The 55,276-nt window shown below is 74.7% G+C and carries 52 protein-coding genes and 1 pseudogene (2 of these 53 running past the window's edge); 27 read left to right on the top strand and 26 right to left on the bottom strand.

Annotated features, from left to right (window positions below; all coding sequences use genetic code 11):
* Both ACIOFR_RS05395 and ACIOFR_RS05390 read right to left on the bottom strand, forming a co-directional pair.
* Nucleotides 1-575: the 5' portion of an FAD-dependent oxidoreductase gene (locus ACIOFR_RS05395; RefSeq protein WP_400992635.1), read on the bottom strand. The gene continues 511 nt to the left of window position 1, outside the view; 575 of the gene's 1,086 nt are visible here — the first part of the coding sequence; its start codon is at nt 573-575; its stop codon lies off the left edge, out of view.
* A 51-nt stretch (nt 576-626) separates the two neighbouring features.
* On the bottom strand, nt 627-1,493 hold the full coding sequence (locus tag ACIOFR_RS05390; protein ID WP_400992633.1) for a GyrI-like domain-containing protein: 867 nt from the start codon (nt 1,491-1,493) through the stop codon (nt 627-629).
* A gap of 241 nt (nt 1,494-1,734) precedes the next feature.
* Here ACIOFR_RS05390 and ACIOFR_RS05385 point away from each other — a divergent pair, with 241 nt between their 5' ends.
* Nucleotides 1,735-2,340: a hypothetical protein gene (locus ACIOFR_RS05385; RefSeq protein ID WP_400992631.1), complete on the top strand. Its 606-nt coding sequence runs from the start codon at nt 1,735-1,737 to the stop codon at nt 2,338-2,340.
* 26 nt (nt 2,341-2,366) lie between these two features.
* Here the strand turns inward: ACIOFR_RS05385 and ACIOFR_RS05380 are convergent, their stop codons facing one another.
* The 4 genes from ACIOFR_RS05380 to ACIOFR_RS05365 all read right to left on the bottom strand — a co-directional run bounded on the left by ACIOFR_RS05380 (nt 2,367) and on the right by ACIOFR_RS05365 (nt 5,726).
* Nucleotides 2,367-2,873: a hypothetical protein gene (locus ACIOFR_RS05380; RefSeq protein ID WP_400992629.1), complete on the bottom strand. Its 507-nt coding sequence runs from the start codon at nt 2,871-2,873 to the stop codon at nt 2,367-2,369.
* 58 nt (nt 2,874-2,931) lie between these two features.
* Nucleotides 2,932-3,750, bottom strand: a complete 819-nt coding sequence (locus ACIOFR_RS05375; RefSeq protein ID WP_400992628.1) for a S1 family peptidase — start codon at nt 3,748-3,750, stop codon at nt 2,932-2,934.
* A 151-nt stretch (nt 3,751-3,901) separates the two neighbouring features.
* Nucleotides 3,902-4,912: a Scr1 family TA system antitoxin-like transcriptional regulator gene (locus ACIOFR_RS05370; RefSeq protein WP_400992627.1), complete on the bottom strand. Its 1,011-nt coding sequence runs from the start codon at nt 4,910-4,912 to the stop codon at nt 3,902-3,904.
* 211 nt (nt 4,913-5,123) lie between these two features.
* Nucleotides 5,124-5,726: a TetR/AcrR family transcriptional regulator gene (locus ACIOFR_RS05365; protein WP_400992626.1), complete on the bottom strand. Its 603-nt coding sequence runs from the start codon at nt 5,724-5,726 to the stop codon at nt 5,124-5,126.
* Nucleotides 5,727-5,808: 82 nt separating this feature from the next.
* On the opposite strand from ACIOFR_RS05365, the gene ACIOFR_RS05360 reads away from it, so the two are divergent.
* Entirely contained in the window at nt 5,809-6,507 is a 699-nt protein-coding gene (locus tag ACIOFR_RS05360; RefSeq protein WP_400992624.1) for an NAD(P)-dependent oxidoreductase, read from the top strand.
* On the opposite strand, the gene ACIOFR_RS05355 is transcribed toward ACIOFR_RS05360, so the two are convergent.
* On the bottom strand, nt 6,488-7,126 hold the full coding sequence (locus ACIOFR_RS05355; RefSeq protein WP_400992622.1) for a TetR/AcrR family transcriptional regulator: 639 nt from the start codon (nt 7,124-7,126) through the stop codon (nt 6,488-6,490). The two genes, ACIOFR_RS05360 and ACIOFR_RS05355, sit on opposite strands and share 20 nt — an antisense overlap.
* Nucleotides 7,127-7,175: 49 nt before the next feature.
* Between ACIOFR_RS05355 and ACIOFR_RS05350 the strand changes: the two genes are divergently transcribed.
* Nucleotides 7,176-8,714, top strand: a complete 1,539-nt coding sequence (locus ACIOFR_RS05350) for an FAD-dependent monooxygenase (RefSeq protein ID WP_400992620.1) — start codon at nt 7,176-7,178, stop codon at nt 8,712-8,714.
* Nucleotides 8,715-8,784: 70 nt separating this feature from the next.
* Here ACIOFR_RS05350 and ACIOFR_RS05345 read toward each other — a convergent pair whose 3' ends face one another.
* Nucleotides 8,785-9,156, bottom strand: coding sequence for a YbjQ family protein (locus ACIOFR_RS05345; RefSeq protein WP_400992618.1), 372 nt, complete (start codon nt 9,154-9,156; stop codon nt 8,785-8,787).
* A gap of 137 nt (nt 9,157-9,293) precedes the next feature.
* Between ACIOFR_RS05345 and ACIOFR_RS05340 the strand changes: the two genes are divergently transcribed.
* Both ACIOFR_RS05340 and ACIOFR_RS05335 read left to right on the top strand, forming a co-directional pair.
* On the top strand, nt 9,294-10,214 hold the full coding sequence (locus tag ACIOFR_RS05340) for a hypothetical protein (protein WP_400992617.1): 921 nt from the start codon (nt 9,294-9,296) through the stop codon (nt 10,212-10,214).
* Between the two features lie 31 nt (nt 10,215-10,245).
* Nucleotides 10,246-10,959 carry an aminoacyl-tRNA hydrolase gene (locus tag ACIOFR_RS05335; protein ID WP_400992615.1) on the top strand — a complete coding sequence of 238 codons (714 nt, stop codon included), beginning with the start codon at nt 10,246-10,248 and terminating at the stop codon, nt 10,957-10,959.
* 3 nt (nt 10,960-10,962) lie between these two features.
* On the opposite strand, the gene ACIOFR_RS05330 is transcribed toward ACIOFR_RS05335, so the two are convergent.
* The 3 genes from ACIOFR_RS05330 to ACIOFR_RS05320 all read right to left on the bottom strand — a co-directional run bounded on the left by ACIOFR_RS05330 (nt 10,963) and on the right by ACIOFR_RS05320 (nt 13,748).
* Complete coding sequence (locus ACIOFR_RS05330; protein ID WP_400992614.1) at nt 10,963-11,913, bottom strand: DMT family transporter; 951 nt, start codon at nt 11,911-11,913, stop codon at nt 10,963-10,965.
* A gap of 186 nt (nt 11,914-12,099) precedes the next feature.
* Complete coding sequence (locus ACIOFR_RS05325; protein WP_400992612.1) at nt 12,100-12,843, bottom strand: hypothetical protein; 744 nt, start codon at nt 12,841-12,843, stop codon at nt 12,100-12,102.
* Nucleotides 12,840-13,748 (bottom strand): ABC transporter ATP-binding protein, encoded by a 909-nt coding sequence (locus tag ACIOFR_RS05320; protein ID WP_400992610.1) that lies wholly within the window; start codon nt 13,746-13,748, stop codon nt 12,840-12,842. Before ACIOFR_RS05320 ends, ACIOFR_RS05325 begins: the two co-directional genes overlap by 4 nt.
* Nucleotides 13,749-13,878: 130 nt before the next feature.
* Between ACIOFR_RS05320 and ACIOFR_RS05315 the strand changes: the two genes are divergently transcribed.
* Together ACIOFR_RS05315 and ACIOFR_RS05310 are read left to right on the top strand one after the other, a co-directional pair.
* Nucleotides 13,879-15,033, top strand: a complete 1,155-nt coding sequence (locus ACIOFR_RS05315) for a sensor histidine kinase (RefSeq protein ID WP_400992609.1) — start codon at nt 13,879-13,881, stop codon at nt 15,031-15,033.
* Entirely contained in the window at nt 15,030-15,689 is a 660-nt protein-coding gene (locus tag ACIOFR_RS05310) for a response regulator (RefSeq protein ID WP_400992608.1), read from the top strand. Before ACIOFR_RS05315 ends, ACIOFR_RS05310 begins: the two co-directional genes overlap by 4 nt.
* Nucleotides 15,690-15,700: 11 nt before the next feature.
* Here ACIOFR_RS05310 and ACIOFR_RS05305 read toward each other — a convergent pair whose 3' ends face one another.
* From ACIOFR_RS05305 to modA, 3 genes are read right to left on the bottom strand one after another with little or no spacing between them, the layout of a single operon-like run.
* Nucleotides 15,701-16,765 carry an ABC transporter ATP-binding protein gene (locus ACIOFR_RS05305; protein WP_400992606.1) on the bottom strand — a complete coding sequence of 355 codons (1,065 nt, stop codon included), beginning with the start codon at nt 16,763-16,765 and terminating at the stop codon, nt 15,701-15,703.
* 46 nt (nt 16,766-16,811) lie between these two features.
* Complete coding sequence (locus ACIOFR_RS05300) at nt 16,812-17,648, bottom strand: ABC transporter permease (protein ID WP_400992604.1); 837 nt, start codon at nt 17,646-17,648, stop codon at nt 16,812-16,814.
* On the bottom strand, nt 17,645-18,463 hold the full coding sequence (modA, locus tag ACIOFR_RS05295; protein ID WP_400992602.1) for a molybdate ABC transporter substrate-binding protein: 819 nt from the start codon (nt 18,461-18,463) through the stop codon (nt 17,645-17,647). Before modA ends, ACIOFR_RS05300 begins: the two co-directional genes overlap by 4 nt.
* 242 nt (nt 18,464-18,705) lie before the next feature.
* On the opposite strand from modA, the pseudogene ACIOFR_RS05290 reads away from it, so the two are divergent.
* From ACIOFR_RS05290 to ACIOFR_RS05275, 4 genes and pseudogenes are all read left to right on the top strand, one after another.
* A pseudogene (locus tag ACIOFR_RS05290) lies at nt 18,706-19,140 on the top strand (RNA ligase (ATP)); the annotation flags it as partial.
* A gap of 102 nt (nt 19,141-19,242) precedes the next feature.
* Nucleotides 19,243-20,592, top strand: a complete 1,350-nt coding sequence (locus ACIOFR_RS05285) for a cytochrome P450 (protein WP_400992601.1) — start codon at nt 19,243-19,245, stop codon at nt 20,590-20,592.
* Between the two features lie 209 nt (nt 20,593-20,801).
* A complete protein-coding gene (locus ACIOFR_RS05280; RefSeq protein ID WP_400992599.1) occupies nt 20,802-22,139 on the top strand; it encodes an ABC transporter substrate-binding protein in 1,338 nt (445 codons plus the stop codon).
* A 101-nt stretch (nt 22,140-22,240) separates the two neighbouring features.
* On the top strand, nt 22,241-23,197 hold the full coding sequence (locus ACIOFR_RS05275) for a hypothetical protein (RefSeq protein WP_400992597.1): 957 nt from the start codon (nt 22,241-22,243) through the stop codon (nt 23,195-23,197).
* A gap of 89 nt (nt 23,198-23,286) precedes the next feature.
* On the opposite strand, the gene ACIOFR_RS05270 is transcribed toward ACIOFR_RS05275, so the two are convergent.
* Nucleotides 23,287-23,916, bottom strand: coding sequence for a class I SAM-dependent methyltransferase (locus ACIOFR_RS05270; RefSeq protein WP_400992595.1), 630 nt, complete (start codon nt 23,914-23,916; stop codon nt 23,287-23,289).
* 232 nt (nt 23,917-24,148) lie between these two features.
* Between ACIOFR_RS05270 and ACIOFR_RS05265 the strand changes: the two genes are divergently transcribed.
* From ACIOFR_RS05265 to ACIOFR_RS05250, 4 genes are all read left to right on the top strand, one after another.
* Nucleotides 24,149-25,510, top strand: a complete 1,362-nt coding sequence (locus tag ACIOFR_RS05265; protein ID WP_400992593.1) for a diaminobutyrate--2-oxoglutarate transaminase family protein — start codon at nt 24,149-24,151, stop codon at nt 25,508-25,510.
* The gene (locus tag ACIOFR_RS05260) at nt 25,507-27,000 is read left to right on the top strand and encodes a pyridoxal phosphate-dependent decarboxylase family protein (protein WP_400992591.1); all 1,494 of its coding nucleotides are present in this window, start codon (nt 25,507-25,509) and stop codon (nt 26,998-27,000) included. The genes ACIOFR_RS05265 and ACIOFR_RS05260 overlap by 4 nt, the downstream gene beginning before the upstream one ends.
* A gap of 618 nt (nt 27,001-27,618) precedes the next feature.
* Nucleotides 27,619-28,416, top strand: coding sequence for a tRNA-dependent cyclodipeptide synthase (locus ACIOFR_RS05255; protein WP_400992590.1), 798 nt, complete (start codon nt 27,619-27,621; stop codon nt 28,414-28,416).
* A gap of 82 nt (nt 28,417-28,498) precedes the next feature.
* Nucleotides 28,499-29,044, top strand: a complete 546-nt coding sequence (locus ACIOFR_RS05250; RefSeq protein ID WP_400992822.1) for a cytochrome P450 — start codon at nt 28,499-28,501, stop codon at nt 29,042-29,044.
* 6 nt (nt 29,045-29,050) lie between these two features.
* On the opposite strand, the gene ACIOFR_RS05245 is transcribed toward ACIOFR_RS05250, so the two are convergent.
* The 6 genes from ACIOFR_RS05245 to ACIOFR_RS05220 all read right to left on the bottom strand — a co-directional run bounded on the left by ACIOFR_RS05245 (nt 29,051) and on the right by ACIOFR_RS05220 (nt 36,358).
* Nucleotides 29,051-29,854, bottom strand: coding sequence for an inositol monophosphatase family protein (locus ACIOFR_RS05245; protein WP_400992821.1), 804 nt, complete (start codon nt 29,852-29,854; stop codon nt 29,051-29,053).
* Between the two features lie 112 nt (nt 29,855-29,966).
* Nucleotides 29,967-30,374 carry a VOC family protein gene (locus ACIOFR_RS05240; protein WP_400992588.1) on the bottom strand — a complete coding sequence of 136 codons (408 nt, stop codon included), beginning with the start codon at nt 30,372-30,374 and terminating at the stop codon, nt 29,967-29,969.
* Nucleotides 30,375-30,419: 45 nt separating this feature from the next.
* A complete protein-coding gene (locus ACIOFR_RS05235) occupies nt 30,420-31,610 on the bottom strand; it encodes a type III PLP-dependent enzyme (RefSeq protein ID WP_400992586.1) in 1,191 nt (396 codons plus the stop codon).
* Nucleotides 31,607-33,418, bottom strand: a complete 1,812-nt coding sequence (locus tag ACIOFR_RS05230) for an IucA/IucC family protein (RefSeq protein ID WP_400992584.1) — start codon at nt 33,416-33,418, stop codon at nt 31,607-31,609. Before ACIOFR_RS05230 ends, ACIOFR_RS05235 begins: the two co-directional genes overlap by 4 nt.
* A 70-nt stretch (nt 33,419-33,488) precedes the next feature.
* Entirely contained in the window at nt 33,489-35,165 is a 1,677-nt protein-coding gene (locus tag ACIOFR_RS05225; protein WP_400992582.1) for an IucA/IucC family protein, read from the bottom strand.
* Nucleotides 35,162-36,358: an acetyl-CoA carboxylase biotin carboxylase subunit family protein gene (locus ACIOFR_RS05220; RefSeq protein WP_400992581.1), complete on the bottom strand. Its 1,197-nt coding sequence runs from the start codon at nt 36,356-36,358 to the stop codon at nt 35,162-35,164. Before ACIOFR_RS05220 ends, ACIOFR_RS05225 begins: the two co-directional genes overlap by 4 nt.
* Nucleotides 36,359-36,800: 442 nt before the next feature.
* Here ACIOFR_RS05220 and ACIOFR_RS05215 point away from each other — a divergent pair, with 442 nt between their 5' ends.
* Both ACIOFR_RS05215 and ACIOFR_RS05210 read left to right on the top strand, forming a co-directional pair.
* Nucleotides 36,801-37,571: a (2Fe-2S)-binding protein gene (locus ACIOFR_RS05215; RefSeq protein ID WP_400992579.1), complete on the top strand. Its 771-nt coding sequence runs from the start codon at nt 36,801-36,803 to the stop codon at nt 37,569-37,571.
* A 105-nt stretch (nt 37,572-37,676) separates the two neighbouring features.
* Nucleotides 37,677-38,945 carry an MFS transporter gene (locus ACIOFR_RS05210; protein WP_400992577.1) on the top strand — a complete coding sequence of 423 codons (1,269 nt, stop codon included), beginning with the start codon at nt 37,677-37,679 and terminating at the stop codon, nt 38,943-38,945.
* Here the strand turns inward: ACIOFR_RS05210 and ACIOFR_RS05205 are convergent.
* Nucleotides 38,927-39,148, bottom strand: a complete 222-nt coding sequence (locus ACIOFR_RS05205; protein ID WP_400992575.1) for a hypothetical protein — start codon at nt 39,146-39,148, stop codon at nt 38,927-38,929. The two genes, ACIOFR_RS05210 and ACIOFR_RS05205, sit on opposite strands and share 19 nt — an antisense overlap.
* Before the next feature lie 106 nt (nt 39,149-39,254).
* Between ACIOFR_RS05205 and ACIOFR_RS05200 the strand changes: the two genes are divergently transcribed.
* Nucleotides 39,255-40,106: a Scr1 family TA system antitoxin-like transcriptional regulator gene (locus ACIOFR_RS05200; protein ID WP_400992573.1), complete on the top strand. Its 852-nt coding sequence runs from the start codon at nt 39,255-39,257 to the stop codon at nt 40,104-40,106.
* Between the two features lie 77 nt (nt 40,107-40,183).
* Nucleotides 40,184-40,390 (top strand): DUF397 domain-containing protein, encoded by a 207-nt coding sequence (locus tag ACIOFR_RS05195; RefSeq protein WP_400992572.1) that lies wholly within the window; start codon nt 40,184-40,186, stop codon nt 40,388-40,390.
* 40 nt (nt 40,391-40,430) lie between these two features.
* Here the strand turns inward: ACIOFR_RS05195 and ACIOFR_RS05190 are convergent, their stop codons facing one another.
* On the bottom strand, nt 40,431-41,315 hold the full coding sequence (locus tag ACIOFR_RS05190) for a DMT family transporter (RefSeq protein ID WP_400992570.1): 885 nt from the start codon (nt 41,313-41,315) through the stop codon (nt 40,431-40,433).
* A 304-nt stretch (nt 41,316-41,619) separates the two neighbouring features.
* Between ACIOFR_RS05190 and ACIOFR_RS05185 the strand changes: the two genes are divergently transcribed.
* Complete coding sequence (locus ACIOFR_RS05185) at nt 41,620-42,972, top strand: FG-GAP-like repeat-containing protein (RefSeq protein WP_400992569.1); 1,353 nt, start codon at nt 41,620-41,622, stop codon at nt 42,970-42,972.
* Between the two features lie 251 nt (nt 42,973-43,223).
* Here ACIOFR_RS05185 and ACIOFR_RS05180 read toward each other — a convergent pair whose 3' ends face one another.
* Entirely contained in the window at nt 43,224-43,985 is a 762-nt protein-coding gene (locus ACIOFR_RS05180; protein WP_400992567.1) for a MerR family transcriptional regulator, read from the bottom strand.
* Between the two features lie 151 nt (nt 43,986-44,136).
* Here ACIOFR_RS05180 and ACIOFR_RS05175 point away from each other — a divergent pair, with 151 nt between their 5' ends.
* The 6 genes from ACIOFR_RS05175 to ACIOFR_RS05150 all read left to right on the top strand — a co-directional run bounded on the left by ACIOFR_RS05175 (nt 44,137) and on the right by ACIOFR_RS05150 (nt 51,726).
* Entirely contained in the window at nt 44,137-45,675 is a 1,539-nt protein-coding gene (locus ACIOFR_RS05175; protein ID WP_400992565.1) for a flavin-containing monooxygenase, read from the top strand.
* The gene (locus ACIOFR_RS05170) at nt 45,672-46,607 is read left to right on the top strand and encodes an alpha/beta fold hydrolase (protein WP_400992564.1); all 936 of its coding nucleotides are present in this window, start codon (nt 45,672-45,674) and stop codon (nt 46,605-46,607) included. The genes ACIOFR_RS05175 and ACIOFR_RS05170 overlap by 4 nt, the downstream gene beginning before the upstream one ends.
* Nucleotides 46,604-47,485, top strand: coding sequence for an SDR family oxidoreductase (locus ACIOFR_RS05165; protein WP_400992562.1), 882 nt, complete (start codon nt 46,604-46,606; stop codon nt 47,483-47,485). The genes ACIOFR_RS05170 and ACIOFR_RS05165 overlap by 4 nt, the downstream gene beginning before the upstream one ends.
* 334 nt (nt 47,486-47,819) lie before the next feature.
* Complete coding sequence (locus ACIOFR_RS05160) at nt 47,820-48,827, top strand: zinc metalloprotease (RefSeq protein ID WP_400992560.1); 1,008 nt, start codon at nt 47,820-47,822, stop codon at nt 48,825-48,827.
* 108 nt (nt 48,828-48,935) lie between these two features.
* Nucleotides 48,936-49,709, top strand: a complete 774-nt coding sequence (locus ACIOFR_RS05155; protein ID WP_400992558.1) for an SDR family NAD(P)-dependent oxidoreductase — start codon at nt 48,936-48,938, stop codon at nt 49,707-49,709.
* A 211-nt stretch (nt 49,710-49,920) separates the two neighbouring features.
* The gene (locus tag ACIOFR_RS05150) at nt 49,921-51,726 is read left to right on the top strand and encodes an ABC transporter ATP-binding protein (protein ID WP_400992556.1); all 1,806 of its coding nucleotides are present in this window, start codon (nt 49,921-49,923) and stop codon (nt 51,724-51,726) included.
* 94 nt (nt 51,727-51,820) lie between these two features.
* Here the strand turns inward: ACIOFR_RS05150 and ACIOFR_RS05145 are convergent, their stop codons facing one another.
* Nucleotides 51,821-52,492, bottom strand: coding sequence for a lysophospholipid acyltransferase family protein (locus tag ACIOFR_RS05145; protein ID WP_400992554.1), 672 nt, complete (start codon nt 52,490-52,492; stop codon nt 51,821-51,823).
* A 367-nt stretch (nt 52,493-52,859) separates the two neighbouring features.
* Here ACIOFR_RS05145 and ACIOFR_RS05140 point away from each other — a divergent pair, with 367 nt between their 5' ends.
* Nucleotides 52,860-53,237, top strand: coding sequence for a hypothetical protein (locus ACIOFR_RS05140; protein ID WP_400992552.1), 378 nt, complete (start codon nt 52,860-52,862; stop codon nt 53,235-53,237).
* Here ACIOFR_RS05140 and ACIOFR_RS05135 read toward each other — a convergent pair.
* Nucleotides 53,225-55,276: the 3' portion of a CDP-glycerol glycerophosphotransferase family protein gene (locus tag ACIOFR_RS05135; RefSeq protein WP_400992550.1), read on the bottom strand. 147 nt of this gene lie beyond the right edge of the window; the window shows 2,052 of its 2,199 coding nt (coding positions 148-2,199); its start codon lies beyond the right edge, outside the window — the gene reads right to left on this strand; the stop codon is at nt 53,225-53,227. The genes ACIOFR_RS05140 and ACIOFR_RS05135 overlap by 13 nt on opposite strands.

The following is a 55,276-nucleotide window of genomic DNA, read 5'->3' as shown; positions in this document are numbered from 1 at the left end:
TCCGACAGCACCTGCACCGCGGACGCGCCGCCGCCGACCACCACGACCCGCTGCCCGGCGAACTCCTCCGGGCCGCGGTACTCGGCGTAGTGCAGCTGCCGCCCGGCGAAGTGCCCGGGGTAGTGCGGGAGGAAGGGCCGGCTCCAGGTGCCGGTCGCGTTGATCAGCGCCCGGGCCGACCACCGGCCGGCGTCCGACTCGACCAGCAGCCGGCCGTCCGGCAGCGGGCGCACCGCCCGGACCCGGACCGGCCGCACCACCGGCAGCGCGTGCTTCGCCTCGTACGCCGCGAAGTAGCCGGGGACCACCTCGCGGGCCGGGGCGGTCGGGTCCGGTGCGGGCAGCTCGAAGTCGGGCAGGTCGTGGAAGCCGTGCACGGTGGCCATCCGCAGCGAGGGCGCGCGGTGCGCCCAGGCGCCGCCGGGCGCCGGGTCGGCGTCCAGCACCACGAAGCCGTCGTACGGGGCGAGGCCGCGGCGCCGCAGGTGGTAGGCGGCGGACAGGCCGGCCTGGCCGGCGCCGATCACCACCACGTCGACCGGCGACGGCTCACTGGTTGCACGGTAAACAGTCACGCCGGTGAAACATCGGTGTCGGCGTGACTGTTCCCGGCCGGTCCGGGGTGCTCAGCGCGCGGTCCGCTCCACCGGGATCCACAGCGCCGCCTCCGCCTGCGCACCGTCCTCGGACAGCCGCACGCGCAGGATCTCCGGGCCCGGCCTGCTGCGGTACGGGTTGGACGGGAACCACTGGGTGAACACGTCCCGCCACAGGTGCTGGAGCGTCTGCGGGAACGGCCCGCTGCTCTCGAACACCGCCCAGTCGCCGGCCGGCACGGCGAGCGAGTCCAGGTCCTCCGGCGGCTCGGCGGCGGTCACCACGGCGTGGTAGTAGTCCAGTTCGGTGCCCTCGGCGCGGCTGTCGTCCAGGTCGTCGCTGACCGAGACGATCCCCTCCGGCTGCTGGTCCGACAGGCTCGCGATCCGCCGCACCGTCTCCTGGTCGATGCCCCTGATGAACGCGGCGATCGCCGGGTTCACCCCCTCGTGGACGAGCGGCACCCGGGCCCGCTTCCCCACCACGCGGAACGCGTCCTTCGTCACCACTCGGTACTGCATGCTGCTACTCCCTTCGACGATGAGGCGGAAGGACATCCGGGGCTGGGACCGCAGGGCCGCGCCGGTCCGCCGGGCCTCGCCCGGGCCCACGCCGTGCACGGCCCGGAACGCCCGTGCGAAGGCCTCGCCCGAGGTGTAGCCGTACCGCACCGCGACCTCCAGCAGCGTGTGCTCCCCGGCCAGCACCTCGGCGCCCGCGACGGTGAGCCGCCGGCGGCGGACGTACTCCGACAGCGGGATGCCCGCCAGCGCGGAGAACAGCCGCCGGAAGTGGTACTCCGACGTCACCGCGATCCGGGCCAGCTCGGCCACCTCGATCTGCTGGTCGAGGTGGGCCTCGATGTGCTCCATGGCCAGGTTCAGCCGCTCCAGCACCCCGGTTCTCCTTCCCTTGCGTTTCCTCACCCTAGGAAGCCCCCACCCTGCCGGACCCGACATCCTGTGCCCGCCCCGGTCGGGTCCACGGCCCGGCGGCGGGGGCGGGATGACCGTGGATCGGCTCAGCCTTGTCACAGGCGTGCAACCGCGGCAACTGATGCTCGGTCAGGTTCGTGGAGGTGGGTGACCGGCCGTTCACGGGCCGGTCGTCCGGGTACTGATCCTTGGGGGGACCACCATGAAGGCCAGCCGTCTGTTCGCTGCCGCAGCCGTCGCCGTCGCCGCGCTCGCACTCACCGCCTGCGACCCGGACGACACCTCCGGGCCCGCCACCGCCGCGTCGTCCGCGCCCGCCACCGCCACCGCCGCGGCCGCCACCGGCTCCGCCACGCCGTCGGCCCAGCCCACCGCGAGCGCCAAGCCGGGCAGCGCCAAGCCGAGCCCCGCCAAGTCGGGCGCCGCGACGCCGAAGGCGGACTGCACGGCGCAGGCCTCCAGCGTCGGCCACGTGGTCGAGGCCACCGAGAACGGCTACCTCACCAGCGTCTGGATGCGGGCCAAGGCGACCAAGGTCGTCTGCGGCCCCGACGTCCCGGACGACGGCTACTTCGAGGGCTACGGCACGCCCGCCGTCTACACCTTCAGCAACGACGTGAAGACCACGCTGCTGGTCGGCTCGACGGGCAAGCCGGTCGACCTGAACACCTTCATGGAGCACATGGACAACTGCCTGAAGAAGCCGTCGGCGGTGGCCGCGCCGTACGCCTGTTACGGCAACCAGTACGTGATCAAGGCGGACGCCAAGAACGTGATCACCAGCATCAGCGAGCTCTACCACCCCTGATCGGTGGCCGCCGCTCGCGACCTGCCCTACGCGGGGGCCTTGGCGGGAAGGTGCACCAGGCCGGCGACCGCGAAGATCATGATGGTGTCGACCGAGGGGCCGCCGCCGGCGGTGGCGGGAGGTGTGGCGGGCGCGGGGAACAGGATCCGCGGGCCGTCCCCGCCGAAGGTGACGCTCTCGCCCGGCCGGATCAGCACGCCCGCGCTGGAGAGCAGGTTCTCCGGCCCCTTCCCGGCCCGGAACGTCGACTGCCCGTCGGCCGCCGTGCTCACCTGCGCCAGGTGCTCGGGCACCGACCCCTCGTTGCGGACGGTCACCGTCAGCTCGGCCGCCCCGGAGGGCTGCGCCAGGAACGTGCCGTCGGTCAGCTCCAGATGGGCCCGGACGCTCTTCACGGTGAGGGAGCCGACGGCGGCCGAGGTCGTCCCCTCCTGGTCGCCCGACGCGGTCGCGCCGGAGGTGCAGCCCGTCAGCAGGACGAGCAGGGCCGTCGCGAGCGGGGCGGCGGCCCTGCGGGGGGAGTGGAGTGCCATGCGGGCAGTATGGGCGTGCTTACACCCGCCCGGCGCGGCAGCCCCACTCCTCGCCGGGTCAGCCGGTGCCGAGCTGGGCCGTGATCTTCGAGGAGAAGTCGCTGACCCGGGTGTAGAGACCGGGATAGCCCGGCTTGCCGCAGCCGACGCCCCACGAGGTGACCCCGGCGAGGACCCCGTCGACCACCAGCGGCGCACCGCTGTCGAACTCGCAGGTGTCGACGCCGCCGTGGGTGAAGTCGCCCGCGCAGGTGTACTGGTGGGCGTCGTACGCGGTGCCGTACGAGGTGGTGCTCGCGCACGAGGAGTCGGCGACCACCTGGGTGGTCGCGGTGCGCAGGACGCCGCCGTCGATGGCGCTGGAGGACGTGGTGCCCCAGCCCAGGATCCGGGCGCTCCGGCCGGGCTGGTAGAGGTCACCCCGGTCCGGCCCGGCGATCGGCAGGGTCGGCGCGTTGATCGGCGACTTGAGGGTCAGGACGGCGATGTCGTTGCGGTAGCCGGTCTCACCGTTGTAGGTGAAGGTGGCGTAGCCCGGGTCGCGCCAGATGTGGGTGACGCTGGTCCTGGTGCCCGACAGGGACACCATCTTGTCGCGACCGGAGATCACCTGCATCAGCCCCGGCACGTTCATGAAGGCGTCCACACAGTGCCCCGCGGTGAGGACCTTGTTCGGGGCGATCAACGTGCCGCCGCAGAAGGCGAACGGGATCACCGCGGGAGTGACCGCCACGGCCCAGGGGTAGTCCGCCGCCCGGGCCGGCTGGCCGCCCTGGACCGCTCCGGCGGGAGCGGCGACGGTGACAAGTGCCGAGCACGCCACGGCCGTTGCCGAGAGGGCCGTGATGACGCGCTTGCGTATGGCGTTGATCTGCACGACAGATCGTCTCCTTGCTGTGCAGTGAAGTTCGTGGTTCATCCAGCCGCATCGCCCCCCGCCCGGGGCAGGGGGCGCGCGGGTGTCGACAGCGTAGATGCGGCCAGGTGAGCAGAGTGTGAGCAGCTCACCGAGCCGTCCCGACGCTCCATCAGATCGCGCCGAACTCGCCGCTGGCGGCGGCTCGGACGAAGTCGGCCCAGGCGGTGGTCGGGAAGACCAGGGCGGGGCCGTCGGGGTTCTTGGAGTCGCGGACCGGGACGATTCCGGTGGCGGCGAGGTTGAGGGCGGCTTCGACGCAGTCTCCGCCGTTGCCGTCGCTGTGGCTGCTCTTGGACCACTTCGCGGCGGACAGGTCGGTGGGCTTCCGGCTCATGTTCGTCAGTCCTTCCATGGCGTGGCGGATCAACTGGACCGACTCGCCGGTCGAGAGCGCGTCGGCGCTGAGCCGATCATAGACCTGTGTGCGCCTTGAGAGTTGGTCCGGATCGTTGACGAAGTGGCCCCCCGCGATGCTCTCCGAGTAGATCCACCGAGCTCCGTCGGGCAGTGTGACGAGCGTGAACATCGTGCCGGAACGGGTGCGCTCGCCCAAGGTGAACGGGGCTACCTGCAGGGTGATGTTGGGCCGTTCAGCCACGGACAGCAGGTGGTCGAGCTGATTGGCCATCACGTCGGCCCCACCCACCTCGCGTCGGATGGCAGCCTCGTCGAGGATCATCGAGAGTGTCGGCGCGTCCGGCCCGTCGAGAAAGCGGTGCTGTCGACTCATCCTGGCCGCCACGAACTCGGCGATCTGGGTGTCGTCGGCCGTCTCGTTGTGGGCGCGGAAGAGTACCTCGGCGTACGCCGGTGTCTGCAACAGTCCCGCCACCAGGCTTACCTGGTACTGGCGCAGATGGACCGCCTCCGCCTCCATCTCCGCGTACCGCCGGAACCAGTCCGGGTGTTCGACCTCCGCGTACCAGGCGACCTCGTCCCAGGCGCGGGCCAGCCGGCCGCCCGTGCCGAGGACGGCGTCGCATCTCTCGGCGAAGTCGCGTTGGGGCACCCGGTCGCCGCTCTCCAGGCGGGAGATGAAGGACGGGTGGCACGGCACCTGCCGGGCGAGCGCGCTGGCCGTCACGCCCGCGGAGGTCCGCAGGTCGGTGAGCAGCCACATGAACGCTTTCGGGGCCAACGCCCCGTGCGGCCTTGCCGGTCGACGGTTTCCCACAGCGCAGCACCCCCAGCCGGGCGGATCCGGGCGATCGGCCCTCCCCGCTCACGCTACTACCGCGCGTGAGCGGTTCGTGGCCGAATGTGACGCCTCATCGGGCCGTCCCCGCCCCGACCAGGGGTTTCGCGGTTGTGCCGGTTCCGGCTGTCACAACTCAGGCGACCGAAACCCGTTGTCGGGGCGCCGTCCGGCGGGTGCGGCCGTGGAGCGCGGCGTGCAGGGTGGGGGCGAGGATGCGGTGGACGTCGGCGGTGGCCAGGCGGGCGCTGGTGGGCAGCGGGTTGAGGTAGCGGGTGAAGATGAGGCCGCCGATCACGGTGACCACGGCGGTGGCGCGTTCGGTCGCCTCGGGGCCGCCGAGATATTCAGCGATCCGGCCGAGCACCTCGCCTTCGAGGTACTCCCGGAGGACCTCCATGACGTCCCCGTCCCGGCCGGACATCTGCTGGAACTCGGGGTCGTCCCAGAGGTCCGTGACGGCCTTCAGCAGTCGGGCCGGGAGCCCGTCGGGCGGGCCCTCCAGGGCTGCCGCCAGCGCGAACGAGTGTGCGCACTGGAGCTGCATCACCTCGCCGAAAAGCCCCTTCTTGGAGCCGAAGTGGTAGCTGACCACGGCCTGGTCGACGCCGACCTCCGCCGCCACCGCTCTGAGGGTGGTGCCCCGGTAGCCGCGGGCCAGGAACATGGCTCTGGCGGCCTCGGTGATGCGGGCGCGGGTGGGTGGATTGCCGGGCGGGCGTCCTCGTAACTTATTCATCGCCGTTGAACCTCCCCCGTGCCGGCGCGCAGTGTCAAGGCCGGCGGGCCGGAACGTCCGGTCCCGGACGGGGAGTCGACGGATGCGAGTGGTGGTTTTCGGGGCCAGTGGCCCGACGGGTCGTCAGGTGGTCGAGCAGGCGCTCGCGGAGGGGCACGAGGTGACGGCGGTGACCCGCCGTCCGGAGGGTGTCGCCCCGCGGGCGGGGGTGGCCGTGGTGGGTGCGGACGTCGCCGATCCGGCGGCGGTGGACGCGGCGGTCGCCGGTCACGACGCCGTGCTGTCGGTGCTGGGGGTGCCGTTCGGCCCGGCGCCGGTCACGGTGTACTCGCAGGGTGTGGCCAACATCCTCGCGGCGATGGAGCGGCACGGTGTGCGTCGGCTGGTTGCGGTCAGTTCCAGCGTCACCGACCCGCTGTGGCGGCCGAGCGGCGAGTTCTTCTTCAACCACGTGATGGATCCGCTGGTGAACCGGCGGCTGGGCCGCACCCTGCACGAGGACATGCGGCGGATGGAGGCCGTGGTCCGGGCGAGCGGTGTGGACTGGACGATCGTCCGGCCGTCCGGGCTGTTCGACCACCCGGCGCCGACGGGTTACCGGGTCGCCGAGGACCGGGCCGACGGACTGTTCACGGCCCGTGCGGACCTGGCGGCCGCGATGCTGGCCCAGCTCCGGGACGACCGGTACGTCCGCAGGGCGATGGCGGTGATCACCACCGACGTGCGGCCGAGCATCCTCGGGCTGATCTGGCGGGAGGCGGTCACGAAGAAGGGGCGGTGAAGGCGGCGAGGGCCCGTTCGACCGCGCCGAAGGTGCGTCGGGTGAAGCCGGGGTGGTCGGCGGCGACCGCCTCGGCGGGGTCGCCGGCCAGCAGGCGGCGGGCGTTGCCGGTGAAGACGGTGCGCAGCGCGGTGACGGCGAGGGCGGCGGTGAAGCGGGCCGTCGGCTCGTCCCGGCCCTCGGCGAGCAGCAGGCCGGCGAGGTGCTCCTCCAGGGCCTCCACCGACTCGCGGGCGTAGGCGCGCAGGGCGGGGGAGGCGAGCACGGTGCGCCAGAAGGCGGGGTGCCGGGCGCCGATGGCCGCGAAGGGGTGGTCCTGTTCGGCGAGGCGGAGCATCAGATCGCGCAGGGCGGGCAGCACGTCCTGGCCCGCGGGCCGGTCGCCGACGGTGCGGTCGAGCAGGGTGAGTGCCTCCGGGACGCGGTCCAGGAAGAGCTCCTCCTTGCGGGGGAAGTAGTTGAACACCGTCATCTTCGAGACCTCGGCGGCCTCGGCGACCTCGGCCACCGGGACCTCGTCGAAGCCGCGGGCGACGAAGAGCGCGGTGGCGACGGCCGAGATGCGCTGGCGGGTCTGCTGCTTCTTGCGCTCGCGCAGCGGGAGGTCGTCGAGGTCCATGCGGGAAAGTGTAGCGAACCAAAACTTTTACCGGGTACATTCTTTTCCCATGGACATGGACACTGATGTGGTCGTCGTGGGGGCGGGTCCGGTCGGGCTGCTCCTCGGATGCGAACTCAAACTGGCGGGCGCCCACCCGCTGATCGTGGAACGGCTGGCCGCGCCGGACCCGACCGTCAAGGCCGGCTCCGTCAACGTCGCCAGCGCCCGGGCGCTGGACCGGCGCGGACTGCTCCCGCAGTTGCAGGCCGCCCAGGAACAACTACTCGCCCAGGTGAGGGAGTTCATCCGTCAGCAGGGCGGCGGGGACGGAGGCGGTGCCACCCGGCTGCCGCGGTTCGCCGCGCACTTCGGCGGGATCACCATCGACGGCACCCGGATCGACACCGACGACCCGGCCCTCGCCGACCTCGGCCCGGCCGGCGAGGTGCTCGCGGTCTCCCAACAGGCCGTCGAGGCGATGCTCGCGGCATGGGCGGCCGAACTCGGCGTGGAGGTCCGGCGCGGCGTCACCGTCACCGGCTTCGAGCAGGACGAGGAGGGCGTCACCGTCCGGCTCGCCGGCGGGGACGAGCTGCGGACCGGCTGGCTGGTCGGCGCCGACGGCGGCCGCAGTACCGTCCGCAAGCTCGCCGGCTTCGCCTTCCCCGGCACGGACCCGGAGATCACCGGCCACCAGGCGATGGTCGACCTGGAGGGCGGGGAGAAGCTCGGCCGCGGCTGGCAGGCCACCGACACCGGGGTGTTCGTCAACGGACCGATGCCCGGCCGGATCCTCACCGTGCAGTTCGACGGCCCGCCCGCCGACCGGGACGCCCCGATCACGGCCGAGGAACTGACCGCCGCGCTGCGCCGGGTGACCGGCGAGGACGTGACCGTGACGGCCGTGCGTTCGGCGACCCGCTTCACCGACAACGCGCGCCTCGCCGAGGACTACCGGCGCGGCCGGGTGCTGCTCGCCGGGGACGCCGCCCACGTCCACTCGCCGTTCGGCGGCCAGGGGCTCAACCTCGGCCTCGGCGACGCCGCCAACCTCGGCTGGAAGCTGGCCGCCGTGGTGCGCGGCACCGCCCCCGACGGGCTGCTCGACAGCTACACCGCCGAGCGCCGCCCGGTCGCCGCACAGGTCCTCGACTGGACCAGGGCCCAGGTCGCGCTGATGCGCCCGCGCCCCTACGAGCGGGCCCTGCGGTCGGTCGTCGCCGACCTGCTGGCCGGGACGGACGGCAGCACCCACATGGCGCGCAAACTCTCCGGGGTGCTCCAGCGGATCGGCCCGGCCGACGGCCACCCGCTGGTCGGGTCCGCCGCACCCGAGCTGTTCCTCGCCGACGGCAGCCGGCTGGCCGACCACTTCCACACCGGTGGCGGCCTGTTGCTGCGGCTGTCGCCGCAGGCGCCGGACGTCGAGGGCTACGCCGACCGCGTCCGGACGGTCACGGCGTCCTGCCCCGGCCGGCCAGGGACGGCCGCGCTGCTGGTGCGCCCGGACGGCTTCGTGGTCTGGGCGAGCGACCTCGCCGACGGCACGGCGGACGGCCTGTCCGAGGCGCTCACCACCTGGTTCGGCGCCCCCGCGGCGGCCTGAACGGCGCCCCCGACAGCGGACCGGGTGCCGGCGGGGACTCACGCCCCCGCCGGCACCCGGCCCGGCGGGTTCAGCCGGTCTGGGAGATCACCGCGGCCGTGCCGTAGGCACAGATCTCGGTGCCCAGGTCGGCCGCCTCCGTGACGTCGAAACGCATCATCAGGACGGCGTTCGCGCCCCGGGCCTTGGCCTGTTCGACCAGCCGTTCCATCGCCTGGTTGCGGCTCTCCACCAGGGTCTTGGTCAGGCCCTTGAGCTCACCGCCCACGAGCGACTTCAGGCCCGCGCCGATCTGCGAGCCGAGGTGCCGGCTGCGCACCGTCAGCCCGAACACCTCGCCGATGACCTGGTCGACCCGGTGCCCCGGGACGTCGTTGGTGGTGACCACCAGCACACTGTCGGACGGGCGCTGCCCGCCGCCGTAGTCGTCAAGATTGCTCATCGCACCACCCTCGCGGATCCGTCCCGGGCCGCGCGGCCGCCGCGCCGGGAGGGTGCCGCGTCCGGCGGACGGCCGGGCCGGGAGAAGAACCGCCACGCACCGGTGATGCGGGGCCGCCGGGGCCGTACTGTAGGCGCATGGGCGAGCGAAGCGATCATCCACAGGGGCCGGGCGCGGCGGAGGAGTCCGACGCGCAGGACATCGAGGCGACGGTGGTCCTCGGCATCCGGATCACCGACTGGCCCGCCCTGCGCGCCGCCGCGCAGGCCGCCGTCGCGGAGCTGGAGTTCGGCGGCATCGACCCGGACGGGCAGCGGGCCGACCTGCTGCGCGAGGTGTCCGAGGACCCCAACGCCGCGCTCGGCGCACTGCTGCACCCGGACCGCCTGGTCGCCGCGATCCCCGGCGTCGAGGCGCTCGGCGGCACGCTGGAGATCAGCATCACCGACGACTTCGCCCCGGACTTCGCCGAACTGTTCCCGTTGGAGACCGAGGACGGCGACAGCGGCGACTGGACGCTCACCCCGCGCACCGCGTGCCTGCTGCACACCCAGCTGATCGCCCTCGCCGACGCCGCCTACGACGACCTGGACGAGCACCTCGACGAGCCGGTCACCGACGGCGACGAGGGCGAGTGGACGGTCTTCTCCCGGCTCCCGCAGCGCACCTGGGGCCTGCACCGCGGCTGGCGCCGCACCCTCGCCCGCACCTTCGACGACCTGGCCGACGACCTCGCCCTCGGCGAGTGGCCGCTGCCGCGCTGCCTCGCCGAGGAGCTCGCCCTGCGGATGGCACTGGCGGACGCCCGCGCCCTGCTCGGCGCCCAGCCGGAGTCGGTCGCGGACATGATGGGCGACCTCCCGGCCGACCTCTACGACTACGACTGGGACGGCTGCGCCGACGAGCTGTTCGGCGTCTTCGGCCCGGACGACGGCGACCCGGAGCTGGACGCCCTGCAGCGCACAGAGCACCTGCTGGCCGCCACCCACCCCGAGGGCTGGTTCCTCGCCTACGAGGACGCCGAGGAGCGCGACGCCGGCCGGGGCCACCGCCGGTGATCACCCGCGAAGGGGCTGGCATCCTGGTGGGGTGAGCTCACCTTTCGACGCCCCCAGCACCCCCGCCGAGCCGGTCGACCGGGACAGCCGCGAGCAGTACGTGCTGCCGCTGGTGGTCCGCCTGGAGCGGACCGACCCGCCGGCCAGGACCGACGCGCTGGAGACCTCGGCCCGGGCCGTGCTGACCCTGCTCGCCGACCCCCGGGTGACCGGCCCCGAGGGCGAGTGGGCCGAGCGGGTCGCCGCCTGGGAGGACGCCCGGATCCGCAAGGTGGTCCGCCGGGCCCGCGGCGGGGAGTGGCGCAAGGCCGGAGAGCTGCCCGGCATCACCGTCACCGGCGCCACCGCCGAGGTCCGGGTCTTCCCGCCGGTCCCGCTGGACGGCTGGCCCAAGGAGCTGGCCAAGCTCCAGGTCTCCGGCACCGAACTGGACGACGCCGAGCCGCCGGCCGCCGCCCCCGACGGCCCGGTCCTGTGGCTCAACCCCGAGCTGGAGATGAGCGCCGGCAAGACCATGGCGCAGACCGGCCACGCCGCCCAGCTCGCCTGGTGGCGGCTGGACGGCGCACAGCGCAACGAGTGGGCCGAGTCCGGCTTCGCGCTGGCCGTGCGGACCGCGAGCCCCGAGGCCTGGGCCGGGCTGACGGCGAGCGGGCTCCCGCTGGTCCGCGACGCGGGCTTCACCGAGATCGCCCCCGGCAGCTGCACCGTCGTCGCGGACCACCCCGCGCTGCGCGGGGCCTGACCGTCAGGCGGGCCTGGCCCGGGCCGCCGGCCGCGCCTCGGCCAGCGCCAGCCCGGTCACCGACAGCAGCAGTACGGCCGTTCCGGCGGCGGTCGCCGCGGTCAGCCGCTCGCCGAGCAGCAGCACCGCGATGACCGTCGCGCTGACCGGCTCGATCAGCGCCACCACCGAGGCGGTGGTGGCCCGCACCACGGCCGCGCCCGCGAAGTACAGCCCGTACGCGAGCGCCGTCGGCACGGCGGCCAGGTAGGCCAGCAGCCCGAGGGTGCGGCCGAGCCCGGCCGGGTCCGGCCACAGCCCCTCGGCCGCCGCGAACGGCAGCAGGCACACCGCGCACACCGTGAACGACCACAGCGTGGTGGCGTACGGGCTGCCGCCGTCCCCGGCCCGGCCGAGCCGGCGGGTGTACAGGGTGATGCAGGCGTACCCGGCGGCGGACAGCAGCGCCCAGGCCACGCCGGCCGGGCGCACCTGCCCGCTGCCGCCGTCCCCGAGGACCAGCACCGCGAGGCCGCCGAGCGCGCCGCCGACGGCCACCGCGCCCGCGCCGCCCAGGCGTTCGCCCATGGTCAGACGGGCGCCGACGGCGATCAGCAGGGGCGCCGCGCCGAGCGTGACCACGGTGGCGACGGCCAGCCCGGTCCGCTGGACGGCGAGGAAGTAGGCGGCCTGGAACAGCGTGAGCCCGAGGCCGTTCACCAGGATCCGGGACAGCCGCCGCCGCAGCGGCGCCGGACGCACCGCCGCCGGGACGGCCGGGCGGCCGCCCAGCGCCCGGACGGCCAGCAGCAGGCCCACCCCGCCGGCCGAGCGCCAGAAGGTGAGGGCCATCGGACCGAGGCCGCTGCGGCCGTACAGCAGCGCGGCGGCGGCGCCGGCGGTGCCCCAGGCGGTCGCCGACAGCACGAGGTAGAGCAGGGCCCGCCCGACGGGCAGGGCACGGGAAGCAGACATGGGTGTTCTCCCACCGAAGACATGAGGTCGGTCGCGATCCCGTTCGCGGGCAGCACCGACCGGCCCGGGGGTGGTGATCACCCGGGGAGGTCTCTCAGTGGCCTGGCCGCCCGCTCAGACGGCGGGAGGTGGCAGCACGGTCTGCGGCATGCCGGCCAGCCTAGCCGCTCACGCCGGCCGGCCCGTTCAGGCGTCCCGCCGCCGCAGGGTGCGCAGCCCGCCGTACGCGGCCAGGGCCGCCCAGGCCGCCATGATCAGCAGCGCCGTCCCGTGGCCGTAGGGCGCGTCCGGCTCCGGGCCGTAGTGGAAGGCGTACTGTCCGGCCCGGTCGGGCAGGAAGCGGGCCACCCGCCCCACCCCCGGCAGTGCGCTCAGGAAGGTGGTGCCCAGGAACACCGTCGGGGTCAGCACGATCACGGCCGCGGTCAGGTTGCGCATCATCGTGGTGACGCCCAGACAGATCACCAGCAGCAGCGGGTGGTACAGCACCTCGGCGACCACGCTGCGGACGGTGCCCGGCCGGGAGAGGTCCACGCCGACCGAGGTCGAGGCCACCGCCAGGTAGCTGCCGGCCACCGAGAGCAGCCCGGTCAGCAGGCCCAGGCCGCCTCCCAGCAGCAGCTTCCCGCCGTACAGGACACCGCGCCGCGGCACGGCGGTCAGCGAGCCGCGGACGGTGCCGGAGCCGTACTCCTGGCCGATCAGCAGGATGCCCGTGGTCACCACGGCGACCTGGCCGAACAGCAGGCCGTAGGTGAGGCCCAGGGTCGGTTCCTCGGTGAGCGAGGTGTCCACCTCGCCGTAGGCGGCGTTGACGGCGTAGGTGATGCCGACGGTCAGCACGACGGCGATCAGCGGGGTGATCCACTGCGAGCGCAGCGTGCTGAACTTGGTCCACTCGGCCCGCAGGGCGTGGGTGCCGGCGCTCATGCCGCCACCGCCCGGTACTCCACCGCGTCCTCGGTCATCCGCATGAAGGCCTCCTCCAGCGAGTCCTGCCGGACGGTCAGTTCGTACAGCACCACGCCGTGCGCGGCGGCCAGCGCACCGATCCGCCCGGGGTCGGTGCCGGTGATCTCCCAGGCTCCGCCGTCGGCCTGCTCCGCCGTCAGCCCGGCGTCGCGGACCAGGCCGGCGAGCCTGGCCGGGTCGACGGCGCGGACCAGGACCCGGCTGCGGCCGTGCCGCTCCAGGAACTCGGCGGTGCCCAGGTCCGCCAGCAGCCGCCCCCGGCCGATCACCACCAGGTGGTCGGCGGTCAGCGCCATCTCGGTCATCAGGTGCGAGGACACCAGCACCGCCCGGCCCTCCGCGGCGAGCGAGCGCAGCAGGGTGCGGATCCAGCGGATGCCCTCCGGGTCCAGGCCGTTGACCGGCTCGTCCAGCAGCAGCACCGGTGGATCGCCCAGCAGCGCGGCGGCCACCCCGAGGCGCTGCCGCATCCCCAGCGAGAAGCCCCTGATCCGGCGCCCGGCCACCTCCGACAGCCCGACCAGCGCCAGCACCTCGTCCACCCGGGCGTCCCCGATCCCGTTGCTGTGCGCCAGCCAGCGCAGGTGGCCGCGGGCCGTCCGGCCACCGTGCACGGCGCCCGCGTCCAGCAGCGCGCCGACCCGGCGCAGCGGCTCGGCGAGCTCCCGGTACGGCCGGCCGTGCACCAGCGCCGTGCCGGAGGTCGGCCGGTCCAGACCGAGGACCATGCGCATGGTGGTCGACTTGCCGGCCCCGTTCGGGCCGAGGAAGCCGGTGACCCGGCCGGGCTCCACCCGGAAGCTCAGCTCGGACACGGCGGTCGTTGCGCCGTAGGACTTGCAGAGGTCTCGTACCTCGATCACGCCGGCCTCCCTGGCTGGTGGTGGTCCGAGTCAACCGGGGCGGCGCGGACAGCGGATCCCGCCCGCGGGTGGACCGCCCTCCCTCCCGTGAGGGAGGTGCCGGACGGCCCCGAACGGGCAGGATGGGCCGGTGCCCCGCATCCTCGCCCCGCTCCTGAAGCCCGTCACCTACGCGCGCTGGCTGCACCTGCTGGTCGGCACCGTGTTCGCCGGGGTGGTGCTGATGGTCTACCCCGGCGTCGAGGGCGGGTCGCCGGCGCACACCCTGACGACGGCGGCCGCGGCGGACACCGTGCTGCTCTGCCTCGCGGCGCTCGTCCCGGCCACCCGGCGGGCCGAGGGCGTCCAGGCCCGGCTGCTGCTGGCGCCCGAGCGGGAGGAGAGCATCGGCACGGCCCCGTCGGCGAGTTGGGCCGACCGGTGGCGCACGGCCTGTTGGCTGGTGGCCCGGGTCGCCCTGGGCACGGCGGTCGGCCTGGTCTCGGTCCGCGGCGCGATGCTCGCCGTCGACCTGGCCCGGGAGCCGCTGGCCGGTGCCCGCCCGCTGCTCGCACCGGTCGTGCTGCTGCTGGTCGGCTGGTCGGCGGTGCTCGCCGGCCGGCTGCAACTGCGGCTCGCCCAGGCCCTGCTGGGCCCCTCCCGGGCCGAGCGGCTGGCCGCCGCCGAACTGCGCGCCGAACGCCTGCTGGAACGCAACCGGCTGGCCCGTGAACTGCACGACTCGATCGGCCACGCGCTCACCGTGGCGGTGCTCCAGGCGGGCGCGGCCCGCGAGGTGGCCGACCCGGCGTTCCGGGACCGGGCCCTGGAGGTCATCGAGTCGACCGGCCGGCAGGCGATGGAGGACCTCGAACGGACCCTGGTCCTGCTGCGGGAGAGCCCCGACCGGGTCGCCGTGGAACGCCCCGGACTTGACCAGGTCCCGGCGCTGCTGGCCACCGCGCGGGCGGCCGGCAGCCCGGTCGAGGACACCATCGAGGCCCGCGCCGAGCACCTGCCCGGCGTGCTGTCCCGGGAGGCGTACCGGATCGTCCAGGAGAGCGTCACCAACGCCCTCAAGTACGCGCCGGGGGTGCCGATCCGGGTCGGGGCGCGGATCGCGGGCGGCGCGCTGGAACTGCACTGCGCCAACGGCGTGCCGGCGGAACCGCGGCGCCGGCCGGGCGGCAAGGGGCTGCGCGGCATCCGCGAACGGGCCGTGCTGCTCGGCGGCGAGGCCAGCACCGGCGTGGACGGGCCCGACTGGGTGGTGCGGGTACGGCTGCCCCTACGCTTGGCCGGATGACGGTGATCGACATCCTGCTGGCCGACGACGAGGAACTGGTCCGGGCCGGGCTGCGGGCCGTCCTGGAGGCCCAGGGCGACCTGCGGGTGGTCGGCGAGGCCTCGGACGGCGCCGAGGCGCTGACCCTGGCCCGGTCGCTGCGGCCGCGGGTGGTGCTGATGGACGTCCGGATGCCCGTGGTCGACGGGCTGGCCGCGACCCGGTCGATCCTGGCCGGCTGCGAGCCGCCGCCGAAGATCCTGGTCGTCACCACCTTCGAGCACGACGACTACGTCTACGAGGCGCTGCGCGCGGGCGCGGACGGCTTCCTGCTCAAGCGGGCCCGTCCGGCCGAGATCGTCCAGGCCGTCCGGCTGGTGGCGGCGGGGGAGTCGCTGCTCTTCCCGGCCGCGATCCGCGGCCTCGCCGCGGGCCGGGCCAACGGCGCCGCGCGGGCCGCGATGGCCCGGGCCGGCCTGACCGGGCGCGAGGCAGAGGTGCTGCGGCTGATGGCCCGCGGTCTGTCCAACACCGAGGTCGCCGAGCACCTGTTCCTCGGCGTGCAGACCGTCAAGACCCACGTCAGCAGCCTGCTGGGCAAGCTCGGCGCCCGGGACCGCACCCAGGCCGTGATCGCCGCCTACGAGTCGGGCTTCGTCGCGCCGGACCAGGGCTGAGGGCGCGAGCCCTAGGCCGGGTAGGCGTGGGTCTGGGCCGCCTTGACGGACGCCCAGACCGTGCTGCCCGGGGCGAGGTCGAGCTCGGCGACCGCGGCCGGGGTGAGGTCGGCGGACAGCGGCAGGGTGCCGGCGAGGTCGACCCGGACCTGGTCGCCGTGCAGGTCGAGGCCGGCCACGGTGAGCTGCCAGAGGTTGCGGGCGCTGGAGTCGGGCCGTTCGCGGTGCAGTGTGACGGCGGACGGCGGGAACGCCACGAACGCCTCGCCGGTGAGCGCCTCGGTGGTGGTCAGCACCGGCCCGCCGGCCGGGAGTTCGACCCGGTGGCCGTCGGCGGTGCCGCGGTAGAGGTTGAGGCCGACCAGGCGGGCGATGTAGTCGGTACGGGGGCGGCGGGCGATCTCGGCCGGGGTGCCGGCCTGCACCTGCCGGCCGTCCTCGATCACCACCAGGCGGTCGGCCAGCACCATGGCGTCCAGCGGGTCGTGGGTGACCAGGACCGCCACCGCGTCGAACTCGGCCAGGTGGCGCCGCAGCTGGGCGCGGACGTCCAGCCTGGTCCGGGCGTCGAGGGCGGCCAGCGGCTCGTCCAGCAGCAGCAGCCGGGGGCGGACGGCCAGCGCGCGGGCCAGCGCGACCCGCTGGGCCTGCCCGCCGGAGAGGTTGCCGGGCCGGGCGGCGGCGTGCTCCGCCAGGCCCATCCGCTCCAGCCAGGGCCGGGCCGCGGCCCGGGCGGCGGCCTTGCGCAGGCCCTGGCAGCGCAGGCCGAAGGCGACGTTGTCGAGGGCGCTGAGGTGGGGGAAGAGCAGGTAGTCCTGGAAGACCACGCCGACCGGGCGCTCCTCGGCGGGGGTGTGCAGCCCGGCGGCCGGGTCCTCCAGGACGGCGCCGTCCAGCCGCAGGTGACCGGCGGTCAGCGGGAGCAGGCCGGCCAGGGCGCGCAGGGCGGTGGACTTGCCGGCGCCGTTCGGCCCGAGCAGGGCGACCACCTCGCCGGGGGCGGCGGTGAGGCCGAGGTCGAGGGTGAACGCGGCGCGGTCCACCCGCAGGTGCGCGTCGAGGGCGGGCGGCGTCATGGTGCTGGCTCCTGGAGCGGTCGGCCGGCCGATGGGGTCCGCCGGGTCACGTGGTCGACAGCCAGCGCTCGCGCAGCCCGGCGAGGACGGCGACGGACACCGCGAGCAGCACCAGGCTGAGCGCGATCGCCGCCTCGGGGTCGCGCTCCATGGCGAGGTAGACGGCGAGCGGCATGGTCTGGGTGCGGCCGGGGAAGTTGCCGGCGAAGGTGATGGTGGCGCCGAACTCGCCCAGCGCACGGGCCCAGGCGAGCACCGCGCCGGCGCCGATGCCGGGAGCGATCAGCGGCAGGGTGACCCGGCGGAACGCGGTCAGCCGGGAGGCGCCGAGGGTGGCCGCGGCCTCCTCGTACCGGGGGTCGGCGGCGCGCAGCGCGCCCTCCACGCTGATCACCAGGAAGGGCATCGCGACGAACGCCTCGGCGAGCACCACGCCGGTGGTGGTGAACGGCAGGGTGAGGCCGAACGCCGAGTCCAGCCAGCGGCCCAGGATGCCGTTGCGGCCCAGCACCAGCAGCAGCGCGACGCCGCCCACCACCGGCGGCAGGACCAGCGGCAGGGTGACCAGCGCGCGGACGATCCGCCGCCCGGGGATCTCGGTACGGGCCAGCAGCCAGGCCAGCGGCACCCCGAGGACCATCGAGATGGCGGTGGCGGAGGTCGCGCAGACCAGCGAGAGCCGCAGCGCCTCCCACACCTCGGTGCTGGTGAGCTGCTCGGGCAGCGAGCTCCAGGGCGCCCGGACCAGCAGCCCGACCAGCGGCAGGATCAGGAAGGCCAGGCCCAGCAGGGCGGGCAGCAGCAGGGCGTACGGGATCCGGCGGCCGCGCCGGCGGCGGGTGGCCGCCGGCGCGCCGTCGACGGGCGGTGCGGCCTGGCTCACGGGGACTGGAAGCCCGCGGCGGTCAGGACCTGCTTGGCCTCGTCCGACTGGACGTAGGCCACGAACGCGGCGGCGGCCGAGGCGTTGGGGGCCTTGGTGAGCGCGGCGATCGGGTAGTCGTTCACGGCCTTGGCGGCCTCGGGGAAGTCCACGCCGTCGATCTTCGCAGCATCGGCCTTGACATCGGTCTGGTACACCAGCGAGGCGTCGACCTCGCCCAGCTCGACCTTGGTGAGGGCGCCCTTGACGTCCTGCTCCAGGGTGACCGGCGTCAGGTTGACGCCGCCGGCCGCGAGGGCGGTGACGGCGGCCGACCCGCACGGCACCTCCTTGGCGCACAGCGCGACCTTGACGCCGGCGAGGTCGGCCAGGCCGCCGATGTGCTTGGGGTTGCCCTTGGGCACGGCGATCGCCAGGGTGTTGCGGACGAAGACCTTGGAGGTGTCCGCGCCCTTGGCGTCGACGACCGTCTTCATGGTGGCCGGGCTGGCCGCCGCGAACACGTCCGCCGGGGCACCGGAGTTGATGCTCTGGGCCAGCGCGGAGCTGCCGGCGAAGTTGAACGTCACCTTGGTACCGGGGTTGGCGGTCTCGAACTTCTTGCCGAGCTCGGTGAAGGACTCCTTGAGCGAGGCGGCCGCGAAGACCGTGATCGCTCCGGTGGCCTTGGGGGCGGCGGAGCCCGTACCGGCCTGCGCGGACGACGGCGAGGAGGCGGCCGGGGTGGCGGCGTCGCTGCCGCAGGCCGTGAGCCCGGCGGCGAGGGCCAGCACGGAGGCGGCGGCGAGCGCGGTGCGACGTCTGATGGAGCTCATGCGATTTCCCCTTCTGCCGCGCCGGTGACAGGCGCGGGGGTGTGGCGGCAACGCTGATCATACTGTCGCAAATGCGGCCGAAAAATCCCCTGTTTCATCGCACAGGCCAGCTGCCCGGTGCCGGGATGATCGCATGTGCGATGGCTCAAGGGGAAAATCCCTGGCCGTGGCGGGTGCCCGGCGGCCAGAGTGTCCGCACGGCGCGGCCGAGGGGGCGGCGCGACAGGGGAGGAGCACCCGGAATGTCGACCTTGCGGGTCACCGCCGAGCGGCTGACCGTCCACGAGCACCCGAACGCCGACGCGCTGGAGCTGGCCCAGGTCGGGCTCTACCGCGCGGTCGTCGCCAAGGGCGCCTTCCGCACCGGTGACCTCGCCGTGTACATCCCCGAGCAGGCCGTCCTGCCGGCGGCGCTGATCGAGGAGCTCGGCCTGACCGGCCGGCTGGCCGGCACCAAGGCGGACCGGGTCAAGGCCGTCCGGCTGCGCGGCGAGCTCTCCCAGGGAATCGTCTGCCGCCCACGTGCGGTGACCGACGCCGACCTGGCGCAGGCCCTCGACGCCGGCCGGGACTTCGCCGAGCTGCTCGGGATCGTGAAGTGGGCGCCGCCCGTCCCGACCGCGATGAACGGCGACGTGGAGGCCGCCCCCGACCTGCTGCCCTGGGTGGACGTCGAGTAGTCCCGGGCAGCCGGCGTGCACTTCGCCCCCTTATGCACTGACGGGGCCTCGGTTAGCGTGAGGAGGATGCGTACATCCGTTCCCCCTCTCGGAGGTGTCATGCCGGCCACCCGGACCCCGGGCCCGACCGGGCTCCCGCTCCTCGGGTCGCTGCTCGACCTGAAGCGGGACCCGCTCCGGGCCTACCTGGACGCCCGGCGCGACCACGGCGACGTGGTCCGCTTCGCAGCCGGCCCGCCGGGGCTGCGGGCCGAGTTCCACATGGTCTTCTCCCCCGAGGGCGCGCAGCAGGTGCTGGCCACCCAGGCGGCCAACTTCCGCAAGGAGAACGTCTTCTACGAGGAGATCCGGCAGACCTTCGGCAACGGGCTGCTGACCTCCCAGGACACCGACTACCAGCGTCAGCGCCGGCTGGTGCAGCCGCTGTTCACCCGGCGCCGGGTCGACGGCTACGCCGAGGCGATCGGCATCGAGGCCGAGGCGCTCACCGAGCGCTGGCAGCGGGTGCCCGGCGGCGTGGTGGACGCCGCCGACGAGATGTCCCGCTTCGCCCTGCGGGCCGTCGCCCGGATCCTGTTCGGCGCCGACGTCGAGGCCGCCATCGACGTGGTCCGCACCCGCTTCCCCGTCCTCGGACGCTACGTCCGCGGACGCGGCGTCTCCCCGCTACGCGTGCCCCGCAGCTGGCCGACCCCCGGCAACCGCGAGGCCCGGGCCGCCGAGAACGAGCTGTACGGCGTCTGCGACGAGATCATCGCCCGCCGGGCCGGACAGCCCGCCGACGACCTGCTCGGCCTGCTCGCCGACGCGCGCGGCGAGGACGGCGAGGCACTCGACGCCACCGAACTGCGCGAACAGGTCCTGATCTTCCTGCTCGCCGGTCACGAGACCACCGCCACCTCGCTCACCTTCGCCCTGCACCTCCTCGGCCGCCACCCCGAGCAGCAGGACCGCGCCCGGGCCGAGGTGCGCGCCGTCCTCGGCGACGGCCGGGCGCCGCGCGCCGACGACCTCGCCGCGCTGCCCCACCTCACCCGGGTCCTCAAGGAGGCCATGCGGCTCTACCCCGCGGCGCCGGTGATCGGCCGGCGCGCGGCGGCGGACTGCGTGGTGGACGGCGTGCCCATCCCGGCCGGCGCGGACGTCCTGGTCGCGCCCTACGTCACCCACCGGCACCCGGAGCACTGGTCCGACCCGGAGCGCTTCGACCCCGAGCGCTTCACCCCGGAGCGGGAGGCCGCCCGGCACCGCTACGCCTGGTTCCCGTTCGGCGGGGGCCCGCGGGCCTGCATCGGCCAGCACTTCTCGATGCTGGAGTCCGTCCTCGGCCTGGCGGTGCTGCTGCGCCGCTTCGAGGTGGCCGCGGTCGACACCGACGTCCGGCTCACGCACGGGATCACCCTGGGGGTGGAGGGCGAGGTCAGGATCGCACTGACCGAGGCGACGTAGTCCACCGTCCAGGACCGGGGCCCCGGGGAGGCGCGGTGACTGACGGTCAGTTTCCGGTTCGACCGGTCACCAGGGCTTTCGAGCCTGTTGTTCCGGAGCCGTCCGCCCGGTGTTCGCCCACCGTCCGCCTGGCCGTGTGCCGGTGCCGTTTGGCTGGCCGGCGAGCAGCGCGGTCCCGCGCCGCGCGGAGTCCAACGAGGGCAGGCAGCATGGGCAGGCGGACCGCGGCGTCCGGAGGAGACAGCTCCGAGGGTCGGCCGGCCGGGGGAGGCCCGGCCGGCCGGCGCCGGGCCGGGTCCGCGGCTGCCGCCGCCGCCCTGCTGCCGGTGCTGCTGGCGACGGCGGCCTGCGGCGGCTCGGCCGACGCGGCGGGCGGCGGCGACGCCGGTGCCCCGCTGACCGTGATGACCTGGTCCCCGGCCGGCACCGGCTCGACCGACCGCCCCGGTGTCACGGCGCTGGCCGAGGAGATCGGCCGCGAGGTGAACGCCAAGGGCGGCCCGGCCGGGCGCAAGCTGAAGGTCCTCGCCTGCAACGAGCACAACACCGCAAGCGGCGTCACCGCCTGCGCCCAGCAGGCCGTGGACGCCCACGCGGTCGCGGTGATCGGCTCGTACAGCCAGTTCGGCGACACCTTCATGCCCCTCCTGGAGGCGGCCGGCATCCCCTACCTGGGCGGCTACGGCGTCTCCGGCTCGGAGTTCAGCAGCCCGCTGTCCTACCCGGTGGCCGGCGGCACCCCGGCCCTGATCGCGGGCAGCGGCCGGCAGTTGGCCGCGGCCGGCTGCCGGACGGTCGCCCTGGTCCGTCCGGACACCGGCAACGGCGACACCCTCACCCGGTACCTCTCGGCGGCCGTCGCCCCCGCCGGGATCAGACTCACCGACGTCAAGGTGCCGGAGCGCGCCGACGCCGCCCAGCTGCCCGCCCCCGTCCAGAAGGCGGTCGGCGACGACCGGGCCGGCAACTGTGTGACGGCCGCGCTCGGCCCCGAGCAGACCCTGCTCCTGCTGGACGCCTACCGCAAGGCCAACCCGCGCCGCACCCAGCTGGCCTCGGTGATCGGCAGCGTCCACCAGGCCGTCATCGACTCCACCGGCGGCACCAACAGCCCGCTGAACGGCTCCCTGGCGACCGGCTGGTTCCCGCCCGAGACGTCGAAGGTCTGGGACGACCTGCGGACCACGGCCGGCAACGCGGCCGCCGCCGGCGCCAAGCCGGTCGACACGTCCGACCTCGCCGTGCAGACCACCTGGGTCGCCTACCAGACCTTCCTCCAGGCGGTGGACCGGATCTCGTCGGCGGGCCAGCCGCTCACCGCCAAGGGCCTGCGCGCCCAGCTGGACAGCGGCGACTCGATCGACACCGGGGGCGTCACCCCGCCGCTCAGCTGGGGCCAGGGCGACATGCTGCCGAGCGCGGAGTCGCCCCGGCTCACCAACACCTGGGTCACCTTCCAGCAGGTCAAGGGCGGTCGGCTGACGGAGCAGCAGAGCGGCTTCGTGGACGTCCGCTGGGTGCTCACCGGGGGGAAGCCGCCGCAGTAGGACGGCGCCCCGGGCCGGCACCCGGGCCGACCGGTCACCCCGACGCACCGGTCAGCCGTACCGTCGGCCCGATGCGGCGACCGGCGACGTACGCTCAAAATGTGATCACCTATCAGCACCGCAGGCTGGCAGCGCTGGCCGACGAGGGCCGCTGGACGGAGCTGCTCGGCGCCTACCGACGCACCCGGGCGGCGGCCGTGGCGCTGCACGGCCCGGCGGTGGGAGTTGCCGAGGCGGCGCCGTTCGGGCACCTGATCGCCTACGGGGCGCCGCCCGAGCTGGCCGCCCGGCTGTTCGACGGGGACGGCGGCCCGGACACCGCCGCCGGCCCCGCCGACCACGACGCCGGGCCGCTGTGGGAGGTGCTGGCCACCCGCCACTCCTGGCGCCGGCTCGCGCCACTGCTCGACCCGGAACCCATCCGGCGGCTGGTCACGCACACCCGGGTGCTGCTCGGCGAGGACCTCTCGGCCGAGGCCGAGCCCGACCCGGAGGGCGTCCCGCTGGTCCTCGCCGCCTGGGAGGCGGCCGGGCGTCAGGAGGGCGGGCTGGTCCCCGAGTACCTGGGCAACGGCGGTGCGCTGCGCGTCCCGCCGGCGCTGCCCGCCACCCGCGAGGGGCTCGGGCCGGTCCGGCTGCCGGGGGCGGGCGAGCTGGTCCCGGGCCAGGCGGCCACCCGGCTGCTCGCCACCCTCGCCCCGTGGGCCACGGTGTCCTGCGTCCGCGGCACGGGCCCCGACGCGGCGGCCAGGACGGCCCCCGCCGGCCGGGTCATCGGCGGGCACCTGCCGTTCACCGCCGCCTATCCGGCGCTGGTCCGGGTCGGCTCCGAGCACCCCTCCACCGGCGCGGCCCACGGTCGGCTGGCCCTCTGGCGGGTGCTGGCCGCGATGACCGGCACCGCTCGGCCGGCCCGGGCCGAGATCGAGGCCCTGGTCGCCCGGCTGCGGTGCTTCACCTGGAGCGAGCCGGCCGACGAGCTCCGCTACCTGCACCTCACCCTGGAGGACCCGGCCACCGGGCTCGCCTGGGCGGTCAGCGGGTGCGCCGAGATCTGAGGCGCCCGCGGGCGGGGTTCGGCGCCCCGGACCGGCGGGCCGGGGCGCCCGGTCGTCGTCCCCCGGTCGTCGTCGGTCCGGCCCTTCGCTCAGTCGTCGTCGTGGGTCCGGTCGTCGTGCGTCCGGACGGCGACCGCGAGGTAGCGCTCGTCGGTGTCGGTGTCGGTGTAGCCGGTCAGCCGCCAGCCGCAGCCGGCCAGCAGCGGGCGGAGGTTGGGCTCGGCCCGCAGGTCGTCCGGCGTGATCCGGCGGCCGTGCCGGGCGGCCAGGGCGGCCCGGCCGACCGGGTGGTAGAGCGCGAGGCGGCCGCCGGGGCGGGTGACCCGGGCGAGCTCGCGCAGGCCGGTGCCGGGGCCGGGCAGGTGGGAGATCAGACCGGCGCCGAAGACCAGGTCGACGCCGGCGTCGGCGAGCGGCAGCCGGGTGCAGTCGGCCACCAGGACGGCGGCGTGCCGCCGGTGGGCGCGGGCCAGCTCGACCATCTCGGGCGTCAGGTCCACCCCCAGGACCGTCCCGCGCGGTCCGACGGCGGCCCGCAGCAGCGGCAGGGCCCGTCCGGTGCCGCAGCCCGCGTCCAGGACGAACTGTCCAGCGTCGAGGCGGAGTTCGGCGATGGCCTGGGCGTAGCGCGGCCCGTCGTCGGGGAACTTCGCGTCCCAGCCTGCCGCCCGGGCGGCGAAGAACTCGCGGGTGCGGGACCGTTCCGCTGCGTCCGACATGCTCCGCCCTCCCTGGGTCGCCCGCCGACAGCGTAGCCAACCCGCCCGGGCTCCCGCCCGTCCGCGCCGGACCCTGGACGCCGGGCCGTGTCCGATCGGTGTCGCGGTCGTTGATCCGGTCGTTGCCGGGGCGGGTGCGGCGCCGTCCGGTCGGGGGAGTCCGGTGGCGGTGCGCGGCCGCGCGGCTGCCACCAGTAAACTTAGGCTTACCTAACCATGAGGGAGCCAGCCCGTGAGCCCCACCGTCGACACCGCCGTCCCCGCCGGCGAAGCGATCCTGCGCCGCCAGCGCATCCGCGAGTCGGCCGCCCGGACGTACGCCCGGTCCTTCCCGATCGTCCCGGTCCGCGCCAACGGGATGACCGTCGAGGGGGCCGACGGCCGCCGCTACCTCGACTGCCTCTCCGGCGCCGGCACCCTGGCCCTCGGGCACAACCACCCCGTGGTGCTGGAGGCGATCCGCCGCACCCTGGACAGCGGCGCACCGCTGCACCTGCTGGACCTCGCCACCGCGGAGAAGGACGACTTCACCACCGCCCTGTTCGCCAGCCTGCCACCCGCGTTCGCCGCCGGCGCGCGGATCCACTTCTGCGGGCCGGCCGGCACCGACGCGGTGGAGGCGGCGCTCAAGCTGATGCAGACCGCCACCGGCCGGCGCGGCGCACTCGCCTTCACCGGCGGCTACCACGGCATGACGGCGGGCGCGCTGGCCGTCACCGGCAACGTCGCCGTCAAGGCACCGCTGCCCGGCGGCGGTGAGGTCACCCGGCTGCCGTACCCGTACCCGTACCGCTGCCCGTTCGGGGTCGGCGAGCGCGGCGCCGAGCTGTCGGCCGCGTACACCGAACGGCTGCTGGACGACCCCTCCGGCGGCGTGGTGCCGCCCGCCGCGATGATCCTGGAGGCCGTCCAGGGCGAGGGCGGCGTGGTGCCCGCCCCCGACGGCTGGCTGCGCGAGATGCGGCGGATCACCGCCGAGCGCGGCATCCCGCTGATCGTCGACGAGGTACAGACCGGCGTCGGCCGCACCGGCGCCATGTGGGCCGTCGAGCACAGCGGGATCGTGCCGGACGCGATGGTGCTCTCCAAGGCGATCGGCGGCAGCCTCCCGCTGGCCGTGGTGGTCTACCGCGAGCAGTACGACGGGTGGCGGCCCGGCGCCCACACCGGCACCTTCCGCGGCAACACCCTCGCCATGGCGGCCGGCGCGGCCACCCTGCGGTACGTCGAGGCCAACGGCCTGGTGGCCCGCGCCGAACTGGTCGGCGCCCGGATCACCGCCCGGCTGGACGGGCTCAAGGCCCGGGTGCCGGCCGTCGGCGACGTCCGCGGCCGCGGCCTGATGATCGGGGTCGAACTGGTCGACCCGGACGGCGAGCCGGACAGCTGCGGCGCCCTGCCGCCCGACCCGCAGCTCGCGATCCGGGTCCGCGAGGCCTGCCTGGAACGCGGCCTGATCGTCGAACTCGGCGGCCGCCACGACGCCGTGCTGCGCCTGCTCCCGCCGCTCACCATCGGCGACGAGCAGACCGAGGCGGTGCTCGACCGGCTCTGCGAGGCCGTCGAGACCGCCGCGGCCGGACCCCGGCGGTGAACGACCCGACCGCGCTCTCCGGCGGAGCCGCCGGCCCCGCCGCCCTCGGCCCGCTGCTGGACCTGGTGCTCACCGCCCTGGCCACCGGCGCCGGACAGCGCTCCGGCCCGATCCCGGCCGGGCCCCCGGACCGGCTCGCCGAGCAGTTCGCCGGGGTGCTGCGGCACGGCCGCGACGAGCCCGACCCCGACGCCCTGCTCCGGCTGACCGTCCACCTCGCCCAGGGCAGCGCCGACCCGGCCGACCCCGCCTGCGCCGCCCACCTGCACTGCCCGCCGCTGGCCGTCGCCGTCGCCGCCGACCTCGCCGTCTCCGCGCTCAACCCCTCCCAGGACTCCTGGGACCAGGCCCCGGCCGCCACCGTCTTCGAGACCGAACTGCTCGCGGAACTGGCCGAGCTGGTCGGATTCCCGGCCGACCGGGCGGCCGGCGTGGTCACCTCCGGCGGCACCGAGTCCAACCTGCTGGCCCTGATGCTCGCCCGGGACGCGGTCCTCGGCGGCCGGGTCGAGCTGGACGGCCTGCCGGCCGGGGTCCGCCCGGTGATCGTCGCCTCCCGCGCTGCCCACTTCTCGGTGCAGCGCGCCGCCGCCCTGCTCGGCCTCGGCGAACGCGCGGTCCTCACCGTCCCGGTCGACCGCGAGCTGCGGATGGACCCGGCGGCCCTCGCCGACACGCTCGCCGCGGCGGTACGCGCCGGCCGCACCCCGATCGCCGTGGTCGCCACCGCCGGGACCACCGACACCGGCGCCGTCGACCCCCTGCACCGGGCGGCCGACCTGGCCGCCCGGCACGGCGCCCGGCTGCACGTGGACGCCGCCTACGGGGGCGGCGCCCTGCTCTCCCGCCGGCTCGCCCCGCTGCTCGACGGCATCGCCCGCGCCGACTCCGTCTCGCTGGACTTCCACAAGCTCGGCTGGCAGCCGGCCGCCGCCGGCGTCTTCCTCGCCGCGCGCGCCGAGACCTACGCCTCGCTGGCCCGCCACGCGGCGTACCTCAACCCGCTCGACGACGAGCGGGCCGGCTACCCCAGCCTGCTCGGCCGCTCGCTGCGCACCACCCGCCGCCCGGACGGCTTCAAACTCGCCGTCACCCTGCGCACCCTGGGCCGGGACGGGCTCGGCCGGCTGGTCGACGCCTGCCACGACCTGGCCCGCGCGACCGCGGCCGCCGTCCGCGCGGAACCGGCCCTGGAACTGCACTGCGAGCCGGTGCTGACCACCGTGGTGTTCCGCTACCGGCCGGCCGACGGCGACCCGGCGACGGCCGACCGGGTCAACGCCGGGCTGCGGCGGGCCCTGCTGCGGGACGGGCGGGCGGTGGTCGGCCGCACCGAACTACCGGGCGACGGGCCGGGCCGGGTCCGGCTGAAACTCACCCTGCTGAATCCGCACACCACGGCGGCCGACACCACCCGGATCCTCTCCGCCGTCGTGCGCGCCGGGCGGGCCGAGGAACAGTTCGGCGGCGCGTCGGGAATTGGCCGGTGACACAGGAACCCGCAGGTCGGTGGCGGGTCCGCCTGGAGGAAAACACACGGGGACACGAGCGGCGCGCGCCGTTCCCGGCCCGTGGCGGCCGGTGACCCAGAAGCCTTTGTGGACATACCTTCCGGCAATCCGTCCAGCCGATTCCGGCCGTAGCGGGGCGATTTCCCGCCAACCCCGGGGCTCGGCTTACGGGGGAGCGGAAGCACAGCGATAACTTCGGGTAGCCGCCGCCACACCGGGAGCACACGGCACCCAGGGACTAGCGGCGCAAGGGAGATCCACCATGTGCCGCCGATTCCGTGCGGTCACTGCGGCCTGCCGCCCCGGGGCGTCACACCGGCCCCCGGTCCGACCGGGTAGGTCCGTCTCCGGCCGGTAGCCCGGCCCCTCAGCGTCACCCCTCCGCCGGTCCGGCGCGGCACCCTGCCCCGGCCCGGTGTTCCCCGCCGCTCCCCGTCGCCCGCCGGCCGCATCACGGCCCGGCTCCGCACGCCGCGGCATCCGCACCACACCCCCCGCACCACCCCCCTCTCCCGCACCGTCATCGGTCACCCCTGCACCGCCTCATGCACCCTGCACCGCCCCGACCCCTCCACCGGGCCCGGCCGCCGCCGGCCGGTGGACCCAGCCCTGCGACGCGGAGGCCGCGGTTATGAGCGAAACCCTTCCGACCCGAACCCTTCCGACCCGACCCTGCTGACCGAGACCCTTCCGGCCGCCCCGCCGGACACCTTCGAGGCCGTCCCGTACTCGGCGCGCTGCCGGACGGTCTTCGACCGCGGCGACCACCTCCTGATCGGGGTCAGCCCCGGCAGCGGCTACTTCAGCCACCAGCGGCTCGCCGACCTCATCCGCTGGGGCAGAGCCTTCTTCGAACGGATCGACGTGGTCCACGCCGACCTGCACGTCGCCGCCCAGTTCCGGGCCGGCGGCCACCCGGCCGACCAGGCCGAACGCCGGGCCGCCAAGGAGGTCAAGGCCACCGCCCGCCGGATCCGCCGCGCCGTGGAGGAGACCGGCCCGGACCGCGTCCGCACCCACGCGCTCTCCGACTTCACCCCGCAGCCCGCCTACCGGCGCCTCCACACGGCCGTGCTGGCCGCCCTGGACGCCGATCCGGTGCTGCGCGCCGCCACCGAGGGCATGGCCCGCGGCTTCCTGCACGGCACGCTGGCCGAGGGCGGCGGGCCCACACCCGCCCAGCTGGCGGCCGGAGTCGACTACATCGCCGCCGAGCTGCCGTTCTTCCTGGACACCCCGGCGCTGCTCGGGGTGACCTCCTCGGTCGCCTGCTACCACGTCGAACTCCCGCTCACCGCGGTTCTGTTCGGCCCCGGCCAGGGCCTGCGCGCGGTGCCCGACCAGGGCTACGCCGTGGTCCGGCCGGCCGCCGTGCCCCAGCCCGTGGCCGCCTGAGCCCACGTCCCCGGACCTCCTCCCGGCCCGCCGCCCCGCCCGGCGGGCCGTCCACCCGACCGATCCGTCCGCCGAGGAGCGCATCCCCCGCGTCGACGACGAGCTGCTGGCCACCGTCGCGCTCTCGCTGTTCGGCGCGGGCGCGGTCTCCACCTCGGCCTTCCTGCTGCACGCCGTCATCGCGCTGGCCCGCCGGCCGGAGCTGGCCCGGCGGCTGCGGGAGGAGCCCGCGGTGATCGGCCGGGCGGTGGACGAGCTGCTGCGCCACAACCTGTCGATCGGCGACGCGCTGCCCCGGCTCGCGCTGGCGGACGTGCAGGTCGGCGAGGTGCTGGTGAAGGAGGGTGAGCTGGTGCTGGTGCTGATCGAGGGGGCCAACCACGACCCCGCGGTGTTCCCCGATCCGGAGCGGATCGACTTCGACCGCCCGGCCAACCCGCACCTCGCCTTCGGGGCCGGCCGGCACTTCTGCCCGGCCTCCGCGCTGGGCCGCACCCACGCGGAGATCGCCCTGACGGCCCTGGTCGAGCGCCTGCCGGAGCTGCGGCTGGCACTGCCCGCCGAGCAGCTGGCCTGGCGCCCGGGCTTCATCAAGCGGCTCCCGGAGCGGCTCCCGGTCATCTGGTAGCCGGGTTCAGCCGTCGAGGCCCAGGAGGATGTCGCGGGCCCGCTCCCACAGGGCGGGATCCGCGGCGACCAGCAGGCCGTCCTCGCAGCCGGGCGGTTCCGGCCGGTACGGCGTCCCGCTCAGGCGGGCGGAGACCCCGCCCGCCTCGGTGACCAGGAGCGAGCCGGGGGCGTGGTCCCAGGGCAGGGTCCGCCAGTAGAGGATGAAGTCGAGGCCGCCGTCGGCCAGCAGCGGGTACTCCATGCCGGCCGAGCGCAGGCCCTCGTCCATCCGGCCGAAGGCCCGCGCCCTGGTGTGCAGCTGGTGGTGGAGGGTCGGGTCGAGGAAGCGGCTCTTCAGCAGCCCGTGCCACTTCTCCGGGAGGCCGGCGGCGGGGCCCCGGGTGATCTGGTGACCGTCCCGCCAGGCGCCCGCGCCCAGCTCGGCGGTGTAGGCCGTTCCGGTGGCCGGCTGCCAGATCCAGGACGCGACCGTGCGGCCGTCCCGGACCAGTGCCGCCATCACCGCGAACTCCGGGCGGCCGGCGACGAAGTTGGAGGTGCCGTCGATCGGGTCGACCAGCCAGACGGCGGGCTCGGAGAGCAGCGCCCGGGCGAGCGCCGGGTCGGCGGAGACGGCCTCCTCGCCGACCACCGGGACGGGCAGCAGCTCCCGCAGCCGGCGGGCGATGATCAGCTCGGCCTCCCGGTCGGCGACCGTCACCACCTCGCCGGGGGCCTTCTCCATCACCTCGCCGGTCGCCAGGGCCCGGAACCGGGGCTCCACCGCCTCGGCTGACGCCTCGGCGAGGATCTCCGCCACCTTCTCCATCAGCACCTGACCGCTCCTTTCACCGGGTACCACTCTCGCACGGTCATACGGCGCGGACCTGCGGCGGGACCCTCCCGGGGCCGTCCGGGGCGGGCCGTCCGGGACGGGGGCGTCAGGAGCCGGCGGGACGCTCCTGGACGGCCCAGCTGTTGCCCTCCGGGTCCTCGAAGAAGACGAAGGAGTTCCACGGCTCGCCGGGCCCGGGCACCCACTTCCCGTCGGCACCCAGGTGCCGGACCTCGGTGACGTCCACACCCCGGCCGGCGAGCTCCGCGTGGGCCGCCGCCACGTCGTCCACGACCAGCTGCAGCCCGCGCAGCGAGCCCGGCGCGGACTGCGGGATGCCCTCGCCCAGCACCACCGAGCAGCCCGAGCCCCGGGGGGTCAGCTGGATCACCCGGCCGTGCTCGCCGATCCTGGTATCGTGGTCCAGGCCGAAGCCGACCTGCTCCACGTAGAAGTGCTTGGCACGGTCCAGGTCGACGACGGGCACCACCACGACCTCCAGCTTCCAGTCCACGGCCGGGCTCCTCTCGGGTGGGCGCGCCGGTGCGGCGGCGCCCGGTCAGTCCTCGCCGCCCTCCAGGAAGTGGAAGCCGGGGTGAGGATGCATCAGGAAATCGTGGTGCGAGATGTTCCACCCGTAGGCCCCCGCCATGGCGAAGACCACCCGGTCGGCCGCACGCAGCCCGGCGGCGGGGGTGCGGTGCGCCAGCACGTCCTTGGGGGTGCACAGCTGCCCGCACAGGGTGGCCCGGCCGGTGGTGACGGCCGGCCGCGGCCACGGGTGCGCCCAGGCGGCGACCGGGCGGACGGTGAACGGCTGGTCGTGGCCCCGGGTGGCCGGGGTGCGCAGGTGGTGGGTGCCGCCGGCGAGCACCGCGAAGTCCTCGCCGTGGCTGTGCTTGACGTCCAGGACCTCCGTCGCGTACCAGCCGCAGTAGGCGGTCAGCGCCCGGCCGGGCTCGATCCGCAGGGTGAGGCCCGGACGGCGGTCCAGCAGCTTCGCCAGACCCTCGCCGAAGGCCGTCCAGTCGAAGCGGGCGACGGGGTCGGCGTAGTCCACCGCCATGCCGCCGCCGATGTTGACCTCCTCCAGGGCGAGACCGTGCCGGGCGGCCAGCGACCCGGACCATTCGACCACCCGTTCGGCCAGGGCGAGCTGCTCGGCCGCGGCCAGCCCGCTGGCGAGGTGGGCGTGCACCCCGCGCAGCCGCAGCCGGGCGTACTCCGGCCGGGTGAGCAGCTCCAGGCAGGCCGCGGCCCGGTCGGGGTCGAGCCCGAACGGGGTGGGCCGCCCGCCCATCGCGAGCGCCACCGAGTCCAGGGTGCCCGGTGCCACCGGCAGGTTGACCCGCAGCAGCAGGTCGACCGGGCCGGTCGCGGCGGCGGCCAGCAGGTGCAGGTCCCGTTCGCTCTCGACGTGCCAGCGGTGCACCCCGGCCGCCAGCCCGGCGGCGAACTCGGCCGGGGTCCGGCCGGGGCCGCCGAAGGCCAGCGGCGCGTCCGGGACGGCCGCCCGGACGTGTGCCAACTCGCCCGCGGAGGAGACCTCGTAGCCGTCGACCGCGCCCCGCAGGGCGGTCAGCAGCGGCGGCGCCGGATTGGCCTTCGCCGCGTAGTACAGCTCGACCCGCTCCGGCAGCGCCGCCCGGACGGCCGCCGCGTGTGCGCGCAGGGCCGGCAGGTCGTAGAGGAAGGCGGGCAGCTGCTCGGCCGTGAGCGCGTCGGCCGCGCGCAGCACCTGGCCGCTCACCGCAGCGCCCCCTGCCGGCGCCGGGCGGCCGGCAGCGCGGTGGCGGGCCGTGCGCCGGTGTGCGGGGCGCCGGTGTGCGGCGGGTCGGCGTGCGGGGGCCCGGCCGGGACGGGCTCGGCGAGCGGCGAGGGCAGCCGGACGTAGCCCGCCTCCCGGTCCGCGCGGCGCTCCCAGCGGGTCAGCAGGTTGGCCTTGGCGGGCAGCGGCCCGCCGGCCAGCAGGGCGCCCAGCCGGGCCGGGCGGCCGTGCGCCGCGGCGTACTCGGCCAGCACCGCGCGGACCTCCGTCCACAGGACGGCCTCCAGCTGCGGGTACCGGTCGGCGAGGGCGGCCAGCAGCTCGGCGACGTGGTTGACCAGCAGGCAGTAGACCACCCGGTCCCAGCCGCGCCGGGCGTCGTACGCGATCGGGCCGGCCACCTCGGGCGGCAGCGCGGCGAGCAGCGCGCCGTTGCGTTCGGGCAGCAGCTTGGTGCCCTCCAGGTCGCGGAACAGCACCTGGGCCGGGCGGCCCGCGGCGTCCACGCAGATCAGCACGTTCTGCAGGTGCGGCTCCAGGACCACGCCGTGGTCGAAGTAGGCGGCCAGCACCGGCGGCACCAGCAGCCGCAGGTACTCGGCCCACCACTGGCGGGCCCGGTGCGGGCCGGCGCCGTCCAGCAGTACCGAGATGTGGGCCGAGCTGGTCGGGTACTCGTCCGCGACGGCGGCCGCCAGCAGCGGGGTGAGCCCGGGGCGCAGCCGCACCGCGGTGCCCTCGCGGACGATCACGCCGAGGCCTTCGAACAGCGCGGTGTCCGGGGTGCCGTCCGTTCCGGGCAGGGCGAGCGTGCGGTAGGCGGGTTCGCGCAGCACGGCGGCGTGCGGGAAGCGGCGGGCCAGGTCGGCCAGCGGGTCGGCCAGCAGGCGGGTGAGCGCCACGGCGCCGGTCAGCTCGTACGCGGCGTTCTTGCGCAGGCAGTTGGTGATCCGCACGTTCAGGCTGAACTTGAGGAAGGCCCCGGCGCCGGCCAGGGTGCGGACGGACGCGGTGGGGGTGAACGGCCGGCCGCCCGGGCCGAGGTCCAGCACCTCGCCGCGCCCGATCGCGGCGCGCAGCAGCGGGTTCTCGCGCAGCAGCTCGTACTGCCAGGGGTGTGCGGGCAGCAGCCGGTAGCCGTCCGGCACCGGGCGCAGCCCGTCCAGCAGCGCGCCGGCGCTCTCCTCGCAGCTCTCCTCGGCGAACAGGTCGGCGCGGACCGCGAGGTGGTGCAGCGGGAACGCGGCGCGGGCCTCGGGCGCGTAGTCGGACCAGGAACCGCGTTCGGCGGTGCGGGACTTGGGCGCGGGGTGGAAGCGGTGGCCGAACAGCAGGGCCTGTTCGGACTCCAGGTACCGGTCGGGGCCGGGGGAGGGGCGGTCGGTGAGCGCCGCGGCGACGCCCGCGTGGCTGGAGGCGAGCTGGCTGAGGAACTCGGGGTTGCGCAGGCCGCTGCGCAGGGTGAGTTCGGCCTGCACCCGTTCGGCCAGCTCGCGCCAGCCCAGTTCGCGGCGGCCGTCCGGGGTCTCCTCCAGGACCGGCCCGGTGAAGCGGTGCGCGCCGGTGAGCGAGGTGCGGCGCAGGGTGGCCCTGAGCTCCACGCCCGTCCGGGGCAGCCGCAGGAGGAGGCGGCCGTCCGTGACGGCGGTCTGGTGCTCGGGTCCGGAGACCTCGCGCAGCAGGCAGTTGAGCAGGGTGTGCGCGACGGCGTGCTCGGCGGTGGGCAGGGCGGTGGGCGCCACCGACCGGGCGTGGCGGTGCTGCGGACGGAGGGTCCGGGGGGTCGTCATCGTTGGCTCCTGCGGGTCGGACGTGCAAGGGCTGCCGGGAGGGCGCGGCGGGTGCCGGCGCCCTCGGCGGTCACCGCTGAATCCCTGGGCGGCGGAGGTAGTTGGGGCCGGTGGTGTAGTGCTTGTTGATGTCGGCGGCGCCGGAGCGCTCCTTGCTGAGCAGGGTGCCCGCGGTGACCATGGCCTTGACCGGGAGGTGCTCGGCGTCGAGCAGCCGGGTGCGCAGCGGTTCGCCGGCCGGCCCGAGGCGGTCCACGGCCTCGGTGAGGGCGGTGCGCAGCAGGCCGAGGGTCTGGTCCAGCGGTGCCCGGCCGTGGGCGGCCAGGGCGAAGGCGGGGGCGGCGGTGCACAGGTGGGCGGTGATGGTGGTGAACAGGTCGGTGAGCGCCGAGTCGTCCTCGCCGAGGATCCGCCGGTCGTCGAACTCCTGGGCGATCCTGCCGAGTTCGCCGAGCCGGGCGGTGTTGACGCGTGGGCCGTCGTTGTCCTTGAGGAGCAGCCGCAGCCGGGTGCGGCCGCCGGGGCGGTCCAGCACCAGCGAGGTGTTCTGCTGGTGCGACTCCAGGGCGATGCCGTGGCCGAAGAGGGTGGTCTGCCAGTCCAGCAGCAGGGCCAGCAGGTCGCGGTAGAGGTCGAGCACCGATCCACCGTAGAAGCGGTCGGCGAGCTGGTCGGCGACCAGCCGGCCGTCCGGCGCGGTGGCGGTCAGGGCGGCGAGCGACACCGTGACGGCGCCGGACAGGCCGGTCGGGTACCGGCGCAGCAGGACGGCGAGCAGTTCGTGGCCGGCGTGCGCCCAGCGCTGCTCGTCGGCGTGCAGCACCCGTCCGGCGAAGCGTGGTTCGCGGGCGACGACGGCGGCCAGCAGCCGTTGCCCGGCGGCGCCGTCGGTGAGCGTGCCGGGCTTGATGGTGCGGCGGTTGCGCAGGCCCAGGGTGGCGGTGGCGAGCGGGAGTTTGAGGTGGCAGGCCGGGTCCGCGGCGACGGCCACGGTCCGCATCGAGAGGGTGGGCAGCACGTCGAGGCGGGGGTCCTCGGCGAGGACGGCGCCGGGCACCAGGAGGTCCGGGCGGTGGGCGGCGGTCAGCGGGTGGACGGGCAGCACGGCCAGGCCCGGCCGCAGGCCCAGCTGCCGGGAGCTCGGCCACCAGGAGGGCAGCTGCCCCGTTCCGTGGACGGTCAGCAGCCGCTCCGGGACGGCCAGCCAGCGCAGCGCGAAGACCGGGTGGAACTCGGGTGCGTAGCGGCGCAGTTGGCCCTCGCTCAGGCCGGACCGGCCGCGCGCCGTGGGGTAGACCGGGTGATCCAGGTAGGCGGCGAGGGTGTCGAAGGCGAGGGACGCCGCCGGGCCGGTCCAGTCGGCGGTGTCGGGGCCGTACCGGTCGGCGAGCCGGCCGGTCACCTCGGCGCGGGAGGCCGCGTGCAGCCGCATGGTGGCCAGGGTCTGGCGGCACTCCTCGGCGAAGTCGAGGTGGCCGGGGCGGTCCTGCGGGTCGGCCAGTTCGGCCACCCGGGCGAGGATCTCCGGCAGCGTGGTGAGCAGGCGGCCCCCGGACTCCAGCAGCGGCAGCCTGGCGGCGTACTCGCTCTGGTAGCCGTCCTCGGCGACCGGCAGTGCCAGGGTGCCGGAGCGCAGCCAGGTGCCGTCCGTGCGCTGCTCGGGCACGCCGGCGCTGCGCAGCGCGACCACGTCCTCGCGCAGCAGCGCGCTGAGCACCCGCAGGGTCAGCGACTCGGCCTCGGTCACGGTGCGATCTCCCAGCGGTTGGCGGCGAGGAACCCGGCGACGGCCCGGTCCGCCGCGTCCTGGTCGGGTCCGATCGCCCAGACCAGGCCCAGGTAGTCGCGGTTGGTGCGGTAGTGCTCGTGCCGTTCGCCGAGGGGGCGGGTCGGCCGGTAGCCCAGCCGGACGCCGGCGCGGTCCTGCTCGACCGGCCCCGGCGCCGCGGTCAGCGTGCCGGCGTGCCCGGCGCAGACCGCCTCGATCCGGGCCCGGCGGTCGGTGCGCAGCCCGAGGTCGGCGGGCAGCCGCTCGCCGAGGTGGGCGCGCAGCACCAGCTCGAAGTACGGGATCTCCAGCAGCCGTTCGAGCAGCAGGTCGCAGTGGTCGCCGATGGCGCGGTAGTTGACCTCGATCAGCCGGGCCCGGCCGTCCGGCTGGACGACGAACTCGGTGTGGCAGGCGCCGAGCCCGACCCCGAGGGCGTCCAGCTGGGCGAGCACCTGCGCCTCCACCGGCGCCGGGTGGGCCGGGACGAACTCCAGGACCTCCTCGACGAAGTGCGGCGGCGCCGAGAGCGTGGTGCGGTAGCCGCCGAGGACGTGCCGGACGGTGCCGTCGCCGAGGGTCTCCAGGGTGTAGAGCTGCCCGGGCAGGAACTCCTCGACGACCAGGGCGGCGCCGGTTCTGCGGGCCCGGATCCCGGCGCACCGCTCGCGGAGTTCGGCGGCGTCGGCGACCAGCGCGACGTCCTCGCTGGCGACCCCCTCGCGCGGTTTGACCACGCAGGGGTACGGCGGGTCGAGTTCGGCCGGGCCCTGTCCGGGGGCGAGTTCGGCGGACCAGGCGGTGTCGAGGCCGGCCGCCGCGAGGTGGCGGCGCAGCTCGCCCTTGTTCTTGGTCCGCAGGGCGGCCCGCCAGTCCTTGGCGGGGAGCCCGAAGTACGCGGCGGCCAGGGCGGTCTGGGTCTGCAGGTGGTCGCTGTTGCTGAACACCGCGTCCGGCGGCGCGTGCCGGGAGATCAGGGCGACCACCTCGCGGAAGTCGTGCACCGCGCACTCCAGCACCTCGGGGACGGACTCCAGCCCGGCGTAGGCCTCACGGTGCCGCCGGGGGTCGTCGGTGAGGACGGTGACGGTCAGTCCGAGCCGGGCGGCGGCGGGCAGGAAACCGAGGGTGACGGAGTCGGTGGGGTTCAGGGCGAGCAGGTAGAGCCGCATTCATGGTCCTCGCTGTGGTCGACGGGCGTGGCGGGTGGGGCGCGGGTGGCATCGGGAGCCGGGTGGTGCGGGTGGTGGTCCCGGTCGGCCCGACCCGGGGGTGACCTTGTGTTCTTCACCCGGATGGCCCACCGTCACACCGCCGTCCGCCGCCGAATGCCGGTCGGGCCGGCCGGTGCGCGGTGGCCGCGCCGGGGGCGTCCCGCCGGCCCGTGCGGCGCCGTGGACCGGGGTGCGGGCCGCGGTATCGGCGGCCGAACGGCCACCTCGGCGTCACTCGTCGGAGTTGCCGTCTCCGGCTGGGCGGTTGTCAGCACGGACCGCATGTTAGGTTAGGCGAACCTTATCTCGTCAAGTTGTGGCTTCGACCCCTCGACTGAGCGGACGCACCGTCAGTTGTGGATCAAGGTAAGCCTCACCTTATCCCTTGCCGGGAGTCCTGATGCTCCAGCTGACGGCCGATCAGTGTCACCGGACGGACGAACTGTCCGAGACCTATCGGCTTCTCCGCGCCGCCTGCGACGGCGCCCTCCGCGTCGAGCTCACCAGCCGGCCGATGACCGGCCCGCGCTGGCGCCGGGCCGACACCCTGGCCTGCTCGGTGGGGGAGCTGGTGGCCGGCGAGAGCGCCCGGATCGAGGCCGAGCACGGCCGCGCACCGCGGACCCACGTCGCGGCCTCCCGGGCCCTGCACCACTACCTCTGGTCGGTCTCGCTGCTCGTCAGCGGCCCCTGGTACCTGGAGGGCCAGGTCCCCGACCTGCGCGCCACCGACCTGTGGATCGCCCCGGCCGACGGCCGGCTGGCGCTGCGTCCGGGCCGGTGGGCGGCCGGCGGGGAGGCGGAGCTGCGCAGGGCGGTGGCCGACCACCTCGGGCCGGTGCTCGCCGCCTTCCAGCCGCTCGTCAAGCGCGGCCCGCGCGCGCTGTGGGGGATGGCCGCCGACGACCTGGTCTCCGGCATCTGCCACCTCGGCAAGCTGCTCGGCGAGGAGGACCACGCGGTCGAGACCGCGGCCGCCCTGCTGCCCGGCGACACCCCGCCCTTCCCGGGCGCCGCCGACTTCCGCCGCCTGACCGGCACCGGGGGCCGCACCCACTGGACCCGCACCCGGGCCGGCTGCTGCCTCTACTACGCCGTCCGCCCCGACCAGGCCTGCGTCACCTGCCCGCGCACCGGCGACGAGGAACGCGTCCGCCGCCTGGAAGCCTGAGGGCTGAGGGCTGAGGGCTGAGGGCTGAGGGCTGAGGGCTCAAGCCTCGGGCCGGGGGCCCTCGCCTTGCCCTCGACCAGGTCGAGGCTCCTAGGGTCGGCCGCCATGGCCCTCCTCGACACCCCGCCGGCCGCCCCCCGCCGGCCGTCCCTCCCCCGCCCGTACCTGCTGTGGCTCGCCGGCACCGCCGCCTCGCTGCTCGGCGACGCCGTCCTGTACTTCGCGCTCGGCTGGGCGGCCGGCGGGTACGGCGGCGGGACGGCGGCGCTGGTGCTGACGGCCGTCACCGTGCCGCGCGCGGTGCTGCTGCTGCCGGGCGGTGCGGTCGGGGACCGGTTCGGCGCCCGGCGGGTGATGATCGCCGGGGACGCCGTGATGCTGGCGGTCACCGGCGCGCTCGCGGTCACCGGCTTCGGCGCGGGAGCCCCGCCGTGGCTCCTGGTCCTGGCCGCCGCCGTGATCGGCACGGTGGACGCGTTCTACCTGCCGGCCGCCGGGGCGGTGCCCCGCCTGCTGGTCGAGCCGGACGCGCTCCCGCGGGCGCTGGCCGCCCGGCAGGCCGCCGGCCAGCTCGCCGGCCTGCTCGGAGCGCCCCTCGGCGCGGCCCTGGTCGCCGCCGGCGGACCGACCGGTGCGGCGGCGGCCGACGCGGGCACCTTCGCGGTCGTTCTGCTGGTGCTGCTGAAGGTCCGGCCGGCCGACCCCGTCCCGTCCGGCGGGCGGCCGGTGCGCGGGGAGGGCCTGTGGCGGAGCATCGCCGCCGGGCTCCGGCCGGTCATCGGGTCGCCGGTGCTGCGGCACGCGCTGGCCCTGACGGCCGTCGCCGCCGGGTTCCTGCTGCCGGTGGTGTCGCTGCTCAACCCGCTGCTGGCGCGGGAACGAGGCTGGGGCGCGGGCGCGGCCGGACTGGTCGCGGGCGGCCAGGGGCTCGGGACGGTCACCGTGGCGCTGCTGGTCACCCGCTACGGTTCGGTGCGCCGGGCGGGCACGGGGGCGGCCCTCGGGCTGTGTGCCGCGGCCGCCGGCCTCGCGCTGGTGGCCGCGGCGCCGGCCGTCGCCGGGGCGGTGGCCGGTGCGGCCGTCGCGGGGGCGGGCTCCGGGCTGTTCGCCTGCCAGATCGGTCCGCTGGTGCTGAACGGCGTCCCCACCGGCCATCTGGCCCGGACCCAGGCCCTGTTGGTGCTGGTGCAGAGCCTGGCCCTGGTGCTCGCCAACAACGCCCTGGGGGCGTACGCCGACACGGCCGGCGCCGCCGCGGCCACCCTGCTGTGCGCGGCCGCCGTCCTCGCGGCCGGGATCGGCGGCCTGCTCTCCCGGCCGCTCCGCACCGCCCGGCGATCCCCGGGCGGCGGTGGTCAGTTGTCCGCGGACTGATGCCCGCGGCAGCGCGGACAGCGGCAGTCTCCCCAGCGCAGCGGGTCGCGTGACGCCTCGTCGGTCCGGACGGTCGACCGGGACAGGGTGCTGGGCTCGCCGTGCGGCGTCAGCCGGTACACCCGGATCGTCATCGCACTCGCCCGGCGAGCCCCGTCCCGCTGCTTCCGGAGCAAGCCGTCGACGCCTGCCGGTTCGTCCATCGCGGATCTCCTGACTTGGGGTGATTTCTGTTACAGCCTGGCGACACAGCGTTACGATCGCCAGAGCAGGAAGTCCAACACCGCAAGTGACAGACCGGGGCCGTCCATGCCGAACCCGCGAGAACTCGACCCCTCCGAATCGATGCAGGCACTCTTCGGCGCGGAGTTGCGCCGATTCCGAACAGCCGCCGGGCTCAGCCAGGAAGCCCTGGGAGAAGTCCTCGGCTACACCGGTTCCCTGGTGGGACAGGTGGAGACCGGACGGCGCCTCCCCAGCAAGGAGTTCGCACAGAGACTTGACGGGGCGCTCGACACCGGCGGAATCTTCGGGCGCTGGTGGCCGCACATCACCCGTAGTTCCTTTCCGCACTACTTCCGGATGTACGCGGAGTTGGAGCGGCGGGCCTGCGCCGTCTCCGAGTACTCGGGGAACTTCATTCCCGGCCTGGCGCAGACCGAGGGCTACATGCGCGCGGTGTTCCGGTCGGCGATGCCGGTGGCCGACGAGCAGGAGGTGGAGGCGCAGGTCAGGAACCGGCTCGGGCGCCAGCACCTGCTCGGCAGTCCAACAAGGCCGCTGTTGTGGTGGCTCACCGACGAGGCGGCCCTGATCAGACCGGCGGGCGGGCATGGCGTCATGTCCGACCAGTTGCGGTTCCTGGGCGAACTGATCCGGTCGCACCTGGCCGTGGTCCAGATCCTTCCGATCAAACAAGGCCCGCACGCTCTGCTGGAAGGTGTAATGAGCCTGATGTCCTTCGCGGACGGCAGCCCCGACATGGCCTACATCGAAGGGCCGCACGCCGCCATCCTGGTGGAAGACGTGACAACCGTTCGCAAGTGCCAACTGTCCTTCGATCTGGCCAGGGCCGATGCCCTGACACCCGCGGCATCGCTGGCCCTGATCGACACCGCGGCCCGGGAACACACCCAGCAAGCCCGGGCCGAGGAGAGCTGAAAGGGCCCTCAGGGACAGGCCGCAGGGGGCGGAGGAGGGCAGCCATTCATGTTGCCGAACACATGAGGAGTACACGGATGAACGTCGATCTGGAACTGGCCGAGTGGCAGAAAAGCAGTTACAGCGGCGGTAATGGCGGTCTGTGCATCGAGATGGCACGCACCTTCCTGAGCAGTGGGGTCGTACCGGTCCGCGACTCCAAGGATCCGGACGGCCCGAGCCTGGTCGTCGGCACCGAGGCATGGCGGTCCTTCGTGGGCTTCGCCGCGGGCTGCGAGATCTGAACGCCCCGCCGCCGCCGGGGGCCGCCGCCGCGCGGAGCCCTCAGCGGCGGCGGGAGACCGCCACACCGGCCAGGCACAGCGCACCGCCGGCCAGCGTCAGCAGGGCCGGTACCTCACCCAGCACCGCCCAGGCCATCAGCACCACCAGCGCCGGCACCGCGTAGGTGGTGGCGCCCATCCTCCCGGCGGTGGTGCGGGCCAGCGCGTACGCCCAGGTGGTGAACGCCAACGCGGTCGGGAACAGGCCCAGGTACACCACCCCGAGGGTGGCCGACAGCGGCGCCCGCCCGACCTGGTCGACCAGTTGGACCGAGAACGGCAGGCAGGCGGCGGTGCCGACCAGGCAGCCGAACGTGGTGACCTGGAGCGGCGAGGCGTGCCGCAGCGCGGGCTTCTGGGCCACCACGCCGCCCGCGTAGGTGACCGCCGCCAGCAGGCAGAGCGCGATCCCCAGCAGCGAACTCCCGCCGCCGCCCGACATCGACAGACCGACCACCACCGCCCCCGCGAACGAGACCGCCATGCCGGCCAGCAGCCGCGGCGGATACCCCTCGCCCAGGACCTTGCCGCTGATCAGGGCGATCAGCACCGGCCCGATGTTGACGACCATCGCCGCCGTGCCCGCGTCCACCTGCTGCTCGCCCCAGTTGAGGGCCACCATGTACGCCCCGAACCACAGCACCCCGGAGACCGCGATCCCCGGCCAGGCCGCGCGCGGCGGCACCCCCTCCCCGCGCACGGCGAGCAGGACGACCAGCGCCACCGACCCCGCCAGCAGGCGCCCCAGCGCCAGCGCCCCCGGCCCGAAGTGCTCGCCCGCACCACGGATCGCGACGAACGCGGAGGCCCACAGCACCACCGTGGTCGAGGCGGCGGCGAGCGCCTTGCGGTCCATCTGCTGCTGCGGGGCCCCGGAAAGATCCATCCGGTCAACCTACGACGGCGCACCGACGGTCCGTAAGTCCCGACACCCCCGGAGGCCGTGGCCGCCGACGGTCGGAGGGCGGTGGGGGAGGCCGGGCCCGGACGGATCCGGCCACGGCCTCTTCCGTCCCGCGCGGACCCCTTCCACCCGGGTTGAGCTGCGACGAAGCTAGTGATCGCCGCCAGGGAGGCGGGCCGGGAACAGCGGCCGAAAGCCCCCTGCGATCGCTGAGTTCGGCTGCTCCTGCAGGGCAGCCGCGTCGGCCGCATCCCATCACTCGCTCTCGCCGTTCCGGGGTATCGCCATGTCTTCGAAGGTCTCCAAGGTCGTCCGGCTCGCTCTCGCCGCCTCCATCGCCGCCTCCGGCGCGATCGCCACCACGGCGTTCACCGCCACCGCCGCACACGCCTCCTCCTCCTCGGTGGACGGCCAGATCACCCGCAGCGAGATCATCGCCCGGGCCCAGTACTGGCTGGGCAAGTCCATCCCCTACAACCAGGGCGGCAGCTACGCCGACTCCTCCGGCCGCAACTACCGCACCGACTGCTCGGGCTACGTCTCGATGGCCTGGCACCTCGGCGCGAGCCCCAACACCCAGGGCCTGCCCGGCTACTCGTACGAGATCTCCCGCGCCGACCTGAAGGCCGGTGACATCCTCAACAGCTACAACGACCACGTCATCCTCTTCGACCAGTGGGACGACGCCGCGCACACCAAGTTCTCCTACTACTCCTTCGGCTCCACCCCGGTGAAGCACGTCACCGGCATCTCCATCAACGCCGCCACCTTCGACTCCCACCCCAACGGCGACTACAAGGCGCTGCGTTACAACAAGGTCGTCGACGACTCGCCGGTCGGCTCGCTCTCCCGGGTGGACTTCAACGGCGACGGGAGGACGGACATCGCCGGGAAGCTGTCGGACGGGCAGTTGCTGATGTGGTCGGGCAACGGGAACGGGACGGTGAACGGGAACGCGGGGAACGCGATGTTCGCGGGCACGGGTTTCGGTGCGGTGAGCGACATGGTGGCGGCGGACTTCAACGGTGACGGGAAGACGGACGTCGCGGGGAAGCTGTCGGACGGTGAGCTGCTGATGTGGGCGGGCAACGGTGACGGCACGGTCAGCGGCAGCGGGTACGCGATGTGGCCGGGGACGGGTTTCGGTGCGGTGAGCGGGCTGCTGGCGGGTGACTTCAACGGTGACGGCAAGGCGGACATCGTCGGGAAGCTGTCGGATGGTCAGCTGCTGATGTGGTCGGGCAACGGGAACGGGACGGTGAACGGGAACGCGGGGAACGCGATGTTCGCGGGCACCGGTTTCGGTGCGGTGAGCGACATGGTGGCGGCGGACTTCAACAACGACGGCAAGGTGGACGTCGCGGGGAAGCTGTCGGACGGTCAGCTGCTGATGTGGGCGGGCAACGGCAACGGGACGGTGAGCGGCAGCGGGTACGCGATGTTCGCGGGGACGGGTTTCGGTGCGGTGAGTGACCTGGTGGCGGGTGACTTCAACAGCGACGGCAAGGCGGACATCGCCGGGAAGCTCTCCGACGGCCAGCTGCTCCAGTGGGCGGGCAACGGCAACGGCACGGTGAGCGGCAGCGGCTACGCGATGTGGCCGGGCACCGGCTTCGCCGCCGTCAACGGCCTGATCTGACGCAGGCTCCGCCGCCGCCCCACAGGCGGCCCGGGAACGCCGACGGCTCCGCCCGCCCGATGGACCGTCACCGGGTGGGCGGAGCCGTGGCTTCGCCGGTGCCCGCGAGACCCCTCGCGCGGACACCGAAGTCGACGGCCCCCGACCCGCGCGGGGAGGCGCGGGCCGCTGCGGCCGGTGGAGCTTAGGCAACCCTAACTTGATCGGGTGTCACCGGCAAGCTCTCGGGCCGTGGGGTGCCGGCGCCGGGTTCAGTGCCGACCGAGGCGCTCGTACTCGGCCTGGACCCGGCGGTCCATCGCCAGCGCGAACTGGGTGTCCGCCACCGCCCGGGCCAGGGGCCGGATCCGCAGGATCCGGTCGCGCAGCCGGCCGGCCTCGTCGGGCGTCAGCCGGTCGACCTGGTCGAGCGGGGGGAGCAGCTGGTCGGCGATCAGCGAGATGAAGGACTCGGCGATGGCGTCGGCGTGCTCCTGGGCCGTGCGGCTGGCGGCCAGCACGGCGCCGAGCGGTACGCCCTCGTCGACCAGGGCGATGGTGGCGTCCATCAGGCGCCGGCTGATGTGGGTGATGCCGTCGTCCTCGACGGTGATGTAGCCCTGGGCGATCGACTCGGCGGTGTTCTCCTCGGTCAGCTGCTCGCCGAAGGCGGCCCGCAGCTCCGCCCAGTCGAGGTGCACCGGGGTCTCGTCCGACCAGGGGGCGACGATGGCGTCCTGCAGCCCGATCAGCTCCGCGACGTCGCGGCCGCTCTCGCCGGCGCCGATCAGTTCGGCGATGCCGCCCAGGGCGTGGCCGCGGTCCAGCAGTTCGGCGATCACCCGCAGCCGGGCCAGGTGCTCCTCGCCGTACCAGGCGATCCGGCCCTCCTTGCGGGGTGGCTGGAGCAGCTTGCGCTCGCGGTAGAAGCGCAGCGTGCGCACGGTGATCCCGGCGGCCTCGGCCAGTTCCTCGACCCGGTAGCGGCGCGCGGCCCCGGTGTCGTCCTGCTTGGTCCCCTCGGTCTCAGCCACGTCGCCAGCATAGGGCGGGCCGGTGGTGAACCGATGCGGTCGGGCTTCTTCCAAGAACTGGCGGCAAGGGCTACCCTCCAATCGTGCCAGTGATTACTGGCAGGGTTTTAATGGTCCTGCACCACCCGTCGCGCCGCAGGAGGTCCGCCGCATGGTTCCCCGCAGCAAGCAGCCACCCGCCCCGCCGCCCACCGAGACGCCGCACGTCAGGGTGGCCGTGATCGGCTCGGGCTTCGGCGGCCTCGGGGCCGGGGTCCGGCTGCGCCGGGCCGGCATCACCGACTTCGTCATCCTCGAACGCGCCTCCTCGGTCGGCGGCACCTGGCGTGACAACAGCTACCCCGGCTGCGCCTGCGACGTGCCCTCGCACCTGTACTCCTTCTCCTTCGCGCCCAACCCCGACTGGCCGCGCAGCTTCTCCGGGCAGCCGGACATCCGCGCCTACCTGGAGCGGGTCGCCGACACCTTCGGCCTGCGCCCGCACCTGCGCTTCGACACCGAGGTGCTGGAGCTGCGCTGGGAGGAGGACGCGACCCGCTGGCGGATCCGCACCGGCCGGGGCGAGTGGACCGCGGACGCCGTCGTCTCCGCGGCCGGACCGCTCGCCGACCCGCAGATCCCCGACCTGCCGGGCCTCGCCAACTTCCCCGGCAAGGTCTTCCACTCCTCGCGCTGGGACCACGACTACGACCTGACCGGCCAGCGGGTGGCGGTGGTCGGCACCGGAGCCTCGGCGGCCCAGATCATCCCGGCGATCCAGCCCTCGGTCGGCCGGCTCACCGTCTTCCAGCGCACCCCCGGCTGGGTCCTGCCGCGCGCCGACCGGGAGATCTCCGCCGCCGAGAAGTGGCTGCACACCCGCATCCCGCCGACCGGCGCACTGCGCCGCGCCACCCTGTTCGCGCTGCGCGAGCTCCAGGTGGACGCCTTCGTCCGCCGCCCGGGCGCGCTGCGCCTGGTCCAGCAGGTGGCCGAGCGGCACATCGCCCGGGGCGTGTCCGACCCGGCGCTGCGCGCCAAGCTCACCCCGGACTACCGGATCGGCTGCAAGCGGATCCTGCTCAGCAACACGTACTACCCGGCGCTCGCGGCCGCCAACACCGAGGTGGTCGCCGCAGGCCTGCGCGAGGTGCGCGGATCCACCCTGGTCGCGGCGGACGGCAGCGAGCACGAGGTGGACGCGGTGGTCTTCGGCACCGGCTTCCACGTCACCGACATGCCGATCGCCCAGCGGGTCTTCGGCATCGGGGGCCGGGCGCTGGCCGAGGAGTGGAAGGACGGCATGGAGGCGCTGCGCGGCTCGACCGTGCACGGCTTCCCCAACCTGTTCTTCGTGATCGGGCCCAACACCGGCCTGGGCAACAGCTCGATGATCCTCATGATCGAGTCCCAGCTGAACTACCTGGTCGACGCGCTCACCGCCCTGGACGCCGTGGGCGCCGCCGCCCTCCAGCCCACCGCCCGGGCGCAGCGGCACTGGAACCTCGAACTCCAGCACCGGATGCGCCGGACGGTCTGGAACACCGGCGGCTGCAAGAGCTGGTACCTGGACGCCTCCGGCCGCAACACCGTGCTATGGCCCGGCTCCACCAGCTCCTTCCGCCGGGCCACCCGGCGGGTCGACCTGTCCGAGTACGAGCTGATCAAGCGGGCCGTCACCGCCCCGGCCGCCGAGGAGGTCCCCGCGTGAGCGCGACACCCGCGACCGTCGACCCGCACGTGCCGCCCCCGCCGGTGGAGACCCACCGGGTCCGTTCGGCCGACGGCACCTGGCTGCACGCCGAGGTGTTCGGCCCGGACGGCGCGCCGACCGTGGTGCTGGCGCACGGCTGGACCTGTGCCGTGCCGTTCTGGGCGCCGGTGATCCACCGGTTGGCCGCCGACCTCCGGGTGGTCGCCTACGACCAGCGCGGCCACGGCGGCAGCGACCGGCCGACGGGCGCGGCCGGCTTCTCGACCGCCAAGCTGGCCGACGACCTGGAGGCGGTGCTCGGCGCACTGCTTCCGGCCGGCGAGCGCGCCGTGCTGGCCGGCCACAGCATGGGCGGTATGACCGTGATGGCCGCCGCCGACCGTCCGCAGGTGATCGCCCGCACCGGCGGCGCGGTGCTGATCAGCACCGGGCCGAGCGATCTGCTGGCGGAGCTCCGGGTGGTGCCCGACGCCGTGCGCCCGGTCCGGCTGCGCCGCCTGCTGCACCGGCTGATCCTGGAGTCCCGGCTGCCGCTGGGACCGGTCAACGCGGTCAGCCGGGCGCTGCTCAAGTACGCCACGATGGGGCCGGGCACGCCCGCGGACCAGGTCGAGGCCTGTGCCCGGGTCGTGCACGGCTGCCCGACCGGCACCCGGTACGGCTGGTCGCAGGTGCTGCGGACGGTCGAGCTGAACGCCGCCCTGGGCGCGCTGGCCGTGCCGACCGCGGTGGTGGTCGGCACCCACGACCGGCTCACCCCGCCGGTGCACGCCCGCCGGATCCTCGCCGCGCTGCCCTCGCCGCAGGGACTGCTGGAACTGCCCGGCGTCGGGCACATGGCCCCGGTCGAGCGCCCGGCCGAGGTGGCCGGCGAGATCCGGCGCATCGTCAACCTCGTTTCCGCCGAGCAGAGGAGTGATGTCGGATGAGCCCGTCGATCGCAGGCCAGGTGGTGGTGGTGACCGGCGCCGCCCGCGGGGTCGGTGCGCTGACCGCCCGCAAGCTGGCGCAGCGCGGCGCCCGGGTGGCCCTGGTCGGTCTGGAGCCGGAGGAGCTGAAGGCGGTCGCCGCCCAGTGCGGGCCGGACGCCTCCTCCTGGGAGGCGGACGTCACCGACCTGGAGGCGCTGAGCGCCACCGCGCAGGCCGTCCGGGAGCGGTACGGCCGGATCGACACCGTGGTGGCCAACGCGGGTATCGCGATCGGCGGGCCGCTGCTGGACAGTGACCACCGGTCGTTCAGCCGGGTCATCGAGGTCAACCTGCTGGGCAGCGTGGTCACCGCGCGGGCCTTCCTGCCGGCGCTGGTGGAGAGCCGCGGCTACCTGCTGCAGATCGCCTCGCTGGCCGCGATCACCCCCGCACCGCTGATGGCGGCGTACTGCGCGAGCAAGGCGGGTGTCGAGGCGTTCGCCCACTCACTGCGCGCCGAGGTCGCCTACCAGGGGGTCAAGGTGGGTGTCGGGTACCTGAGTTGGACCGACACCGACATGGTCCGCGGGGCGGACCAGGACACCGTGCTGCGGCAGATGCGGGACCGGCTGCCGTGGCCGGCCAACAAGACGTACCCGCTGGCTCCGGCCGTGGACCGGCTGGTGGCCGGGATCGAGCGGCGTTCCGCGCACGTCTACGCGCAGGCCTGGCTGCGCGGGATGCAGCCGGTGCGGTGGCTGCTGCCGAGCCTGATCGCGGCCGTCGGCGCGCGTGATGTCGCCAGACTGGCACCGGAGTTGAAGGCCACCGCGGCGGATCGGCTGCGGCCGGTCGGGGCCGGCGGCGCGGCGGACTCGGCGGTGCGCCGGGGCTGACGCCCCGACGCCCGCGCGGGGCATCCGGGGACGGACCCGGGTGCCCCGCGCGGGTGCGGCCGGGGGCGCCGGCCCGGGGCGGGCGTGGCGGCGGGGGTCCGGCCCGGGGGTGAGGGGGCGGTTTTCGGCCACGGGGGCGGTGTTCCGGTGAGGTGTCCCGGACGTAAAGCCTCCATCTGGAGAGCCCCAAACTCCGTTAAACCTGCGGCACTTGGGTCCGTTTGTCCGGAGAATATCGCGTCCGGAACGGATCTGACGCGTACACGGCGGGACTGAATAACCTCTGCTCGGCGGCCCCCAATCCGCCACCCCCACACCCCCCACGGGAGAGCAGATGTCTCGTCCTGCCCGTTCCGCTGCCCGCATCGCGCACCGCATCCTCGGCGTCACCGCGCTCGCCGGCGCGCTCGGCGTCACCCCGCTCGCGGCCCCCTCCGCGTTCTCGGCACTCGCCGCCGCCCCGGCCGCCGCCCAGACCCAGTGCGTGGACGGCCAGGCGACCCCCGCCGCCGGCGCCGCCGCGCGCCAGGCCGAGGGATCCACCGCGCACGACCCCAACTCGCTGACGACCGCACAGGTCAAGGCGATGGACGCGGACCTGAAGTCCACCGTCGAGCAGCTGCGCCGCACCTCCGACTCGCGCAGCCTGGTCGACGGCGGCCTGGCCGCGACCACCATCCCGGTCTACTTCCACGTGATCCACAGCGGTACCACCGGCAAGCTGAGCGCGAGCGCGATCAGCAGCCAGATCGCCGTCCTCAACGCGGCGTACGGCGGCCAGGGTTCGGGCAACACCGCGACGCCGTTCAAGTTCCAGCTGGTCGCCACCGACTACACCGACAAGGCCGCCTGGTACAACGGCATCACCGACGGCACCAGCGCCGAGAAGGCGATGAAGACCGCGCTGCACAAGGGCGGCGCCAACGCCCTCAACCTCTACACCGCCAACCTCGGCGACGACCTGCTCGGCTGGGCGACCTTCCCCAGCTCCTACCGGTCGCAGCCGACCATGGACGGCGTGGTCATCCTGGACGCCTCGCTGCCCGGCGGCTCGGCGACCAACTACAACCAGGGCGACACCGCCACCCACGAGGTCGGCCACTGGCTCGGGCTCTACCACACCTTCCAGGGCGGCTGCAGCGGCAGCGGCGACTCCGTCAGCGACACCCCGGCGGAGGCCAGCGCGGCCTTCCAGTGCCCGACCGGCCGGGACACCTGCTCCGCCAGCGGAGCCGACCCGATCCACAACTTCATGGACTACACCTACGACTCCTGCATGACCCAGTTCACCCCGGGCCAGGTCACCCGGATGACCAACTCCTGGGCCTCCTACCGCGCCTGACCCGCGCGTCCACCGACCGTCCGTACCGGGCCGCCTGGCGGGGCCCGGTACGGACGCGTCCGGGCGGCACCGGTGCGCGCCCGGGCTACCAGCCAGTACGGTCGGTCCATGACCACAGCTCTCATCACCGGCGCCACCGCCGGCATCGGCGCCGCCTTCGCCCGTCGCCTCGCCGGGGACGGCCGCGACCTCGTCCTGGTCGCCCGGGACGCCGAGCGACTGGCGGAGACGGCCGGGGAACTCGCCAAGAAGTACGGCGTCCAGGTCGAGACGCTCCGGGCCGACCTGGCCACCGAGGAGGGGATCGGCGCGGTCGAGGAGCGGCTGCGCGACGGCGGCCGGCCGGTCGACATCCTGATCAACAACGCCGGCTTCGGGAACCGCGGCGCCTACCTCACCGTGCCGCTCCAGCAGGAGCTGGACATGCTCAAGGTGCACGTGGAGGCGATCCTGCGGACCACCTCCGCCGCCCTGCCCGGCATGCAGGAGCGCGGCCGCGGCGGCATCGTCAACGTCGCCTCGGTGGCCGCCTTCCTGCCGCGCGGCACGTACGGGGCGAGCAAGGCCTGGGTGGTGAGCTTCACCCAGGGCGTCGCCCGCGACCTGGGTGGCAGCGGTGTGCGCCTGCAGGCCCTGTGCCCCGGCTTCACCCGGACCGAGTTCCACCAGCGCGCCGGGATGGGCACCTCCAACGTCCCGGCCTGGGGCTGGCTCTCCGCCGACCGGGTGGTCGACGAGTCGCTGCGCGACCTGGCCCGCGGCCGCTCGGTCTCGGTGCCCGGCAAGCGGTACAAGGCGGTCGTGGCGCTGGCCCGGCTGCTGCCCAGCGGCAAGCTCGGCGGGGTCTCCTCGAAGGCGGCGCGCACCTACCGCACGGACTGACCCGGCGCGGTCCGCGGGGCGGGGTCGGCACTTCGCGGACGAGCGGCGCGGGGCCGGGTACGGGGCCGGGTGCGGGGCGACTCGGGCCGCCCGGGGTCCGCGGGGCCGGGTGTGGGGCCAGGAATACTGCCGGGCTCATTATTAGTTTGGCTAATCATGAGCCAGGCTCGGTATGCTGGTCTCCGCCCACCCGCGCCGATGGAGGCTGCCCTTGCGACCCGACCGGAACGACTGGACCCCACCCGAACGCCCCAAGGGTGAGCCCCCGCCCCCCGCCGAGCTGCGCCGGATCGCCGCGCTGTTCCGCCCGTACGCCGGCCGGCTCGCCGTGGTCGGCCTGCTGGTCGCGGCCTCCGCCGTGGTCTCGGTGGCCACGCCCTTCCTGCTGCGCGCCGTCCTGGACACCGCGATCCCGCAGGGCCGCACCGGCCTGCTCAGTCTGCTGGTGCTCGGCATGATCGCCGCCGCCGTGGTGAACAGCGTCTTCAACGTGCTGCAGACGCTGATCTCGACCACGGTCGGCCAGCGCGTCATGCACGACCTGCGCACGGCCGTGTACGGCCACCTCCAGCGGATGTCGCTGGCGTTCTTCACCCGCACCCGCACCGGCGAGGTGCAGTCCCGGATCGCCAACGACATCGGCGGCATGCAGTCCACCGTCACCTCCACCGCCACCTCGCTGGTGTCCAACCTGACCAGTGTGGTCGCCAGCGTGGTCGCCATGGTCGCCCTCGACTGGCGGCTGACGGTCGTCTCGCTGCTGCTGCTCCCGCTGTTCGTCTGGATCAGCCGGCGGGTCGGCAACGAGCGCAAGAAGATCACCACCGAGCGGCAGAAGCAGCTGGCGGCGATGAGCTCGGCCGTGCAGGAGTCGCTCTCGGTCAGCGGCATCCTGCTGGGCCGCACCATGGGCCGTTCCGACTCGCTGTCCCGGGAGTTCACCGGGCAGTCCGACCGGCTCGCCGACCTGGAGGTGCGCTCCAGCATGGCCGGGCGCTGGCGGATGTCCACCATCGGCGTGGTGATGGCCGCGATGCCTGCGCTGATCTACTGGGCCGCCGGGCTGACCGCCGCCGGCGGCGCCCCGATCGTCTCGATCGGCACCCTGGTCGCCTTCGTCTCGCTCCAGCAGGGCCTGTTCCGCCCGACCGTCAGCCTGCTCTCCACCGGCGTCCAGGTGCAGACCTCGCTGGCCCTGTTCCAGCGCATCTTCGAGTACCTGGACCTGCCGGTCGACATCGCCGAGCCCGCCCACCCCGTGCGGCCGGCCGCGGTCCGCGGCGACGTGGCCTTCGACGGCGTGGAGTTCCGCTACCACCCGGACCAGGAGCGGCCCACGCTCTCCGGCATCGACCTGAAGATCCCGGCCGGCGGCTCGCTCGCCGTGGTCGGCGAGACCGGCTCCGGCAAGACCACCCTCAGCTACCTGGTGCCCCGGCTCTACGACGTCACCGCCGGCCGGGTCACCATCGACGGCACGGACGTGCGGGAGCTGTCCTTCGGGAGCCTGGCCGACGCCGTCGGCGTGGTCTCCCAGGAGACCTACCTCTTCCACGCCTCGGTCGCCGAGAACCTGCGGTTCGCCAAGCCGGACGCCACCGACGCGGAACTGGTGGCCGCCGCCCGGGCCGCGCAGGTGCACGACATGATCACCGCGTTGCCGGACGGCTACGACACCCTGGTCGGCGAGCGCGGGTACCGCTTCTCCGGCGGCGAGAAGCAGCGCCTGGCCATCGCCCGCACCATCCTGCGCAACCCGCCGGTGCTGATCCTGGACGAGGCGACCAGCGCCCTGGACAACCGGACCGAGCTCGCCGTGCAGCGGGCCATCGACGCGCTGGCCGCCGGGCGCACCACGATCACCATCGCGCACCGGCTGTCCACCGTCCGCGGGGCCGACCAGATCGCGGTCCTCGACCGGGGCCGGATCGCCGAGCTCGGCACCCACGAGGAACTGCTGGCCCTCGGCGGCCGCTACGCCGCGCTGCTCAGGCGCGAGCACCCGGTGCCGGCCTGACCCGCACCGGGCCCGGCCGGGGCCGGCTGCGGGGTCCGGACCGTCCCGGGGAGGTGGGACGGCCGCAGGGGCGGCGGGACGAACGGGCGGCGGCTCAGGCCGCCTTGGGCAGCTCGTTGTAGGTCTCGGCGGTCTCCTGGCCGGAGAGCTCCTGGATCGCCGCCATCACCTCGTCGGTCACCTGGCGGCGCGCCTTGGCCGAACGGGCCTGCCCGTGCAGCTCGGAGAAGTCCAGCGGCTTGCCGAAGCGGACCGTCACCTGGCGGACCCGGGGAATCCGGCGGCCGACGGGCAGGATGTCCTGCGGGCCCTCCAGCGCCACCGGGACCACCGGGACCCCGGCGGTCAGCGCCAGCCAGGCCACCCCGGTCTTCCCGCGGTAGAGCCGGCCGTCCAGCGAGCGGGTGCCCTCCGGGTAGATGCCGAACGCCTTGCCGTCCTGGAGGATCTCCAGCGCCTGCTCCAGCGAGGCCGCGGCCGAGCGGTAGGTGCCGCGCTCGACCGGCACCGCGTTGATGACGCTGGTGAAGAAGGAGCGCACGATCGCGCCCTTGAGGCCGGTGCCGGTGAAGTACTCGGCCTTGGCCAGGAAGAACACCTGGCGCGGCGCGGTCAGCGGGATGACCACGCTGTCGATGAACGACAGGTGGTTGCTGGCCAGGATCACCCCACCCTTGCGCGGCACGTTCTCCAGCCCCTCGATGACGGGCCGGTACACCGACTTCGCCAGCGGCTTGAGCACGAGCTTGGTGATGAGGTTGATCATGGGCCCTCCCCGGCCGACCGACTCATGGTCCCGGCCCGCGCGGAGCCGAGGTCAGCTGGCAGGTTACGACACTGCCCCCCGGGCCCGTCCACTCCTTCCGGCGGGAAGTGCGGTGCGATTCCCGTCACGCCCCGCGCAGGCTCGGCCACGCGCAGGCGGCACCGGCGGGCGGCGGGGCGGCACCGGGACGGCGGGGCGGGCCGGCCGGCCGCCGGATCCGGAGGAAGCCGGACCGGGCGCCACCCGACGGGTTAGCGTGTGACGGCGGATCACCGGGCCGCGCCGAGCCGGGGCATGCGCGCCGGCCGGGCCGCGCGGCGCCGGGCCGCGCGCCGAGCCGAGACATGTCGAGCCCTGGGGGGCGGCCATGCCGATCAACACTGCCCTGGTCCCGGTCTTCACGGAGGAGCACCGGCACTGGGACACCGTGGTCCTCTACCAGCACGTCACCGGTACGGCCGCCGGCCCGACCCTGCGGATGCCGGCCACCGGTCTGAGCGCCACGGTGGTCGGCCCGGTGCTGGTGCTGAGCGGGGCCGAGGAGGCGCTCGCCCCGACCAGGGCGGTCGGCGTGGTGTTCACCGTGGACTCGCTCGCCGGGACGACCGAGCTGCTGCTCGCCCAGGGCGCCGAACTGGTCCGGGACCTGCCGGCCATGCCGCACGGGCGGGCCCGCCACCTGCGGCACCCCGACGGCCTGGTCGCCGAGTACCTGGAGCTCGCCCCGGACGGTCAGCCCTCCTGAACCGGGAACACCCGGCGGACCACCCGCTCCGCCGCCCCGCCGTCGTCCCACGGGCAGAACCGCTTGCGGAACGCCGCCCGCGCGGCCGGCTCGGGGTCCCCGGCCAGCAGGGCCTCGGCCAGTCGGTCCTGGTCGGCGGCGACCGCGCCCGGCGGCTCGGCCATCAGGTCGAAGTAGACGCCGCGGTCCCGCCGGTACTCGGCCCAGTCCGGAGCGAAGATCACGATCGGACGGTCCAGGACGGCGTAGTCGAACATCATCGAGGAGTAGTCGGTGACCAGCGCGTCCGAGGCCAGGAACAGGTCCTCCACCACCGGGTGGTCGGAGACGTCCAGGACGCGGGCGTCCTCGGGACCGGCCGTCAGGTCGCCCGCACCGCCGTCGTGGAAGTAGTGGGTGCGCACCAGCAGCGTGAAGGACGGGCCGAGTCGGTGCGCGAGCTCCTTGAGGTCGGCCAGCGGCACGTAGCCGCCCTGGGCCTCGCGGTGGGTCGGGGCGTACAGCACGGCGGTGCTGCCCGGCGCGATCCCGAGGCGCTCGCGCACCGCCGCGCACTCCTCCGGGGTGGCCAGCGCCAGCCGGTCGTTGCGCGGGTAGCCGGTGTCCAGCATCGTGTATCGGCCGGGGAAGGCGCGGGCGAAGTGCTCGCTGGTGTGCGGGTTGGAGGAGACCAGGTAGTCCCAGCGGCCGACGGCCTCCCGCAGCCGCTCGAAGTCCATGCCGTCCGCGGCGACCGGGAAGTCCTTCAGGTCCATGCCCATGGTCTTCAGCGGGGTGCCGTGTTGGGTCTGCAGGTGCACCGTGCCGGGCCGCTTGGCCATGGTGTGCGGGAAGTTGACGTTGTTCACGAAGTACGTGGCGGTGGCCATCGCGCGCAGGTAGGCCGGGGTGTTGACGATGACGTACGGGACGCCCGGCGGCAGCGTGGCGGCCCGGGCGCGGTCCTCCACCACCCACACCCCGCGGATCTGCGGGGCCAGCTCCTTGGCCTTCTCGTAGATCGCGGCCGGGTTGCAGGCGTAGCCGCGGTGCCAGTAGGCCGCGTACACGGCCAGGTTGCGGTCCAGCGGCAGCCGCCGGAAGGCGTTGTAGGCGGTGAAGCGGGCGCTGCCCCGGACCGCCTTGCGGACGGCCGGTGCCACCGCTCGGGTGCTGCGCTTCACCGTGCGGGGCAGCTGCCCGGTGCGCCGCAGCTCCGCGTACGAGCGGCGGGCGCCGCGGGCGACCAGCCGGTACTGCAGGCCGCGGACCCCGCCGGGGAAGCGGTAGCCGGCCGGGCGGTGCCGCTCGAAGTGGTCGGTGATCCGGCCGAAGAACTCCGCACGCAGAGCGGTCGGAACGAGCCCGGGGGTGTCGTAGACCGTGACGGCCTGCCGGACGGTGCGCTCGAAGACCAGGGTCCGCAGCGGGGCGCCGATGCCGGGGTGCCGCTCCAGGAAGGCGAAGATCGCGTCGTACTGGGCGAAGGCGTCGGCGTGCTTGGGGGAGGCGGTGTTGGTGATCGCGCCCGGCCGCCCGCGCCGGTAGGCGTAGCAGGAGCGGTCCAGGTAGCGCAGTCGCTCGGCGGCGAGCAGTGCCGGGTAGGTGACCGAGATGTCCTCGTAGTAGCCGCGGCCGAAGGCGACGTCCAGGCCCAGCAGGTACGCGCGGCGGAAGACCTTGTTCCAGACCGCCATCACGGCGGTGAGCAGGGCGGGGTGCTCGGCCAGCGTGCAGCCCTCCGCCAGCGGGGAGCCGGAGAGCAGGTGGCGCCAGGGGTTGGGCTCGGTGCCGCCGTCCTGGTAGACGTGGGTGAAGTCGGTGAGCAGGACGTCGACGGGCCGCCCGCCCGCCTGCTCGGTCTCCTGCTCCCGGCGCAGCTCGGCGAGGACGGCGTCCAGGGTGCCCGGGGGCAGCCAGTCGTCGCTGTCGACGAACCAGACGTAGCGGCCGCCCGCCTCGGCGAGGCCGGCGGCGCGGGCGCCGCCGAGGCCCTGGTTCTCGGCCAGGTGCAGGACGCGGAAACGGTCGTCCCGGGCGGCGTGGGCGTCCAGGATCTC

Origin of the sequence: Kitasatospora sp. NPDC088346 (assembly GCF_044740765.1) — a bacterium.
GTDB lineage: Bacteria > Actinomycetota > Actinomycetes > Streptomycetales > Streptomycetaceae > Kitasatospora.
Note: the sequence above shows the minus strand (reverse complement) of the source record. Positions and strands in the feature narration are given on the sequence as shown.

Excerpts from the sequence above, each read along its gene's own strand:
- ACIOFR_RS05305 (WP_400992606.1), bottom strand. The coding sequence starts at position 16,765 with ATGACGCCGCCCGCCCTCGACGCGCACCTGCGGGTGGACCGCGCCGCG.
- ACIOFR_RS05325 (WP_400992612.1), bottom strand. The coding sequence starts at position 12,843 with ATGAGCGCCGGCACCCACGCCCTGCGGGCCGAGTGGACCAAGTTCAGC.
- ACIOFR_RS05270 (WP_400992595.1), bottom strand. The coding sequence starts at position 23,916 with ATGTCGGACGCAGCGGAACGGTCCCGCACCCGCGAGTTCTTCGCCGCC.
- ACIOFR_RS05310 (WP_400992608.1), top strand. The coding sequence starts at position 15,030 with ATGACGGTGATCGACATCCTGCTGGCCGACGACGAGGAACTGGTCCGG.
- ACIOFR_RS05385 (WP_400992631.1), top strand. The coding sequence starts at position 1,735 with ATGAAGGCCAGCCGTCTGTTCGCTGCCGCAGCCGTCGCCGTCGCCGCG.
- ACIOFR_RS05365 (WP_400992626.1), bottom strand. The coding sequence starts at position 5,726 with ATGAATAAGTTACGAGGACGCCCGCCCGGCAATCCACCCACCCGCGCC.
- ACIOFR_RS05195 (WP_400992572.1), top strand. The coding sequence starts at position 40,184 with ATGAACGTCGATCTGGAACTGGCCGAGTGGCAGAAAAGCAGTTACAGC.
- ACIOFR_RS05340 (WP_400992617.1), top strand. The coding sequence starts at position 9,294 with ATGGGCGAGCGAAGCGATCATCCACAGGGGCCGGGCGCGGCGGAGGAG.
- ACIOFR_RS05355 (WP_400992622.1), bottom strand. The coding sequence starts at position 7,126 with ATGGACCTCGACGACCTCCCGCTGCGCGAGCGCAAGAAGCAGCAGACC.
- ACIOFR_RS05220 (WP_400992581.1), bottom strand. The coding sequence starts at position 36,358 with ATGCGGCTCTACCTGCTCGCCCTGAACCCCACCGACTCCGTCACCCTC.
- ACIOFR_RS05140 (WP_400992552.1), top strand. The coding sequence starts at position 52,860 with ATGCCGATCAACACTGCCCTGGTCCCGGTCTTCACGGAGGAGCACCGG.
- ACIOFR_RS05200 (WP_400992573.1), top strand. The coding sequence starts at position 39,255 with ATGCCGAACCCGCGAGAACTCGACCCCTCCGAATCGATGCAGGCACTC.
- ACIOFR_RS05215 (WP_400992579.1), top strand. The coding sequence starts at position 36,801 with ATGCTCCAGCTGACGGCCGATCAGTGTCACCGGACGGACGAACTGTCC.
- ACIOFR_RS05350 (WP_400992620.1), top strand. The coding sequence starts at position 7,176 with ATGGACATGGACACTGATGTGGTCGTCGTGGGGGCGGGTCCGGTCGGG.
- ACIOFR_RS05210 (WP_400992577.1), top strand. The coding sequence starts at position 37,677 with ATGGCCCTCCTCGACACCCCGCCGGCCGCCCCCCGCCGGCCGTCCCTC.
- ACIOFR_RS05285 (WP_400992601.1), top strand. The coding sequence starts at position 19,243 with ATGCCGGCCACCCGGACCCCGGGCCCGACCGGGCTCCCGCTCCTCGGG.
- ACIOFR_RS05190 (WP_400992570.1), bottom strand. The coding sequence starts at position 41,315 with ATGGATCTTTCCGGGGCCCCGCAGCAGCAGATGGACCGCAAGGCGCTC.
- ACIOFR_RS05205 (WP_400992575.1), bottom strand. The coding sequence starts at position 39,148 with ATGGACGAACCGGCAGGCGTCGACGGCTTGCTCCGGAAGCAGCGGGAC.
- ACIOFR_RS05165 (WP_400992562.1), top strand. The coding sequence starts at position 46,604 with ATGAGCCCGTCGATCGCAGGCCAGGTGGTGGTGGTGACCGGCGCCGCC.
- ACIOFR_RS05160 (WP_400992560.1), top strand. The coding sequence starts at position 47,820 with ATGTCTCGTCCTGCCCGTTCCGCTGCCCGCATCGCGCACCGCATCCTC.
- ACIOFR_RS05230 (WP_400992584.1), bottom strand. The coding sequence starts at position 33,418 with ATGACGACCCCCCGGACCCTCCGTCCGCAGCACCGCCACGCCCGGTCG.
- ACIOFR_RS05345 (WP_400992618.1), bottom strand. The coding sequence starts at position 9,156 with ATGAGCAATCTTGACGACTACGGCGGCGGGCAGCGCCCGTCCGACAGT.
- ACIOFR_RS05155 (WP_400992558.1), top strand. The coding sequence starts at position 48,936 with ATGACCACAGCTCTCATCACCGGCGCCACCGCCGGCATCGGCGCCGCC.
- ACIOFR_RS05370 (WP_400992627.1), bottom strand. The coding sequence starts at position 4,912 with ATGTGGCTGCTCACCGACCTGCGGACCTCCGCGGGCGTGACGGCCAGC.
- ACIOFR_RS05330 (WP_400992614.1), bottom strand. The coding sequence starts at position 11,913 with ATGTCTGCTTCCCGTGCCCTGCCCGTCGGGCGGGCCCTGCTCTACCTC.
- ACIOFR_RS05380 (WP_400992629.1), bottom strand. The coding sequence starts at position 2,873 with ATGGCACTCCACTCCCCCCGCAGGGCCGCCGCCCCGCTCGCGACGGCC.
- ACIOFR_RS05185 (WP_400992569.1), top strand. The coding sequence starts at position 41,620 with ATGTCTTCGAAGGTCTCCAAGGTCGTCCGGCTCGCTCTCGCCGCCTCC.
- ACIOFR_RS05245 (WP_400992821.1), bottom strand. The coding sequence starts at position 29,854 with ATGGAGAAGGTGGCGGAGATCCTCGCCGAGGCGTCAGCCGAGGCGGTG.
- ACIOFR_RS05145 (WP_400992554.1), bottom strand. The coding sequence starts at position 52,492 with ATGATCAACCTCATCACCAAGCTCGTGCTCAAGCCGCTGGCGAAGTCG.
- modA (WP_400992602.1), bottom strand. The coding sequence starts at position 18,463 with ATGAGCTCCATCAGACGTCGCACCGCGCTCGCCGCCGCCTCCGTGCTG.
- ACIOFR_RS05280 (WP_400992599.1), top strand. The coding sequence starts at position 20,802 with ATGGGCAGGCGGACCGCGGCGTCCGGAGGAGACAGCTCCGAGGGTCGG.
- ACIOFR_RS05360 (WP_400992624.1), top strand. The coding sequence starts at position 5,809 with ATGCGAGTGGTGGTTTTCGGGGCCAGTGGCCCGACGGGTCGTCAGGTG.
- ACIOFR_RS05175 (WP_400992565.1), top strand. The coding sequence starts at position 44,137 with ATGGTTCCCCGCAGCAAGCAGCCACCCGCCCCGCCGCCCACCGAGACG.